Raw genomic sequence first — 53,041 nt, 5'->3', positions numbered from 1 at the left:
CCGGAAGGGATTGCGCGCCAGTTCCTCGCCGTCCACCGGCCGGAAGGCGGTGGAGACGACGGGGACGGCGCTGGCCGCGGCCTCCCGCAGGTCGTAGAAGCCCACCGGGTGCATGCCCAGGGCGCCGAAGATCCGCGCCACTTGACCCAGCTCCCGGGGCGTGCCGACACGGATGGCCCCGTGCCGCTCGGCGGTCACCCGGCTGATGGACCCGAGGCGTGTCGCATCGGCTCCCCGCGCGCGCAGGACGTCCTCGTTGACCTCGCGCGAGACGTCCACGAGCGTGGTGTAGGCGGGAACCTCCTGCCCGTACATCTCCGACAGCCGCGCCGCGAACGCGGCCCTCAGCTGCCACTGACTGAGCGTTGACATGGTTCGGCCTTTCGATCGGGGTTCACGGTTCACACCACGTGTGCTTCGGGGCGGGCCCCGGCGCCGCGGCGGAACCGGTCGGCGCTGAGCGGGGAGATGTCGGTGAACGGCTCCCGCTCCAGGTACAGATCGCGCACGACCTCGCCGACCGCGGGCGCCTGAAGGAAGCCGTGGCCGGAAAACCCGGCCGCGTACAGGAAGTTGGGCAGCTCGCCGGAGCGGCCGATCAGCGCGTTGTGGTCCGGTGTGACCTCGTACAGACCGGCCCATCCGCCGACGGTCTCCAGGCCGGCCAGTGCCGGGGCGCGGTGGCGGGCGACGGTGCGGAACAGCTCCAGCCACTCCGGTGTCCAGGTGGTGTCGAAGCCGTCCTCCTGGTCGGGGTCGGCCAGCCCGAGCAGCAGACCGTCGTCGCTGTTGTGGAAGTAGGCGGTCGAGGAGAAGTCGATGGTGAACGGAATGCGCGGGGCGGTCGGCGCGGTCGGCGCGGTGAACGCCAGTTGCCGCTTCACCGGCCGGACCGGGAGGTTGACACCGGCCATCTCCCCGATCCGTGCCGACCAGGCCCCCGCCGCGCAGATCACGGTGGAGCATGCGATGTGGCCGTGGCTGGTGCGCACACCGACGACCCGGTCCCCGGCCGTGTCGAGGCCGGACACCGCGGTGTGGGTGGCGATGGTGACGCCGGCCCGCGCCGCGGCCCGGGCGTACCCCTGGACGACCAGTCCGGGGCGGGCGTGTCCGTCGGCCGGGGAGTACGCGGCGGCCACGAGGCCGTCGGTGCTGAGGTAGGGACACAGGCGCTGGGCCTCGTCGGGGCTGATCATGCGGCTTGGCACGCCGAGGCTGTTCTGGAGCTGCACCCCGGCCTCGAAGTCACTCGCCTGCTGTGCGCTGTCGAGCAGGAAGAGGTAGCCGACGGTGTCGAGCCGGATGTCGGCGCCGGGCCGGTGGCGGAACTCCTGGTAGGCGCGCAGGCTGCGGCTGCCCAGCTCGATGTTGAGCGGATCGGAGAACTGGGCGCGTACGCCGCCGATCGGCTTGCCCGAACTGCCGCAGCCGAGGTCGCCGCGCTCGACGACGACGATGTTCGTCACCCCGGCCTCGGCGAGGTGAAACGCGGTGCTCGCACCCATCACTCCACCACCGATGATCACAACGTCGGTGGAGGCGGGAACGGTGCGGAAGGCGGAGGAGGACAACAGACCACTCCCTTCCAGAAGCCACTTCACCGGGCGAGGAGGGCCATGCCCAGGGGCGGCAGGGCTGTCAGGACAGAGCGATGCCGATCAGCTATCTCCGCGTCATCGTGCAGCACAGCAAACGTTGACGTCTACCAACGGTCCATGCTCTTGATCTTTTAGGACCCCTATAGGGACTGGACGAGTGCGCAGCCGCGCTCGCCGGCCCTGCACGCCGAGCGCATCCTCACCACGGAGGCCGAGGCCGTCGAAGCGCTGGAGCGCACCCGGCAGCAAGGGCCGCATCGGCCCGTGATCACTGTGTTACCTGTCAAGCGGGTAACGACGGCGGGGGCGGCAGGCTGGACTCGATCAAGGCGATTCCCGTTCTCCCTGGTGAGGCAAGGAGAGCCTTCCGCCAGGATCGGGCGTCGACAACCGGGACGTCACCCGGCAATATGGTCACGTGGATGAGTTCGTCTTTGTGAGCGGTCGCCTCTGCCTCGACCTGGCGGGCACGAAGCTGTGGCGACGCAGCCTCCGCACGGAGCTGCTGACCTCCCCGAGCGACGTGAGCCGCTGGATCCGCGAGGCGGAGCTGCTGGACGACCCCGGCCCCATGGACACTCGCGGGCTGGAGCGGGTCCGCCGTCTGCGGGAGGCGGTCTACGCACTGGTGCGTTCCTGGCCTCCTGGGGACCCCTCGGATGCCGAGTCCAGGGACGCCCTCGCCGAGGTGAACGACGCGGCCCGGCTGCCGCTCCCCAGGCATCAGCTCGACGTGTCGGGGCGGCTGACGCGGACGGGCGGCGTGGACGAGGTCCTCGGTGCGGTGGCCCGCGACGCCGTGGACCTGCTGAGCTCGGCCCAGCTCGCCAAGACCAAGGAGTGCGCGAACCCCGACTGCACGCGTCTCTTCGTGGATGTGTCGCGCTCCGGAGCCCGGCGGTGGTGCGGGATGGCGGAGTGCGGAAACAAGCACAAGGCCGCCAGCTACCGGAAGCGGAAGAAGCAGCAGGCCGTCATGGAAGCCTGAACCTGAAGCCTGCCGCCCTGAGACCGTCTGTTTCCGAACCACAAAAGGAGCAGCGATTCTGTTAGTGTGCTTCACAAGCAGAACCACTATTCTTTTTGTGGGGGTGTGCGGTGCCGCGGCTCACCGACGCGCGCAAGGAACTCCGGCGTGCCCAGATCGCCGAGGCCGCCGTGCGCTGCTTCGGCCGCAACGGCCTGGAGCGGACCTCGATCGCCGACATCACGGCCGAGTCCGGCCTCTCGGCCGGCTCGATCTATGCGCACTACCGCAACAAGGCCGACCTGGTCCAGGCGGCCGCCCGCGAGGTGCTCGCCAAGCGTGCCGAGGTCCTCGGCGAGTACGCCGCGAGCGACACTCCGCCCGGCCCCGACGAACTGCTCGCCCGCCTGGTCGCCGCGATCGACGCCGCCGAGGCCCGGGTCGGCGTGCAGACCTGGGGTGAGGCGACCACCGACCCGGCCATCCGCGACATCGTCCTCGACATGACGGACCGGATGCGGGCGATGCTGCACGACTGCGTCACGGCGTGGCTGGTCAAGGTCGAGCATCACGAGCCGGCCGGGGCCCGGGGCCGCGCCGCCCCGATCGCCCACCGGGTGATGGCGCTCTATCAGGCCGAACTGCTGTACAGCGCCTTGCGATCACCGACCGGGGAGACAGCGCCTTGACCTCCCCGAGGGCGACCAGGTCGTCGACCTCGACGACCAGCTCGTGATGATGACCGCGCTGCGCGACGAGGGCAAGGTCGGCGCGATCGGCCTGAGCAGCGTCACCCTCGACGCCGTCGAGTCCCGCTCCAACGAGGTCCCCATCGGCTGACCGGAACCAACGCGACCAGGGTCGCGACCACCGCCGGACGGCCTGACGGAACGCCAGGCCGGGCCGGGAAACCCCGCTCCACCAGGCTCTGAGGACGGATCATGAAAGCCATCATCTACCGCGACACCGGCGACGCCGACGTTCTTCAGTTCGTCGACCGTGACCTGCCCGCGCCCGGCCCCGGCGAGGTGCGCGTCCGGATCGTCGTGTCCGGGATCAACCCGACCGACTGGAAGGCCCGCTCCGGCGCGACCGGCCCCAAGCACTTCCCCGAGGTCACCCCGCACCACGATGGCGCCGGCACGATCGACGCCGTCGGTGAGGGGGTCGACCGGAGCCGGGTCGGTCAGCGGGTCTGGCTGTTCCTGGCCGCCGCCGGGCGGCCCACCGGTACCGCCGCCGAGTTCACCGTCGTGCCCGCCGAGCGGGCGGTGCCGCTGCCCGACGAGGCCGGTTTCGACGCCGGGGCCTCACTCGGCGTCCCCGCGCTCACCGCGCACCGCGCGCTCACCGTCGCCGAGGACGGACCGCGCCGGCTGCGGCCCGGGGCGCTCGACGGCAAGGTGGTGCTCGCCGCGGGCGGGGCCGGGGCGGTCGGGCATGCGGTGATCCAGCTCGCCCGATGGGCCGGCGCCACCGTGATCAGCACGATCAGCCGCCCGGAGAAGGCCCGGCTGGCCACCGCCGCCGGGGCCCACCACGTGATCAACTATCGCGAGGGCGACCCGGCCGCCGAAATCCGCGAGATCGCCCCGGACGGCGTCGACATCGTCGCCGAGGTGGCGCTGGGCGCGAACCTCGCACTGGACATGGCCGTGCTGAGGACGCGCGGCACGATCTCGACCTACGGCAACGACGGTGGCAAGCCGGTCGAACTGGACGTGAGGCGGAACATGATGCTGAACACACGCTTCCAGTTCGTGGTGCTCTACACGGTCGGTTCAGAGGCGCTCGCCGCGGCCGTCGAGGACGTCGCCGCCGCGGTGCGCGGCGGCGCGCTGCCGGTCGGCGAGGAGCACGGCCTGCCGCTGGTCCGCTTTCCGCTCGATCGCACCGCCGACGCGCACCGAGCGGTGGAGAGCGGCGCGGTCGGCAAGGTCCTGGTGGACGTCACGTCGTGATGTCCGGTCGGCCGCCGCGCGAAGGTCCGGGCAGAACGGCATGGCTCGAGTTCACCATCGCTCACCGGGCCTTCGGGGGGCAGAGGCTGGTGAACAGGGCGTCGAGTGGCGCGGGTACGCGGTCGTTGTCGAGGGCCTCGACGAGGACGCGGCCGTAGTGGATCTTGCGCCCCTTCTTCGTGCCGAGGAAGCGCCGCAACTGCTGCTGTGAGGTGCGGCCCTGCTGTACGGGCTGGCGCAGGAAGGTCTGCAGGGCGCGCAGGTCACCCTCCGCCCGGACGAGCTCCACCACCCGTGTCACGCCCAGCGCGCGGATGAGCTCGTCCTCCAGATCCGCCGCGCAGACGAAGAACTCCTGCCGCGCCGCGCCGGCCCGCTCCAGACCGCGGGTGTAGAAGCGACGCTCCGCCTCGTCGCACAGTCCGGTGAGGCGGAGGCCCAGGCCGGGTGGCCCGAGGAGGTGGGCGAAGCGTGCGACGCTCATGGCACCGCCCATCGGCAGGACGCAGACTCCTTCGGCCGCCAGGTCCCGGCCGCGGCGCGCGGCCAGCGCGCCGACCGCCGCGGCGTCGCTCGGCCCTTCGAGCAGGACGACCGCACGGACGGGCAGCCGCGCGGCCAGCTCGCGCGCGGGGCCGCCGGGGCCACCGGCCGCCCACGCGGTGACCGCCTCCCGGAACGCCCCCAGATCAGCCATGAGGCGAGTCTCCGTCCCTTCCGGCCGCCACGCCAGGGAATTTCACCCTCCCAGCGTCAGCTCAGTGGCTCCGCCCCCGTTCCCAGCGTCAGCTCATCGGCTCCGCTCAGGCCGCAGCGCCCGGACGAGTCCCGCCAGGATGTCCTCGAGGACGGCATGGGACGTGGCGAAGTTCAGCCGCAGAAAGCCGTCGGCGTCCGGGCCGAAGGGACTACCACCGTCGAGCAGGACATCGCCCTCCCTCAGCACCCTCTCCACGGGTGGCTCGCCGAGCCCCAGCGGCCGTGCGTCGAACCAGGCCAGATAGGTGGCCTCCGGCAGGTGATGACGCAGCCGCGGGAGTTCGGCGCCCACCACCTGATGGACCCGTCGGCGGTTGCGGTCCAGCACGGTGAGCAGGTCGCGCTGCCAGGCGTCGCCCTCTCGCCACGCGGCCTCGGTGGCGATGACGCCGAGCGGCGATACGGCGCCGTACAGGTCGGGCGGTTGCGCGTCGCGCAGTGCGAGCAGCCGGTCCGGGCCGTAGTGGGTGACCGCGCAGCGAATGGCCGCGAGGTTGAACGCCTTGGTGGCGGAGGTGAGCGTGACGGTGCGGCGGGCGGCGTCCGGGGACAGGCTCGCGAACGGTATGTGACGATGCGGCTCATGGGCCAGCTCGGCGTGGATCTCGTCGCTGATGATCAGCAGATCGTGCCGACGGGCGATGGCGGCGATCTCCTCCAGCTCCGCACGGGTCAGCACGCGGCCCGTCGGGTTGTGCGGGTTGACCAGCACCAGCGCCTTGCAGCCCGACTCTGCCACCGCGGTGTCGAGCGCGGCCGGATCCATGCACCAGCCGTCGGCGGAGTCTCGCATCGGGATGGGCACGGCTCGTCGGTTCATCGTCGCCAACGTGGCGAGGAACGGAGGGTAGTTGGGCGTCTGTACGGCCACCGCGTCACCCGCGCTCGTCGCGAGGTGCAGGACGAGTTGCAGGCACTGGATCAGATCGGTCTGCTCACGCACGCGGTCCGCGGGCGCCGCCCATGCGTAGCGGTCCATCATCCGCCGTGCGAAGGCGCGCCGGAGCGGACTGCCCTCCGGCCAGTCCGGATAGCCGAGATCGCGGCGGTCGACGGCCTCCCGCAGTGCGGCGACTACCACCGGAGGGGTGGGGAAGTCCATGTCCGCCACCCATGCGGGGAGAACCCGCGGTCCCGGACGGTGCCATTTGACGCTGCGGCGGGCGCGCAGCCAGTCGAGGCCGAGGTCATCGAAGCCGGGCACCGGCTCGGGCGGGGTGACGCTCATGAGCGAACTCCCCGCATGAGCAGATCACGGGTGATCTGTATGTGGCCGTGGTGCTGGGCGAGTTCTTCGAGTACGTGGAGTTGGACGCCCCCCACGCTCAGCGGGCGGTCCGGCCCCTCGAACTCGGCGGGTGGTGTGGTGCGCGGGAGCGCCGTCGGCGTCACCGATTCGAGGTCGGTCGCCAGCCGCTCGAACAGTGCGTCGACCTTCCGCCGCAGCTCGTGTGCGCTTCCCGTGGCGGTGAACTCCGCGGCGCGGTCACGGTCGACCTCCCGTCCGGCGATGATGTGCCCGATCCAGTAGTCGGCGACCCCGACGCAGTGGTGCGCGATCGCGTGGACGGAGTTGGCGCCCGGCAGCGGCGGGCGGACGTTTCCCAGGTCATCACCCAGGTCTTCCAGCGCTGCGAGCATCCCGTCGAAGGCGCGGCGCAAGAAGTACAGGTATTCGTTCTGGTCTCGCAAGGTGGGGTCCTCATCGATGGGGGAGGCGAGGTGAGATCGGCGATCGTCACCGGCTTATACGGTGACGGAATCAGAATGATGTCACTGAGCTGGCCTGTCAACCTCCCGATATCCCCTTGCAGAGGGCATGACATCACCGCATTGACAGGTGACCCCGTGGGTGTGGCAGTCCACGCGGGCCTAGCGGTATTGTCTAGAAGTAGAATTTCGGTCGATTGATATGGGCGCGGGACGCGGCCCGGCCCTACTCGAGAAGATGGACGTCACCCCATGACCACCACGCCCTCCACCACTGCCGGAACGCTGGCCGATCCCGACACCCCGTTCGCGGTGGTCGACGCACACAAGGCGCTGCGGAACATCGACCGACTCGCCGCCAAGGCCGACCATCTCGGCGTCGCTCTGCGGCCGCACGTCAAGACGGCCAAGAGCCTCGACGTCGCCGCCCTCATGCACGGCGCCGCCCCGAACCCCATCACCGTCTCGACGCTCGCCGAAGCCGAGGCGTTCGCCGACGGCGGCTACACCGACATCACCTACGCCGTCGGCATCGACCCCCACAAACTCCCGCGTGTGCTCGCCCTGTTGGGCCGTGGTGTCACCCTCCGCGTCCTGCTGGACAGCCCCGAGCAGGCCACCTTCGTGGCGGAAGCCTCCCGCCGGGCGGGTATCAGCGTTCCCGCGCAGATCGAGATCGACTGCGACGGCCACCGCGGCGGCCTCAAGACCGACGACCCCGCACTCCTCGACATCGGTCGCACCCTGCACGACGCCGGATGCCTGGACGGTGTGCTGACCCACGCGGGCGAGTCCTACTTCGCCTACTCGGCGGAGGAGCGGCGGCTGGCGGCGGAGAACGAACGCGACACCGCCGTCGCCGCCGCCGAGCGGCTGCGCGCCGCCGGCCTGCCCGTCGCGACCGTCAGCGTCGGCTCGACGCCCACCGCGCACGCCGTCGAGGACCTCACCGGCGTCACCGAACTGCGCGCCGGCAATTACGTGTTCTTCGACCTGGTGATGGCCGGTCTCGGGGTGTGCCGGATCGACGACCTCGCGCTGTCGGTCGTCGTCACCGTCATCGGACACCGCCCCGAGTACGGCTGGATCGTCACCGACGGCGGCTGGATGGCGATGTCCCGCGACCGCGGTACGGCGGCCCAGCCCCAGGACCAGGGGTACGGCCTGGTCACCGACCTGGCGGGGCACCTGATCCCCGGCCTGGTCATGAGCGCGGCGAGCCAGGAGCACGGCACCATCACCGCCCGCGACGGCGCCACCCTGCCCGACCTGCCCATCGGCACCCGTCTGCGCGTCCTGCCCAACCACGCCTGCGCCACCGCGGCACAGCACCGTGGCTACCACGTCATCGACAGCGGCCGGACAGCGGCGGACGCACCCGCCGTCCAAGCCGTCTGGGACCGCGTCAGCGGCTGGTGACCGGCCACCACGGCCCTCAACGGCTTCGACACAGCCTCAACGCGGCGTCAACGGTCGAGCCTCTCGTCACGCAGCCGGTGCCGGTAGCGCAGCGGTGACTCTCCCACTTCCCGTTTGAACGCGGAGCTGAAGGCGCTCACGGATGTGTAACCGAGGGTGGATGCCAGCGACCCGATGGGATCGTCGCCGTCGCGCAGGGCGCGCTGCGCCAGCAGCATCCGCCAGCAGCATCCGCCAGCGGTTGAGGTAGGTGAGCGGCGGCATGCCCGCCACGGTCCGGGCCCGACGCCGATCGACGCCTTCGCGGTCCGGTACCTCGATTCCGGCCGCCCGCTCCACATCCTGGTCAACAACGCCGGTATGCCGCTCCCCGAACACCTGGTGCGCGACGCACGCGGCTACGAGCCGCGGTTCGCCACCAACCACCTGGGCCACTTCCAGCTCCCCCTGGGCCTGCTGCCCGCGCTGCGCGCCGCTCGCGGTGCCCGGGTCGTCAACGTGTCATCCGGTGGCCAGGCTCGGTCGGCGAGGAGCGGCAGAGGGCCATGGGACTGCTCGACGAGTCCGGCCGGCCCGTCGTCGACCCCGACCGCGGGATCAAGAGCCCGGCCCCCATCGCCTTCGGCGCCGACCAGGACCCTCCCGCCGACGTCGTGCCGTACGCCATCGACCCGCAGTCCGCCCGGCGGCTCTGGGAGATGAGCGAGGAACTGATTAAGGCATGAGCCCCGGTGGTCAGCCGTGTGGCGCGTCAGGTCACCAGGCCCTGGCGGTAGGCGTAGACGACCGCTTGCACACGGTCGCGGAGTCCGAGTTTGGTGAGGATGCGTGACACGAAGGTCTTGACGGTCTCCTGGCTGATCACCAGCGTCGCGGCGATCTCGCTGTTGGACAGGCCGTTCGCGATGAGGCGGAGCACCTCCAGTTCACGGGGGGTCAGCGGGATGTCGTGCGGCGCGCCCTCGGGGGGCCGGATCCGGGCGGCGTACCTGCCCACGAGCTGGCGCGTCACCTCGGGGTCCAGCAGGGCCGCGCCCGTGGCCACGGTCCGGATCCCGTGCAGCAGCTGGGACGGCGGTGCGTCCTTGAGCAGGAACCCGCTCGCCCCCGCGCGCAGCGCCTCGTAGACATAGGTGTCCAGGTTGAACGTGGTCACCACGAGCACCTTGACGGGACGCCGCACCTCCGCACCGGCCAGCAGGCGGGTGGCCTCGATGCCGTCGAGCACCGGCATGCGGACGTCCATCACCACGACGTCCGGGTGCAGCCGGCCGGCGAGGTCGACCGCGGTCTGGCCGTCTTCGCACTCACCCACCACCTCGAGGTCGGGCTGGGCGTCGATGATCGTCACCAGCCCGGTGCGGACCAGCACCTGGTCGTCGCAGACCAGGACCCGGATCGACTCGCTCACGACGGGCTCCCCGTGGGTATCCGCGCCCGGACCACGAAGCCACCGCCGGTCCGGGCGCCCGCGCTGAAGTCACCGCCCAGGACGTCGACCCGTTCGCGCAGACCGGCCAGCCCCCGCCCGCTCCCACCGGGCGAGGCGGGGGCCCGGGAACCGGAACCGTCCGTGCTGACCTCCACGGTGATCTCCCTTTCGCCGTGGTGGACTTGGACCGAGGTGCGGCTGCCGTGGGCGTACTTGAGGGCGTTGGTCAGGGCCTCCTGCACGACCCGGTAGGCCACCAGGTCGGCGCTGCCGGTCGACTCCGCCGGTGTGCCCTCCTCGGTGAACTCCACCGGCTGCCCGGACCGGCGGGTCTGCTCCACGAGCGTGAGAAGTCTGCCGACAGTCGGTGTCGTGGCCTCGGTGCCGTGGTCGGGGTTGATCAGGTCGAGCAGATGGCGCAGATCGGCGGTGGCACGTCTGCCGGTCTCGGTGACCGCGGTGAGGGCCTGGTCGAGGCGCTCGGGCGCGGCGGTCAGATAGCGTGCCGCCTCGGCCTGTACGACCATCGCCGTCACATGGTGGGTCACCACGTCGTGGAGCTCACGGGCGATGCGGGCGCGTTCTGCGGCGCGGGTGTCCTCGGCGACGCGGTGGCGGCGCTCCGCCTCCGCGACCCGGGTGGAGCGCAGCCACGACCCCATGCCCCAGGGGAGGGCCAGCGCCAGGTAGTACATCACGAACTCGCTCGGCGCCTCGGCGCCCGAACCGAGCCGGTGGAGCGCGACCGCCAGTGGCACGTACGCCACGGAGAACACGAGCGCGGTGGCGCGCCGGTGCCGCTCCAGATGGGATGCCACGCTCAGCAGCGCGATGGGCACCGCGGTGCCCGCGAACGAGTGGTAGCCACGGAGCTGATCGACGGCGAAGCCGAGCGACACCAGGGCGAGACAGACCACCGGCCACCGTCGCCGCACGGCGAGCGGCAGGCACTGGAGGGCGACTGCCACGATGGCCAGTGTGTCGAAGGGGCGGGCGGGCAGTCCGCCAAGCTGTGTCCCGTGGTTGTGGAACGCCGGGATGAGCGACCCGGCGAGCATCAGCAGCCCGAGCGGGAGATCCCGGACCGTGACATCGAACCGCTGCCACATCTCCGAAACCCGCCGAACACTGATCACCGGGCGAGTGTAGCGGTGGTGTCGGGCCGGATGGCGCACCGGAGACAAGCCCCGAGGGCCGGTCCGGCGCCGGCCCTTGGGAGGGCTCCGATGGGTCTCCCCGGCGGTGCGCTTCGGGAGCATGGTGGGGCTCGTGGATCAGGCTTCGGGGAAGAGGCGGCGATGGAAGAACGTCTCGCGGAAACCGTCCCCATGGTGCGTCGAGCTCCAGCGCAACGGCACCGCCGGACCGCTGTCCCGGTGCAACTCGCCGACGAGCGCGTAGTCGGGGTGTACGCCGTCGTCGCTGATCGTCGTGGTGAACTCGAAGGCGAAACGGTCGCCCGGTCCCACCGGCAGGCCCTCCTCCGACAGCGCCGCATAGACGGGGGTCCAGCTGCTCCACTCAAACAGCGAGTCGATTGGCTCGCCCCCCTCGGCCACCCATAGACGCATGCCCAGTGCGAGCCCGGAGAAGCGGCCAGGCCGGGTGAACGTCAGCTCGGCGCGGTCGACGCCCTCCGGCCGCAATGCGCCGTTGAACTCCAGCGGCTCCACCTCGACGGGGCCGGACAGATAAGACCGCTCCCGCACCCCCGGCACGTCCTGCAGCCCCGCGAGACAGACCCGAAGGTCGAAGGGGCGGCCCACCGCGGCGAATATCTCTTCCACGAAGCCGAAGGCGGCGGACGGGAAACCGGGCAGTTCGCCCCCCGCCGCACCGCACAGGTCCAGGGCCACGGCCGTGGTGGCGCTGCGGTGCGGGATGAACATCCCGCCGGGCTTCACCAGCCGCTTCCGCGCGTCCCACAGCACCGAGCCCGCGCCCTCGGAGCCGCCGAGCGTGCCGATGATCTCGGAGACGCACATATCGACGGGCTCGGGGAGCTCGATCTCGGTGGACAACCCCTCGATCACCGTGATCCGGTCGGCGAAACCCGCCTCCTCGATGGTCTTCCGGGCGATCCGCACGGACTTGGGGATGACCTCCACGGCCCACACATGCCGCGCTCCGGCGCGAGCGGCGGCCAGCGCCCACACCGCGTCCTTTCCCGTGCCGATGTCGAGCACGGTCCGGCCGGGGGCGTAGCGCCGGACGGCTTCGGCGTACCGGCCCGTTCGACGCTCATCCTTGATCATCATGTCGTACACGAAGTCGTCGTAGACCGGGTACTCACCGACCGAAGGGAACAGCCATATCGGTGGATTCGACTCGTCGACGCAGGCTCGCACCGGCACCTTATGACCAGGAGTGGCTAACTCTGCCACGTAGGAACGTCGCATCCTCAGTCCTTCGTCAGATCCGCGGGCGGACGCCGCGGCTGCTCCGAACGCTAGGGATGTGGCGGCCCGAGATCGTCACCCCATGGAGGGCACCTCGCGTAGCTCGCACGGGGGACAGATTTTTTCGGCGACGGCGCGTTGTGGGTGATGTTGGGCTTTGTGGCCTTCGCCATCACGCGCCGCACAGGCCGGGAACGCGCTCTGCCGCTGAAGGGCGCTAGGTTGTGACGAGCGTTGTCGCCACAGGGGAGTACGGTCGTGGCCAAGCGCAACAACTCGAAACACTCATCGCCGGCGCACTCGACCACCCGGCCTGACGGCTCGACCGGCGGTGCCGTACCGCACCGCGCCACGAAACCGAGAGAGCAACTCCCATGGCTGAACTCGCTCTTGAGGGCCGCTATCGCGGGTACCTCACCTGCCTGAACGAGCGGCGCTTCCACGACCTTCCGGAGTTCGTGCACGACCCCGTGGTGCACAACGACCGGACGCTCACCATCGCCGAGTTCCAGGACCTGCTGCGCCGCGACGCAACGGAGATCCCCGACCTGCGCTACGCGATCGAGCGGCTCGTGGTCCAGGGCGAGGAGGTGGCGTGCCGCATCCGGTTCGACTGCACCCCCGCGACGAGCTTCCGTAGCATACCGCCCACCGGCCGGTCGATCTCGTTCGTCGAGCATGTCTTCTACCGTTACCAGGACGGCAGGATCGCGGAGATCTGGTCGCTGATCGACATGGACGCGATCCGCGAACAGCTCTCCGACAGCCGCCCCGACGCATAGGCCCGGCCCCGGCCGCGTTCACCCTTCGGGGTCGATCTTCGAGGAGAGGAAGACCAGACCGAAGGCGATCACCAGGAACAACGCCGCCAACTCACTGTCCCGCAGGTACAGGACGACGGTCACGACGAAGGAGGCGAGCCCGAGCAGGCCGGTGATGCGGCCGAGGATCCGCCGGGGGCGGGCAGACGGCCCGGAGAGGTGGTCGAGGTCCGGGTCCTTGGTGTTCTGCCAGTACGGAAAGGGCCCCGGCCGGTAGCGCCAGCCGTCCTCCCTCAGTTGCTGAACGGCAGGGTGGCGACGGGCGTGGCGCAGCGGGCGGGGCGCGAGGCGGTGCCAGGGCAGCCACGCCTGGCGGGTGGCGATCCACACCAGTGCGGGAAGGCAGGCCACCACGGCCCATATGACCGAGTGGACCTTGCCGGCCGATGTGCTCGGCAGGATCCCGAGGAGCGTGTCCAACTCACCGCTGGCGGCGTAGGCGATGGGCGCGGCGATGGAAACCGCCAGCATGGACTGCGCGATTGTATGGCCGACGTGGCACCGCTCGCACCGTGGCACACGGACGCTGATGCTCTGCCACTTGGTGCGCACGCCCAGGTACCAGGTGGGGCCGGACTGGACATCCCTGTGCAACCCGACGACGCGATCGTGCCGTGTGGCGTTGGTTTCGCCCGCGCAGAACCAGCACTGTCCCAGTCGCGTCATGAGCATCTCCTGGATCCGACATGCGTTCGGCAGCACATGAACCTACTCCAGGCGCCACAGGTGGATCGTCCTGTCCTGGAAGCCGAGGGTGGCCAGGGTGCGGCCGTCGGGGCTGAAGGCGAGTTGGGCGATGGAGCGGCCGGGGTTGGTGATGGCGGCGCGGCGTTCGTGGGTGGCGGCATCCCACAGGTGCAGGCCGCTGTAGTCGGTGGTGAGGATGGTCTCGCCGTCCGTGCTGTAGGCCAGGCCGGTGACGGAGCCACTGTGACCGGCGAGTGGCTTGCCGCGCTCCTTGCCCGTGATCGCGTCGAAGAAGAGGACTTCCGTGGAGTCGTTGGCGACGGCCAGGGTTCCGCTGTCCAGGCTGAACACCATGTGGCCGGCACCGCCGAAGAAGTCGTTCGACGGTCGAGGCCGTTGCTTCCGGGAGGCCACGTCCCACAGCCGTACGCCGTCCATACCGGACTCGTCCACGCTGGCCAGGGTCTTTCCGTCCGGGCTGAACACCAGTTGGTGGGCGCCTGCGGACTCCAGAGGCTCGCCCTTCCGCTGATGGGTGGCCACGTCATAGAACCGGATCTCCTGGTCGATGAAGCCGCTGGTGGCAAAGAGCCTGCCGTCCGGGCTGAAGGCGATCGTCTCGAAGGACAGAAGGGGATCGTCGTGCTGGGCGATCTCCTTGCCGCGCGGGCGCAGGGTGGCCGCGTCCCAGAACTGGGCTCTGCTCTCGTGGCCGGTCGCCACCGTCCGGCCGTCCGGGCTGAAGGCCACTCCCTCGAAGACGACGAGCGAGGAGAGCAGGGCTTTCGCCCGCTGTTTGCGGGTGGCCACGTCCCACAGCCGCAACACTCCGTCCTGGGCTTCGCTGGACGCCAGGGTCTTCCCGTCCGGACTGAAGCGCAGCGTGCCGATCTCGCCCCTGTGTCCCTCGAGGGTCGCCAGCGGGCGCAGCCTGGGATGGGCGGGAATGGCGACGGGCGGGGGCGTACGCAGGGGAGTGGCGGAGGGGGTGCCGGAGGCGTCCTTGCCGGGCTTGCCGCGGGAGGTGTCCGTCCCGCCATCCGTGTCGCCGCCGAAGAGGGCGATGCCGGTGGGCACGGCCACGGCGGCGACCGCGATGGCAGCGCCCGCGCCGATGAGCAGACGGCGCCGCGAGGGCGGCAGGGGCTTGGCGGGTATCGGCGGCAGGGGCTTCGGGGGTATCCGCGGTGGGTGCGAGGGCGGTCCGCTCAACTCGTAGCGGAGACGTTCGCGTTCGGCCAGCAACCGGTCGCGCTCGGCCCGGAGTCGGCCGAGCTCCTCGGCCCCGGCGTCCGCTTCCGTCGTCGTCTTCCCGTCGTCCGGCCCGGTGCGCCCCGCACCGGATGAGGCGCCGCGTACGCCCTCCGGCGAGGGTCCTCGCTCGTCCATGCCCCGCTTCCACCCTTCCCCTGTTCCACTCCGTGTGATGCACCGACCGCCAGACCGGCCACCCCGGCGGCTACTCGATCCGCCAGAGCCGTATGGCGTTGTCGTCGTAACTGCCGGTCGCCAGCGTCAGCCCGTCCGCCGTGAAGGCCGTGGGCTGGGACAGGGACGCGAGCTCCAGGGGCTTCGCACGTTCCTTGTGCGTGGCCGCGTCCCAGAAACGCAACACGAGCCCGCTGTAGAAGCCGAGCGTGACGATGGTCTTCCCGTCCCCGCTGTAGGCCAGCGCGCTGACGCCGACGGTGCGGGCGCGCAGCGGCTTGCCGCGCCGGGTGGCGGTGGCCGTGTCCCACAGCCGTACGAGGCCATCGCCCCCCACACTCGCGCTCACCGCCAGGGTCCTGCTGTCCGGGCTGAACGCCATGGCGCCCACACCGCCCTCGTGTCCGGTCAGTGGCTCGCCCCGCCGGCTGTGGGACGCCACGTCCCACAGCCGCACGACCCCGTCGCCGACATGGCTGCTCACGGCCAGCGTCTTGCCGTCCGGACTGAACAACAGGCCCTCGACACCGCCCTCGTGTCCGGTCAGCGGTTCGCCCCGCTGCCTGCGGGACGCCACGTCCCACAGCCGCACGACGTCGCCGCCCGGGTCGTTCGTCCCGCCCGAGGCCAGCGTCCGGCCGTCCGGGCTGAAGGCGACCACCTCGAACGGCCGCTGTGTGTGGTCCGGCAGACTCAGCGGCCTGCCACTGCGGCGAAGCGAAGGGATCTGCCAGAACTGCGCCCTGTCCGCGCCACCGGTGGCGAGCGTGGTGCCGTCCGAGCTGATCGCCACGGACTGGAAGACGACGACAGCCGAGGTCAGCGGCGCGCCGATCCGCCGGCGCTCCGGGACGTCCCACAGCCGCAGGTTTCCCACATCGGCCTCGGTGGAGACCAGCGTCCGCCCGTCCGGGCCGAACCACACCCCGCCGAGGGTGCCGGTGTGGCCCTTGAGGGTGGCGAGGCGGCGGATCGTGGGGTGTGCGGGAATGCTCGTCACGGGGCGCGGACGCGGCGGCCGGGGGCGAGGGGAGGAGGACCAGTCGTCGTCCCGGGCGAGGACAGCGGCGGCGGCCCCGCCCCCGGCGACCACGACGGCGCCACCGGCGACGAGCAGGCCCCGGCGGGAGACCCCCGGAACGCGCGGATGCGCGGGGGAGGCGTCCGCACCCGGAGGGGCGTGCGGAGCGGGCGCGGGCGGCGGCTTCTGGAGTGCGCGGGCTACGGGTACGCCATCCGCTCGCTCCCCCGCGCCCCCGACCGCCCCGTCACACGCCGGGCCGGGCACATCGGTCGAGACGCGGGTGGCCCGTCGCCCCTCCACCTGGGACCTGAGCCGCCCGACCTCCTCCCGGAGGCGTTCACACTCGGCTCGTAGCCGCCCGCCCTCGTCCTCGCCACCCCCGGACGGGACACTCTCGCCCGTCGGGTGGGCCGTCCGCTCGTCCATATCGCCACTCTCCCCGTCAAGGCCCCTCATCGTGTCGGCGGCCGGTGGTGTATGCCGCGGCCGCGGCATACACCACCCCTGGTCAGCCGAGCTGCTTCTCGATCTTCGTCAGCTGGAGCGCGGGCCACTTCGCCGCCATCGCGTCCTCGTCCGCCTTGCTCACCTGGTCGCTCCCGTCCCAGACGATGGCCTCCACGACCACCGTCTCGATCCGGATCGCCAGGACCGTGACGCCCGGCGCCTTGAGGGACAGAGCCGCGTCCCCCAGATCGGACGAGTGCTCCTTGGCGCCCCGGATCTTGTGGATCTCTTCGCGGTTGTCGGCCACCAGTCCGTCCCAGGCCGCCTCCGCGGCGTCCTCGTCGTCGTAGGCGAGGACATCGGACATGACCCGGAAGAACACGTTCTCCGACCGTTCGAGCACGACCATCCCCGCCCCGTGCAGGTGGCGGCACGCCCAGCCGTCGCCCTCCTTGCGCCATTTCCGGCACTGCTTGTCCAGGTCGGTGCCGGCCAGCACGGATCGCCCCTCCTTGTTGCCGGCCGGCACGGACAGCGCACCGGTGAGCCCGTCGTGCGGGACGAATCCGGGCAGGTCCCGCTTGGTCGGCAGCGCCGCGTCCAGGTCCGCGGCGTCCAGCGTGGGGGCGGGCCACAGCAGATACGCGCCGAGCCCGGCCACCGCGAGCACCGCGGCCACCACCCCGATCAGCGCCCCGCGGCGCGTCATTCGAACCATGCCCGTCACCGTAAGGACGCGCGTCGGGACCGGTCCCCATCCACACGCGTGACCCGGGTCGCGGACGCGGCTGGCGGGGGCACGGACGAGGTCTGGGCGAACGCTGCCAAGCACTTCGATGAGGACCAGCTCGTCGCGCTGATCTCCCTCATCGCCGTCATCAACAGCTACAACCGCATCAACATCATCAACCAGCAGCCGACCGGCGGCTACCAGGTCGGCCAGTTCGGCTGAGCCCACCGCGTCTTCCCTGATGGCCGCCGCCACCGGCGAGTGCGGACTACCCTTGATGCGCGGAGGCTCACCAACCTCCACCACGCTTGGTGCCGCGACAACGGTCATCCGGCTCTCTGCCGAGACGGCGAGGCGCACGGCGTGTCACAGATGCGGGCCGTGCCTTTTCTTCCCTGTGATTCGAGTTGTTCGAGCCCGGAATCGCCGACGCGGATCGTCCGTCCGTTCCGGGCAAGCCCACGGAGGTGTAGCACAGTGCACGAGATGGACTCAGTGGATGGGACCGGACCCAAGATGCTGGCGGACGTCAAGCCGCCCTTCATCCCCGAGGGTGCTTCGGGGATGACCGTCCTCGTCGAGTGGCCTCCCGGCGACCCCGGGACTCCTCCGCACCGCCACTCGGGGCCGTGCTACGGCTATGTGACCGAGGGCGCGATCCGGTTCGAGCTCGAAGGCGAGCCCGAGCGCGTGATCAAGGCAGGTGAGACGCTGTTCGAGCCGGGTGGTGACGTGATCCACTACCAGAACGGCAACGCGCTGCCGGACGCCCCGAGCAAGTTCGTGGTGTTCATGCTGTGCGCGCCGGGCCAGCCGATGCTCACGCTGGTCGACGAGGAGGAGCTGGAGAAGCGGGCCCCTCTGCGCCACCCACGGCCCACTGATTGACCTGCCGCGGCTGACGCGGCCGTCCGGCCGGGATCGACCTGGTCCTCGGGGGGGGGTAGGGGCCGGTGCCAGATGCCGTTCTCCGACTCCAGGATCACCTCCACGCCCTCGGGCGCGTCATCGCGCGCCGATTCCGTTGACGGAGATCATCCGAGTGTCGAAGCTTCCTTCCACCAACAGAGCGGCGGCGGGACCGAGGACATTCTGATGAAGACATTCGTGCATCGGGGGCCCGATGCGCTCGGATGCCGTCGGGTGCACACGGTCGTCCTGCCGCATGTCGTCGCCTGCAACGGGTCGGCGGCACCCGAGGCCATGGCACGCATCGCATGGGCGCTGGCCCGGGACGACGCCGCGAGCGGTCTCTTCGACTTCGCCGGGAGGCTCGGCGCCCCAAGGGCTCTGCGGGACCTCGGCATGCCGGAATCGGGCATCGAGCAGGCGGCCGAACTCATCGTGCGGGACGGCTACTGGAATCCGCGGCCGGTGGAACGGACCGCGGTGCGCGCCCTCTTGACCCGTGCCTGGGCCGGCGAGACACCGTGAACGTCATCGGGCGACGAACATCCCCGGACCGAGTCCGCCATCGACACCCAACCACCACGGGAGCGCGCCATGCGTGATCTGACCAGCGACACCATCACCGATGCCGTGATCTCCACCATGCGGGACACCAAGGACGCCCGCGTCGCGGAGATCCTGGAATCGCTGGTGCGGCACCTCCACGCCTTCGTCCGTGATGTCGAGCTGACGGAGGAGGAGTGGGCGCGGGGAGTGGACTTCCTGACGCGCACCGGGCAGATGTGCACATCGACGCGCCAGGAGTTCATCCTGCTGTCCGACGTGCTGGGCATCACCATGCTGGTCGACTCCCTGAGCAACCGACGACCCACGGAAACCACCCAGAACAGCGTCCTGGGCCCCTTCTTCAGGGAGGACAGGCCGCGGCACGCCGATGCCGCCGACATCTCCGGAGGTCTTCCCGGCACCCCGCTGTTCTTCGAGGGACGGGTCGTGAACCGTGCGGGGGCGCCGGTGGCCGGCGCGGCGGTGGACGTCTGGCACAGTGACGGGGACGGCCACTACGACGTGGATGTGCCCGGCCAGGTCGACCCGGCCATGCGCGCGCTGTTCCGCACCGACGAGACGGGACACTTCGGCTTCCGTTCCATCCGCCCGTCCAGCTACCCGATCCCCGGTGACGGCCCCGTCGGCGAACTCCTGGGCGCGACCGGCAGGTCGCTCACGCGTCCCGCCCATGTGCACCTGCTGATCGAGGCAGAGGGATTCCAGCGCGTGACCACCATGCTGTTCCCGTCGGACGATGCGTACCTGGACACGGACCCGGTGTTCGGGGTCAAGGAGTCGCTGATCACGTCCTATGACACCTACGAGGCCGGCGCCGGGCCGTGCCGCGAGCTGACCGACGAGCCGTACACCGTGCTGCGGCACACCTTCGTCCTCGAACCCCGCGCCGCGGACTGATCCCGACCGGCCGCACACCATCGAGAGGCGGTCATCCATGAGCGGCGGCGATCCGGGCGAGAGGGGTGGTGCCCTGCCTCGGTTGCCCGGCCATGTCATCCCCCGGCCGAGGCTGGTCCGCAGGATCCATCGGCTGCTGGACCAGTACCCGGTGCTCGTCGTGGCGGCCTCGGCGGGGTCGGGCAAGACGACCGCCGCGGTCCAGGCCGCCCAGGAGCTGCTTGGACCTGTCGCCTGGGTATCGTTCGCCGGGATGCCCGGCAACGTCGAGCCCGCTGCCGACGGGCCGGCGCTGACGCGCCTTCTCGCGGCGGCCGTCGCGGGTGAGCCGGCGTCGGCCTCGGGAGCCCTGCGCGACCACGAACGGATAAGCTCGGCATCAACACGCGCGTCGAACTGACCCGGCTGGCGCTCGAACGGGGTCGCCTCGTGGACGGGGCGCACTGAACGCTCACTCCGCCGCGGCACGGCGCAGCAGCGGGGTGAGGCGGTGCGGCACCAGCTCGCGCATGGCCAGGGCCGTCGCCGTGCGCTCGATGCCGGGAACGGCGAGGATCTGCCCCGCGATCCGGTACAGATCCTCCGCGTCCGCGGCGACCACCCGTACGAGCAGATCCGTCTCGCCGCTGAGGCCGAAGACCTCCACGACTTCGGCGATGCCCGCCAGCGCCTCGGACACCTCGGCCAGCCGGCGCTGGTCCACCCGCGCGGTGACGAACGCGGTGAGCGGGTGGCCCAGCGCGTTCGGGGCGATCCGGCGTTCGAAGGAGCCCAGCGCCCCGCCCTGCTCCATTCTGGCCACCCGCGCCTGGACGGTGTTGCGGGACAACCCGAGCTGCTCGGCCAGGGCGACGACGGTGGCCCGTGGCTGGGCGGCGAGGGCGAGCAGGATCCGCGCGTCGGTGGCGTCCACGCCTCGCTCACTGTTCATAGTGCTCAATCGACGTCCCTCATTCGACCCGGAGCATGAGCAGAATGCTCAACGAAAGAGAAGCATCTTGTGCAGTTGAAGAGCCATCTGTCTACTGACGGAGCACAAAATCAGTTTTCCACGGTGTGGTGCGGATAGCGGAGGCGGTCGGTGATGGTCCTGGACCCGGAGCTGAGAGCGGTCGGCGGCAACGGCTCGGGCCGTGCCCGGGAGGAGGAACTCGCCGTGCTGGAGGCGGTCGGGCAGCGGGTGCTGTGGCTGTCCACCGCGATCATCGACCATGCCAACCGGGTGCGGCCGAACCCCTCGGGTCTGAAGGTCGGCGGTCACCAGGCGTCCAGCGCCTCGATGACGTCGATCATGACGGCGCTGTGGTTCCACGCGCTTAACCCTGAGGACCGGGTGTCGGTCAAACCCCACGCCTCACCCGTGTTGCACGCCATCAACTACCTGCTGGGCGAGCTGGACGAGTCCTACCTGACCACCCTGCGCGCCTTCGGCGGTCTGCAGAGCTACCCCAGCCGGGCCAAGGACCCCGACCCGGTCGACTACTCCACGGGCTCGGTCGGCATCGGCGCCACCGCCCCCCTGTGGGGCGCCCTCGCACGGCGCTACGTGGAGGGCCACTTCGGCGGGGCCGGGAAGGGACGGCAGTACTCCCTGCTGGGCGACGCGGAGCTGGACGAGGGCGCGATCTGGGAGGCGATCCATGACCCGATGGTGCCCGGCCTGGGCGAGGCGGTGTGGGTCGTCGACCTGAACCGTCAGTCCCTAGACCGGGTCGTCCCCGGTATCGCCGCGGACCGGCTGCGGGGCATGTTCGCCGCGGCCGGCTGGCAGGTCGTCACCCTCAAGTACGGGCACGCGCTGAGGGAGTTGTTCGCACGGCCGGGCGGCGAGGCCCTGCACGCCCGTATCGACGCCATGGACAACCCCGAATACCAGCGACTGCTGCGCTGCTCCGCCGACGAGTTGCGCGAGCGCCTGCCCGGCACCGGCTCCACCGCCGGGCCGATAGCGGACCTGATCGCCCCCCTGGACGACGCCTCGCTGCGGGCGGCGCTGCGCAACCTGGGAGGGCACGACATCGGCGCGCTGATGGACGCGTTCGACAGCGTCGACGACACCCGGCCGACCGTCATCTTCGCGTACACGGTGAAGGGCTACGGGCTGCCCACCGAGGGCCACCCGCAGAACCACTCCTCCCTGCTGACCGCCGACCAGATGAGGACCCTGGCCGACCGCCTGGGAACGGACCCCGACCGCCCGTGGGCCGCCTTCGCCGACGGATCGCCGGAAGCGGCCCGGTGCGCGGCGGCCGCCAGCCGGCTGCGCCGCCCCGGACACGTGTCCCGGCAGGCCCCCGCGGTCCCCGCCGACCTCGCCCGTCCGGCACCGACCGGCTCCGGCAACACCCAGCAGGCCCTCGGACGCGTCCTGCTGGACCTCACCCGGCGGGCGCCGGAGGCGGCCGCCCGGATCGTCACCGTCAGCCCGGACGTCAGCTCCACCACCAACCTGGGCGGCTGGCTCAACAAGGTCGGTGTGTGGTCCCCGACCGAGCGCCCCAACTGGTTCGCCGACGACGCGGAGACGATCCTGCACTGGCGGGAGCGGCCCACGGGCCAGCATGTGGAGCTGGGCATCGCGGAGACCAACCTGGTCGGCCTGCTCGGCGAGCTGGGCGCCACCTGGAGCCGCTGGGGCCAGCCGCTGCTGCCGATCGGTGTCGTCTACGACCCCTTCGTCAACCGGGCCTTGGAGCCGTGGTCGTTCGGCATCTACGCCGGCGGCCAGTCGATCCTGGTCGGCACGCCGTCCGGCGTCACGCTCGCCCCGGAGGGCGGCGCCCACCAGTCGATCACCACACCCTCGCTGGGCGTCGAACAGCCCGGCTGCGTCACCTACGAACCCGCGTTCGCGATCGACACCGAGTGGTGTCTGCTGGCCGCGCTCGGCAACCTCGGCCGGGAGGACGGGAGTTCGGCCTACCTGCGGCTGTCCACCCGGCCCGTCGACCAGTCCGCCGCCGATGTGCCCGGCGACCCGGCCGCCCGCGAGCGCCGCCGCCGACAGGTGACAGCCGGGGCCTACCGGCTGCGCCGGCACGAGAAGCCGGTGGTGACCCTCGCCGCGATGGGTGCCCTGGTCCCGGAGGCCCTGGCCGCGGCCGACCGGCTCGCCGCCCTGGGCCACGGCGCTGACGTGGTCTGCGTGACCAGCCCGGATCTGCTCTTCCGCGCGCTTCAGGCCCGCCGTGGCCTGTCGCAGGACCCGAGCTGGGTCCTCGACCAGGTCTTCCCCGCCGACCGGGCCACACCGCTCGTCACCGTGCTGGACGGCCACCCGCACACGCTGGCCTTCCTGAGCACGATCCGGAACACGCCCGTCACCACCCTCGGCGTGACGCGGTTCGGCCAGAGCGGTGCGATCGAGGACGTCTACCGCCACCACGGCATCGACACGGACAGCATCGTCACCGCCGCGCTGGACCTCGTCGACTGAAGCGGAGGTCAGTCCGCCCGGGCCTCGGCGGTGCCGAGGCCCGTGGACCGCCGGTCGGGTGCGGGTTCCGCGCGGACGACCGGGTGGCCGAGCGCGGGCATGTGGTGGGGGAACCCGATCCGGAGGAGGGCGGCCGCGACGGCGGACGCCAGCACGACGACGGCCGCGAGGATCAGGGCCTGGTGGTACCCGTGGCGCAGCAGCGGGGTGGCGACCAGTGGGCCGAGGATCTGGCCCACCGAGTATCCGGCCGTCAGCAGCGCTACCGCGCGGGGGAAGCGCAGATGCGCGCCGGTCGCGAGTGCGAGGGTGCTGACGCCGATGAACGTGGCGCCGAAGAGCACCGCGGAGCTGAGCGCCGCGGCGACGCCACCGATCAGCGCGGGCAGGGCGATGCCGACGGCCTGGACGCCCAGCGCGGCCAGCAGGAGGCCGGGGCGGGACCAGCGCCGCCCCAGCCCCGCCCACAGCGCGGAGGACGGAATGGCCGCGAGGCCCACCAGCACCCAGGCACCGCCCCCGATCCAGCCGGGAGAACTCTGCTCGATCGCGGCCACCAGGAAGGTGCCCGCGATGATGTAGCCGACGCCCTCCAGCGTGTACGAGGCGAGGAGCGCGGTGAACCAGCGATGGGTGCGCGGGCCGGTGGCCCGCCGCTCCGCTCCGGGTCGGGGAGTGGCGGACGCCGACGGGGGTGCGGGTTCCGGCCGCAGGAACCACGCGGGAAGGGCGAGCAGCGCGCTCAGCCCGGCGGAGGCCCACCACGCGGCCTGCCAGTCCGCGACCGTGCGCAGGGCGAGGACGAGCAGCCCGGACAGGGCGATACCGGCCCCCACTCCTCCGAAGCCCCACCCGGGCACGTGGGCGGGATGGTCGCGCAGATGGCTGAGCAGGGAGCTGACGGCGATGACGAAGATCACCGCACTGACCACGCCGGCGCACAGCCGGAGCAGCAGCCATACACCGGTGGCGTGGGTCAGTGGCATCGCGGCCAGCGACACCGCCAGCATCACCAGGCAACTCCGCAGTACGGCGGGGGAGCGCGTCAGACGCGGCAGGAAGGTCCCGGCGAGCGCGCCGATCAAATAGCCGACGTAGTTGGCGGTGGCGAGATTCGCGCCCGTCGCGGCGGACAGCCCGGCCTGAGCGTGCATCAGGGGAAGAATCGGGGTGTAGACGAACCGGCCGACACCCATGCCCGCCCCCAGCGCGGCGGCGGCCCGCGCGACATGGGTCCAGGGTGAGTGGCGGACGCCCTGGGAGCCGGTGGCGCGGGGGCCCGGAGGCGCCGCGGTCACGAGGTGGTCCTTGACGGTTTCGCGGTACGGAAGCCTGGGTGGCGTTGCGATCCCATGGCCTCAGACTGCGCCCGCCACCAGGGCGAATGCCACGATCGGCTTCCTCCCTCCTGGTAGGCCCGGCCTCTTACGGGCACCGCGCACGCTGGGGCGCGGACCTCCTCTCCGCTGCCTCGACGCCTCGGATGGAACCGGTCTGACCAGGGCATCCCTATGACCGGCTTCCTCCCATCCGGTAGGCGCCGCATCCCACCGCAGGTCACGGCCGTGCGGGGGAGGCGGGGTGCGCTCGCCCTTCCTGGATGTTTGTCGACCGGTCGTCTATGTTCATGAAGGGCCGGTGATCAGCGCCGGTCCGGACAACCCACCCCACTGGAGACAGTCACCATGAGCACTTCCGGCCAGAAGGTCGCCGTCATCACCGGCGCGTCCCAGGGCATCGGCGCGGGCCTGGTCGAGGCGTACCGCGAGCTCGGCTATGCCGTCGTCGCCACCTCGCGCGGGATCACCCCCTCTTCCGATCCCGAGATCCTCACCGTCCAGGGCGACATCGCCGACCCCGCCACCGCCGAGCGCGTGGCCGGTGCCGCCATCGAGCGCTTCGGCCGCATCGACACCCTGGTCAACAACGCCGGCATCTTCGTCGCCAAGCCCTTCACCGAGTACACGCGGGCGGACTACGACGCGGTCACCGGTGTCAACCTCAGCGGCTTCTTCCGCATCACCCAGCTCGCCACCGAGCAGATGCTCCGCCAGGGCGGCGGACACCTTGTCCAGATCACCACCAGCCTGGTCGACCACGCCCACTCTGCGGTCACCTCCGTACTGGCCTCCCTCACCAAGGGCGGACTGCAGTCGGCCACCAAGGCCCTGGCCATCGAATACGCCACCCGCGGCATACGCAGCAACGCCGTATCCCTCGGCATCATCAAGACGCCGATGCACCCGGCGGAGTACCACGACACGCTCGCCGCCCTCCACCCGGTCGGCCGGATGGGCGAGATCGGCGACATCGTCGACGCCGTCGTCTACCTGGAGAACGCCCCGTTCGTCACCGGCGAGATCCTCCACGTCGACGGCGGCCAGAGCGCCGGCCACTGACCCCGGATCGCGTGCCCGGGCGCCGGTACGGGGCGCCCGGGCACGCCCTTGCCCTCGGGTGGCCTTCCTCGGTCCCGGCGTGCGGGTGCGCCTCTGCCGGGCGCATGATGGAGACAACCGGAGCAACTGCCCCCGGGATCCGAATCCGCGGCCCGGATCGCAACTACCGCCTGAACCGGAGAGAGCGGCGGTCGAATGAACACCGTACAGAAGGTCGCCATCGTCACCGGGGCTTCCCGAGGAATCGGCGCCGCCCTGGTCTCCGCCTACCGGGAGCTCGGCTACGCGGTTACCGCGACCGCCCGCTCCCTGGACGAGTCGAGCGATCCCAACGTGCTGACCATCAGCGGTGACGTGGCCGAGCCGGGCGTCGGCGCCCATATCGTCGACGCGACCCTGGCCCGGTTCGGACGGATCGACACGCTCGTCAACAACGCCGGGGTCTTCGTCTCCAAGCCGTTCACCGACTTCACCGACGAGGATTATGACTTCGTGACCGGGGTCAACCTGCGTGGCTTCTTCGAAACCTCCCGCAGCGCCGTCGCCGCGATGCTCTCCCGGGACGGCGGCGGCCACGTGGTGAACCTCTCCACCAGCCTGGTCGACCACGCCAACTCGCAGACGCCCTCGGCGCTCGCCTCGCTGACCAAAGGCGGTCTGAACGCGGTCACCAGGGCGCTGGCGATCGAGTACGCGGCCCGTGGTATCCGGGTCAACACCGTCGCACTGGGCATCATCCGCACTCCCATGCATCCGCCCGAGACGCACGAGGCCCTCGCGGCGATGCACCCGCTCGGCCGGATGGGGGAGATCGACGATGTGGTCAACGCGATCGTCTACCTCGAGAACGCCCCGTTCGTCACCGGCGAGATCGTGCACGTGGACGGCGGCCAGAACGCCGGCCACTGAGTCGGCCGGTGACGCCGAGGGCACCGATCCGGTAGCCGTGGACGTCCCCGAGATGGCCCTGCTTCTAGACGACCGGTCCATTTAAGAGGTAGTCGATCGGTCGTATACTGACGGCATGGGACGGACGAGTGATGCCAGGGAAAAGATCCTCAGCGCTGCGCGGGCGCTCATCGAGCTGCGCGGCTACTCGGCTCTGGGGGTGGCCGAGATCTGTAAGGCGGCCGGGGTGCCCAAGGGCAGTTTCTACTACTTCTTCGAGTCCAAGGAGGCCCTCGCGCTGGCCGTCATCGACGAGCACTGGACCGCCCAGCGGCACGACTGGACCCGCGTCCTGAACAGCGACGCGCGGCCGCTGCAACGGCTACGGCAGCTGTTCGAGGAGACGGAGGCCGCCCAGCGCGCCGGCCAGCGGAGCTGCGGGACCGTTTCGGGCTGCATGTTCGGGAACCTCACCCTGGAGATGAGCAACCAGACCGAAGCCGTCCGCAAGCGGCTGCAGGAGATCTTCGAGACCCAGGTCGAGATGGTCGACTCGGTCATCGCCGATGCCGTCGAGCGTGACGAGGTCACCGTCGCCGACACCCGCGAAGCCGCCCGGTCCGTGGTCGCGCAGCTCGAGGGCCAGGTCCTGTTCGCCAAGCTCTACAACAACGCTTCCCGGCTCGGCGCGGTGTGGCCGAACTGCCTGGCGCTGCTGGGAGCTCGCGCACCGCAGGCACCGGTCGGCGCCTGAGGCGACAGCCGCCGATCGGCTCATGGGTGTCGCCCCCCCCATCGCAGGTAGCATGGCGATCGTGGAGCTGCGCCAGTTGCGGTATTTCGTCGCTGTAGCCGAGGAGCTGAACTTCGGCCGGGCAGCCGAGCGGCTCCTGATCGCCGGTCCCTCCCTGTCCCAGCAGATCAAGGCGCTGGAACGGGACCTCGGTGTCCGGCTCTTCGACCGCGACCGCCGTTCGGTGGCCCTCACTCCGGCCGGAGCGGCCCTGCTCCCGCACGCCCGGGACCTGCTCGACCGCGCCGACGATCTCCGCAACCGCGCCGCGAGGATCGCGGGCTCCGAACCGGTCCGGCTCGGATACGTGAATTGGCTGCCCGCGGATCTGACCGCCCGTGCCTCGTCCGTGGCGCGCCTGCACATCGACGCATGGGTGGCGCCCTCCCACGCCCAGGCCGCCCGCGTCGCGGACGGCGGCCTCGACCTCGCGGTGTGCTGGATTCGTACGGACGATCTGGAGAAGCGCGGACTCAGCGCCCGGCTGATCGGCGCGGACCGGCTCTACGCCGTCTCGGCCGGGCAGGACACCGGCGAGGTCCGTGCCCAGGACACCGTCGTGCTGCTGGACGACGACGCCACCACATGGGTGTCCTGGAACGACTACGCGGAGCGGTTGGCCGCCGACACCGGCGCCACCGCGGCGCGCATCACGGACGGTGGTGTCACCGGTCCGGTGTTCTTCGACCACGTACGCCGGCGCGGGCGGCCCGTCCTCAACTCGCCCAAGGGGCAGACCACTCCACTGCCGCCCGATCTGGTCGCGCGTCCCGTGGTCGAGCCGAAGGTCTATTGGACCTGGTCCCTCGTCTGGCGCCGGGAAGAACTCCGCCCGGCCGTACTGAGCACCGTAGACGCCCTGACGGAAGGTGTCGGCGACTTCGGCATCCACGCGCCGGACGCATGGCTTCCCGACGGGGATCCATACAAGCGGTAGATCGCTTCGTCGGCCCCCGTGGGGCATGGCGTGGTCAGGCGGTGGTTGCCGAGGCCGCGAGCATGTCGAGCGAGATCCGCCACAGGCGGGCCGCGTGCCCAGTGTCCAGTGCGTGGGCGGCCACTCCGCGCCGGACGCCGGGCTGATGGGGTCCGGCCTCGTTGCAGTCCTCGAAGTACCGGCCGGTCACGCCCTCGGTCAGCGGGGAGGCGGCGAGCAGTACGGAAGTCGCGGCCCCCTGCTCGATGTTCTTCCAGGACACGTCGGTGCTGGTGGGGTCGAACGAGGCGGGGCCGTGGGAGATGTCCCCGATGTGGCGGCCGAGCCGGGTGCTCGTGATGCGGCCGGGGTTGAGGGCGTTGACGGCGATCAGGTCCGATGCCCAGCGGCGGCTCGCCTCGACGGTGAACAGGACATTGGCGGTCTTGGACTGGCTGTAGGCCGCCCACGGGTCGTAGGGGTGCCGCTCGACGTTGATGTCGTCGAAGAGCACACCGCCATTGACGTGGCCGACCGAGCTGACCGCGACCACCCGTGCGCCACGGGCTGCCGCCAGGGCGCCGTGCAGACCGGTGGCGAGGGCGAAATGGCCGAGGTGATTGGTGGCGAACTGCATCTCCCAGCCCTCCTTCGTCCGCTCAAGTGGCGAGGCCATCACACCGGCGTTGAGGACCAGGATGTGCAGCGGCCCGCGCCAAGCATCCACGAAGGCGCGCACCGAGCTCTGGTCGGCGAGGTCGAGCATGGTGGCGTGCACCGTCCCCGGGCCGCTCGCCGGGGCGATCTCCTCGGCGGCCCGCGCACCCGCGGCCAGGTCGCGGACGCCGATGGTGACCTCCGCGCCGGCGGCGGCCAGGACACGTGCGGTTTCGCGTCCGATGCCGGAGGCCCCTCCGGTGACGAGGGCGCGCTTGCCGGTGAGGTCGACACCGTCCAGTACCTCGGCGGCGGTCGTCCGGGCCCCGAAGGGGGTGGTGATGAGGTGGTCGGTCATGACGCGCTCCAGGGAGATGGTGGCATGGGGGCGAGCGCGCGGCCGGTGGCGCGGTGGCGGTGGGCCGTCGTAGGCTCGTATCCGGAACGGGTTCCGGTTCGCTTCCCGACCGTAAGCGGAACCGGTTCCGGATGCAAGTGGTGGCGAGAAGGGACCCGGATTGACCGGCATCGAGGGGAACGCGGCGCGGCACCGCAGGCCGCTGCGCGCCGACGCGCAACGCAACGAGGACCGGCTGCTGGAGACGGCGGCGGCCGTCTTCGCCCGCGAGGGGGCGGGCGCCTCGGTCAAGGACATCGCCCGCGAGGCCGGTGTCGGCGTCGGCACGCTCTACCGCCGGTTCCCCTCCAAGGAACTCCTGGTCGAGGCGGTCTACCGGCAGGAGGTGCGGCGTCTGTGCGAGGCGGCGCCGCACCTCGCCGCCACGCTGCCACCGGTGGACGCGCTGCGGACCTGGATGGAGCGCTTCATCGACTTCATGGCCGCCAAGAGCGGGATGGCCGACGCGCTGAGAGTGGTGCTGACCGACGACAGCGAGCGACTGCAGACCCGGGCTCTGCTCGCCGAGGCGATCGACCACCTGCTGCCGTCCGGGCAGGGCCGGTCGGCGGCGCGGCCGGAGGTCGACGCCCAGGACGTGCTGATGGCCCTCGGCGGGATCAGCCTCATGGCCGTAGGCGAGGACCAGCGAGACCTGGCCACCCGGCTCATCGACCTGCTCCTGCGCGGCGTCGTGAGGAGCTGACACGGTCCGCGCCATCGGGACGACAGCGCGTCCTTTGAACACTCGGTGGACTCACTTCGGGTGCTCTATGGATTCACGGACGCGGTGGGCACCGGTCCGCGCTCCCAGTACGCCCATCTCGGCCCTCCGGCGGGCCCGGTCCCCGACGCCGCCTTCCGCGCCCTGGGCGTCCTGGGTGCCGCAACGGCCTTCTCTCCGGTCTTCAGGCCGTTCTCGACGGCATCCTGAGCCGCGTCGGCGCCCGGACCGGACCCACGACGCGCATCTTCCCCGAGAACCATTTCTGGCGCCTTCACGACCCTGTTCCGCACCCCTGACGTCGTACCGACGCCGGTTGGGCCAAGATGAGCGAATGATCTACCCAGCCGATATAGACCGGTCGACTGCGGATCAGACACGGCTGTTACTGGTCGAGGACGACCGGGAAACCGCAGACATGCTGGCCGAGTTGTTCAGCTCAGAGGGTTACGACGTCGATGTCGCATTCGACGGCCAACGGGGGCTTCATCTCGCTCTGGGACGACGACATCAGGTGATGGTCATCGACCGGATGCTTCCGGGCATCGAGGGCCTGGACCTGGTGAAACGATTACGGAGGGTCGGTGTCACCACCCGGGTGCTGGTGCTGACCGCGCTGGGCGCACTCGACGAGCGTGTCACCGGCCTCGACTCCGGCGCGGACGACTATCTGGTCAAGCCCTTCGAAGTGGACGAACTGCTGGCGAGGGTACGGGCGCTGCACCGGCGCGACCTCGTCTACGCCGAAGTCCTTCCGCTGGGGGACGGACAGCTGGACCTCCGGCGCCGCGAGGTGCGCCTGGCCGACGGCACGGGCGTCGAACTCTCCTTGCGGGAATTCGGACTGCTCCACGCCCTCGCCGAAGGCCCCAGGACCGTGCACGAGCGCGCACACCTCCGCGCGCGTGTCTTCCCCGACACCTCGGCGGAGTCCATCGTCGACACCTATGTCTACTACCTGCGGCGGAAACTGGGCCGCGACGTCGTCCGCACCGTGCGGGGGCGCGGCTACCAGTTGGGGGCGCTGTGAACGCGATGCCGATCCGCTTCCCGCGCCGCACGGCGCGGAGCCCCGAGCAGCGCGGGCTCGCCTCCGCCCAGTGGACGATCACCTGGCGGATCTCGCTGGTGATGTCGGTGATCATGCTGATCGTCGGGGCCATCGTCTACACCGTCGTGCTGTTCGCCCAGCGCGCCGACGCGGAGCGCGAAACCCAGTGGGGCATCGACCACAACACCGTCGACAGCCCGCCGGTCTGTGTGTGGATGACCGTGGAGCGGGACGGAGCGGTCAGCAGCACCCCCGGCACCCCCGCCGGACTGCCCGTGAGATCCAGCCTGGCCGCGGTCCGCGCGGGCGCTCCCGCGGTGCTGGAACGGGTGGAGCGAGGCGGTGAGCGGTACACGGTGCGCACCGCCCGGCGCGGTGCGGAGCTCGTCCAGGCGGCCTACGGGGAACGGTTCCAGCGCGCCGACCGCAACCATCTGCTGCTCGCCTTCGCGGCGGCCGAGGCGGTCGGTCTGCTGCTCGTCGCGGCCGCCAGCGGCATGCTCGCGCGACGGTCGATGGAGCCGCTCTCCGAGGCACTGGACCGGCAGCGGCGGTTCGTCGCGGACGCCAGCCATGAACTGCGCACCCCGCTCACCCAGCTGCACACCCGTGCCCAGCTGCTGGCCCGGCGCTCCGGCTCGGAGACCCCCCAGGAGCTGGCCACCGACCTCCAGCGCCTGGTGACCGGCACCCGGCAGCTCGGTGACGTCATCGACGATCTGCTGTTGTCCGCGCGGCTGCCCCAGTCGCCGGGATCCCGCGATCCGGTGGACCTGGTGGCACTCGCCGAGGAGGCGGTGTCCGCCGAGGACGCCCGGGCCGAGGAGATGGGGCTGACCGTGCGGCTGCGGCCCGGGCCGGGGCGGCACGTGGTGGTGGGCACCGCGCCCGCCCTGCGCCGGGTGATCGCCGCGCTGGTCGACAACGCGATGGGGCACACCCCGCCCGGCGGGGAGGTGGTGGTGTCCGTGGACGCCCCGCTTCCCGGCATCGTGTCGCTGTCCGTACGCGACACCGGCGTGGGGTTCGCACCGGAGGAGACCGCGCGCCTCTTCGAGCGGTTCGCGAGGGGTTCCGCCGGCCGCGGCAGACGGTTCGGGCTCGGACTGGCGCTGGCCCGCGAGGTGGTCGAAAGCCACGGGGGGCGGATCACCGCCGACGGGCGGCCGGGGCACGGTGCGCTGTTCACCGTGGAGCTGCCGGCGGCGCGGGCAGGCGAGGCGGTTCCGCGGGAGCGGACGATCGGGTCGTGTCTCTCCGTCGGGGGCAGACGGCCCGACGTTCCCGGGGGCTGAGCCGGTCGGGTCCGCGGCCGGGCTCACGAGGCGTACGGCCGGCGCCAGTCGAGTGCGCCGCTGTCGAGGTCCTCGGCGAGCCCGGCCAGCGGCGACTCGGTGTCCCACACCAGTCGTGTGCGGCGCCACAGCCGGCCGTTCGCCAGCCGTTTCAACGAGACCCCCGGGCAGTGGTCGCCCGGTGCGAAGAAGGCCCCGATCGCGTTCCCGGCGCTCACGATGGCCGCCGCGGTCGTCTGGTCGGCGCCGAAGTACCGGAACCGGGGGGTGAACCCCGCACGCTCGCAGGCGATCCTCAGGCTCAGGCCGAGACCGTCGGAGCGGTCGCCGGGCGCGACCCAGGTGTCCTCGGCCAGTTCCTCGAGGGTGATGAGCTGCCGGTGGGCCAGCCGGTGGCCGGGGGACAGACCGATCAGCACCGGTTCGGTGTCGAGGTCGCGGACGGCGAACTCGCGGACCGCGGGCGGCACGACGTCCGGGAACTCGCTGATGACCGCGAGCGCGATCTTCTCGGTGCGCAGCAGCTCCAGCACGGCCTGGGACGAGGGCTCCAGATAGGTCAGCTGTTCGTGGTGCGGCAGCCGCTCCCGGACGAGCGCGGCGATCAGCGGCACCCAGGGGTTGTCCACTCCGCCCAGTCCGACGGCCCGCGGTGGTTCGGCCGGCTGGGCCAGTGTCCGCGCCGTGGAGAGCAGATCGCCGAACTCGTCGAGCAACTGCCTGGCCCTCCCCAGCACATGGACGCCGAGCTCGGTCGGCACCACGCCGTTCGGGCGGCGGCGGAACAGCGGCCCGCCGAATTCCTGCTCGATGCGTCTGAGCTGTGTGGACAGGCCGGATTGGGCGATCTTCAAGGTGGCGGCCGCATGGCTGATGCTGCCCGATTCAGCCACGGTGAGCACGATTCGAAGATGGCGCAGCCCCATATCCACTTCCTGCCTCCGTCGTTGATGGTCGCGGCCGGAAATATCCGATGACGAGGACGGCACCGGCCAGGGACAGCAGCGCCGTCCACGAGGCGGTGACGTACATGGCGTGCAGATAGGCCCGGTTCGCGGCGGCGAGGAGCTCGGGCCGGTTCAGCGACCTCGCCACCGCCCGGGTGGCCTCCGCGGAGTCCAGGGCCTTCTCCCGTGGCCCGGGAGGCAGCCCGGGGAGCGCGGGCCGGACGGCCCCGCGATAGCCGGTGGCGAGGACCGAGCCGAGCACCGCGACCCCGAGCGTGCTGCCCACCGGCCGGGCCGCGGCGTTGATCGCCGCGCCGGCACCGGTGTACCGCGGTGGCAGGGCGGCCATCATCTCCGCCGTCATGGGCGCGACCACCAGCCCGATACCCGCGCCTTGCGCGAACAGCGTTCCGGCGATCCAGGCCACCGGGGTGTCCGCGTCGAAGAGCAGATAGCCGCCGAAGGTGGCGCTCGACAGGAGGATCCCGGCGACCGCGCACCAGCGGACGGTCAGCAGCCGGGACAGCGCGGGGGAGACCTGGTTGCCGAGGACGATGCCGCCCGCGGCGGCCGACATCACGGCCCCGGCGGCCAGCGTCGACAGTCCGTGCACCCCCTGGAGATAGAAGGCGCAGTAGAAGAGCTGCCCCGCCAGGCCGAAGAAGAGCAGCAGCAGGGTCACGCTGCCGCCCGCGAAGCGCGCCTCGGTGAACAGGCGCACATCGAAGCCCGGCGCGGCCCGGCGGCTCTGCGACACCACGAACGCCGCCAGCAGGACGAGGCCGAGCGCCATGGGCAGCAGCGCGGCCGGGCTCGTCCAGCCCGACGGGCGGCCGCCCCGGATGACGCCGTACACCACAAGGCCCAGCCCCAGGACGGAGAGCGCCAGGCCCAGTGGGTCGAGCACCCTGCGCTCGGCGTAGCGCAGCGCGGGCACCAGGAGACCCGCGCCGGCCAGGCACACCGCCACCACCGGGAGGTTGACCAGGAACACCGAGCCCCACCAGAACCGGGTCAGCAGCGCACCGCCCACCACCGGTCCGAGCGCGACGGCGGCGCCGCCCGCGGAGGCCCAGACCGCGATCGCCCGGGTCCGGTCGGCCGGCGCGGTACCGCGGGTGACGATCGCCAGCGTCGCCGGTGTGATCAGTGCCCCGCCCGCGCCCATGACACCACGGGTGACGATCAGCTCCGTGGCCCCGTCCGAGAACGCGGCCAGCGCGGAGGCACAGGCCAGCAGCACCAGCCCGGCGACCAGGGTGCGGCGCGGCCCGTAGCGGTCGGCGAGCGCGCCACCGGCGAAGCTGCCCGCGGCGAAGACCAGCGAGTACGAGGCGTTGGCCCACGCCAGGTCGGCCGCGCTCGCCCCGAGCCCGTGGACCGGATCGGCGAGGGTTTCCATCGCCACGTTGAGGACCGTGTTGTCCAGCAGGACCAGCGTCTGCGCCAGGACCGCCACGGCCACGGTCCACCACTGCCGGGCGGGGGCCGCCACGGCACGGCCCTCGTCCCCGGCCGCGGCCGACGCGGCGGGCCGGTGACTCACGGCTCCAGCGCTCGTCTGCCCGCGACGACGGTCCGGGTGAGCTCCGCGACCCGGTGCCCGAGATGTTCCGCGGTGGCGAGGTCGGACTTGTGCACCGTCCCCGACCTGTCGTCCACGGGGGACTGCGCGGCGGCGCCCTGGTGGAAACCGAGCCGGTTCAGGTCGAACTCGCTGCCGGAGGAGGAGTTCCAGCCGGGGGCCAGTCCGAGGCTGACCCAGAGCATGCCGTGCTGTGCGGCGAAGGTGGCGAAATAGCCCAGGGTGCCGGCCTTGTCCCCCGCCATCGAGCCGGAGTTGGTGAATCCCGCCGCCAGCTTGTCCTGCCAGCGGCGGGTGAGCCAGCGTCTGGCGCTCGCCTCCGCGAAGGTGTGGAAGGCCGACGAGGCCGTGCCCATATAGGTCGGGGCACCGAAGATGATCGCGTCGGCGTCGTCGAGCCGATGCCATTCCTGATCGGTGATCCGGTCGACCCGGACAGAGGTGACCTCGGTGTGCGGAACCCGGCTCGCCCCGGCTCGTACGGCCTCACCCAGCCTGGCGGTGTGACCACGTCCGCCGTGACAGGCGATGGAGATGCGTACCGGGTCGGTCAAGGCGGTCAAACCAGCCTCCTGGAAAACGCGTTTCGGCTCCGGCGGAATAGCCGTCGGACAGCCTGTCAGAGCAATCTCAGAAATTCCTCAGAGTCGCATAACCGCGAAGTTATGGAGATTCGATATCCGCTCGCTTTTGCATCGCCGTGCCATTCTGTCTCCGCAATCCTCTGCGCGGTTCGCCCCTTGGGAGAGGTGTGCCTGGCACATGACCGATATTGGTAAATCATTCCGGATGCGGAGGCTCTCGGTCGCGGGGGACGGAAGATATCTTTTCGTCCCGCTCGACCACAGTGTGTCCGATGGGCCGGTGGTGTCCCAGGCCCGCTGGAACGGACTGCTCAGGGCCCTTGTGGACGGCGGCGCGGACGCGGTCGTCGTCCACAAGGGCCGGGCGCGGGCGATCGCACCGGACATCCTGCGCCACTGCGCCCTGGTGGTTCACTTGAGCGCGGGAACCGTGCACGCGGCCGACACCGACGCCAAGGTGCTCGTCGGCGATGTCGAAGAGGCCGTACGGCTGGGCGCGGACGCGGTGAGCGTGCATGTGAATCTCGGCTCTGACACCGAGCACCGGCAACTCAAGGATCTCGGGACCGTCGCGGCCTCGTGCGACCTCTGGAACATGCCGCTGCTCGCGATGATCTACCCGAGGGGGCCGCGGATCGCCGATCCGCACGACCCGGCGCTGCTCGCCCACGCCGTCAACATCGCCGCGGATCTCGGCGCCGACCTCGTGAAGACCTCGGTCGCCCTGCCGATGGACCGGATGGCCGAGGTGGTGAACAGCTGTCCGCTGCCCATCCTCGCCGCGGGCGGCCCGCCCGACGGCTCGGACCTGGTCAGCCACGGGACCTCGTTGATGCTCGCGGGCTGCCGGGGCCTTGCCGTGGGCCGCCGGATCTTCTCCTCGCCCTCACCCTCCTCGCTGGTGGCACGGCTCGCCGCCGTTGTGCACGCCGCCGAAGCCGGAACGACCCCCCACCCCTCGACGATCGCGACAGGAGCCGCATGAAGTTCGCATGGATCGACCTCCGAACCGTTCCGCAGGCCCGGCTCGAGTCCATCGTGGACGCCGCCATCCACACCCGGATGCAGGGCGTGCTCTGCGATGACGAATCCGTCCTCAAGGCGCTGCCCCCCACGGTCACCGCCGTCACCACCGCGGCGGTGACCGAGGAGAAGGAGCTGTACGACCTCGAGGCCGACACCGCCGCCTGGGTCGACGTGCACGACGAACCGTCGCTGCGGCTGGCGTGCGCCGCCGCGGTCGCTCTGCCCCACACCGTGGTCCGCTTCGCCGATCCGACCAAGATCCCCCTGGAGATCGTGCTCGCCGCGGCGGACCGTTCCGCCGGAAAGCTGATCACCGTGTGCGCGGACCTGGACGAGGCCGCCACCGTGCTGGAGGTGCTCGAACGCGGTTCGGACGGAGTCCTGTTGGCTCCCTCCGACGCCGGCGAGGTGTTCGCGCTGGCCCGGCTGCTGGAGGCCGGAACCTCTCCGCTGGAGCTGACCACACTGACCGTGGACGGCATCGAGCACCACGGGCTCGGCGACCGGGTGTGCGTGGACACCTGCACGCACTTCGCCGAGGACGAGGGCATCCTGGTCGGCTCGTACTCGACCGGCTTCATCCTGTGCTGCAGCGAGACCCACCCGCTGCCGTACATGCCGACCCGTCCGTTCCGGGTCAACGCCGGCGCCCTGCACTCCTATGTGCTCGGCCCGGAGAACCGGACCAACTACCTGAGCGAGCTGGGCTCGGGCAGCACGACCCTGGCCGTCAACTCCGAGGGCCGGACCCGTCCGGTCACGGTCGGCCGGGCCAAGCTGGAGTCCCGTCCGCTGCTGACCATCACCGCGCGGTCGGCCGACGACACCGTGGTGAGCCTGACCGTCCAGGACGACTGGCATGTGCGGGTGCTCGGGCCCGGCGGCAAGGTCCACAACGTCACCGAGCTGCGGCGCGGCGACGAGCTGCTCGGCTACCTGGCCACGGACCAGCGCCATGTGGGCTTCCCCATCGGCGAGTTCTGCAAGGAACACTGATGAGCGCACCGATGCGGGAGCTCATCGACACGCTGTTCGACGCCCATCCCGACGAACTGCCCTACCTCATCCACGGCGACCACCCGGTGAGCCGTGGAGAGGTCCGGGCCGCCGTGGCCATGGAGGCGGCGGTCTTCGCCGGGCACGGCATCGGCGAGGGGCATACGGTGATGCTCCAGATCCCGCCGAGCTGCACCCAGATAGAGGTGCTGCTCGCGCTGTGGCGGCTGGGCGCCCAGGTGATGCTGGTCGACCACCGGCTCAAACCGTCCGAAGTGGATGCCCTGCGCTCGCTGTGCCACCCGCACTTCCTGGTCGGCGCGGGCACGGCGGGCCGCTCACCGCTCACGTTCCAGCCCAGGTACGAGGTGGTCACCTCCCGCTACCCGGACGGTCGCCCGGCGACGACCGAGCACCGGCTGGTGCAGTTCAGCTCGGGTTCCACCGGGCTGCCCAAGGTGATCGGGCGGACCGCGGCCTCCCTGTCGGCCGAGATCGAGCGGTTCACCCGGATCGAGGGGATGCCGGTCCTGGGCGAGCGGGTACTGCTGCTGAGCTCGACCGCGCACAGTTTCGGCCTGATCGCCGGGGTGCTGCACTCCCTCGCCGCGGGCGTCACCGCGGTCTTCGCGCCACGGGTGTCGGCCAAGGACATCCTCGGCGCCGCCGGGCGCCACGACGTCCACGTCATCTTCGGCACCCCGTTCCACTACGAACTGCTGAGCACCGCCCGGGACCTGCCCGCCCTGCCCGCCCTGCGCGCCGCGGTCTCCGGCGGGGAGATCATGCCGCCGCAGACCGCCGCGCGATTCGCCGAACGGTTCGGCACCGGGGTCGGCGAGTCGTACGGGACCACCGAAACGGGCGTCATCGCGATGGAGGTGAGCGGCGCCTCGCGGCCCTCGGTCGGCCGGGCGGCGCCCGGTGTGCTCGTGAGGATCCGCGAGGGCGAGCTGGACGTCCGGCTGCCGGACGGCTCACCGTATCTGCACGCCTCCGGCGGCGACCGGTACGCCGACGGCTGGCTGCGCACCCACGACCGGGCCGAGCTGGATCCCTCCGGCGCCGTGCGGCTGCTGGGCCGTGGCGACTCCCTGGTGGTCATCGGCGGCCTCAAGGTCGATCTGACCGAGGTGGAGGCCGTGCTGCGCCGGCACCCCGGGGTCAGCGGGGCCGTGGTCGTGCACGCCGGCGCCACCGAAGCCTATGTCTCGGTCGCGTCGGACGGCCCCTCGGCGGGCGAGTTGCTGCGCTGGTGCCGGGACCGGCTGGCCGACTACAAGGTGCCCCGCGTCGTCCACGTCCTGGCGGACCTGCCCCGCACCTCCAACGGCAAGCTGATCAGGCGCCGCGATGCGCTGCTCGCCCGCGCTCCCGACCGCTGACCCGGCTGACCGCCCCTTGGCGACCACCCCCATCGACCCCTGTGGCACAGAAAGGTTGCGCACCATGGAGACGCAGACGGCCTTGCAGAAGGAGATCCGCGAGTTCGTGCTCAGCACGATCAGCGAGGAGATGAACCATCCGCTCGCCGCGGACGAGATCAGCGATGACAGCCCCATGGGCACCGGTGGAATCGACATCGACTCACTGGGCCTGATCGAGCTGCTCCTCCGCCTGGAGCGCCGGTTCGACGTGAAGTTCCCCGACAGCGACATCGAACAGGCCGGCGCGATGAACCTGGGCGACCTGATCAACGATGTCGTGAAGCGGGGCGCCACGGCATGACCGCGGAATCCGAAGCCCGGCCGAGGATCACCACCGACGCCGTCCGGGAACTGCTGTCCGATCCCAAGATCTTCGCCGATCTGCCGCCCGGCCTGGACGACGACGCCGAACTCGCCCTGGACTCGCTGGGGCTGGTGTGGTTCCTGCACCAACTGGAGCTGCGGTACGGCCTGGAGATCGAGCCGGCCGATGCGTTCCTCGCCGAATTCACCTCGATACGCCGGATCACCGACTACCTGGTGGGCGTCCATGGGCCGTGAGGTGCTGCTGACCGGATTCGGGGTGCGCACGGCCTTCGGCGCCGGTGCGGACGCCGTGCGGGAGGGCGTGTTCGACGGGCGACCCGCGTTCGCGCCGATCACCCGCTTCGACACCGGCGCCTACCGAACGGGCCTGGCCGCCACCGGCGGCCCGGCCGCCCCGCTGCGGGAGGTGCTGGCCGAAGTCGCCGGTGCGGCGGTCGCCATGGCCGGGCTGCCGACGGGTGCCGAGGCCGCCGTCCTGGTGGGGACCGCGGGCGACTTCACCGGCCTGACCCGCTTCTGGCGTGCCGCGGACGCACCCGGCGCACCTGGCTCTCCCGGCGAACCCGGCTCTTCCGGCGCACCCGGCTTTCCCGGCTCTCCCGGCGTGGAGGACTCCGGCGGCGCCGCGGAGACCGTGCCCGCGTGGCAGGCCGAGACCCTCGCGGACACCCTCGGCCTGCGCGGCCCCCGGCTGGCGTTCACCAGTGCGTGCGTCGCCTCGGCCACCGCGATCACGCACGCCTGCCGGCTCATCGCCTCCGGCCGGGCCGACACCGCGATCTGCGCCGGGGCGTATCTGGTGGAGGAGGAGAACCTGGCCAAGTTCGACTCGGGATTCGCCCTTTCCCGGGACGGGATGGTGCGTCCGTTCTGCGCCGACCGCAGCGGGCTGCTGCTCGGGGACGGGGCCGCCGCCGTGGTGCTCGAATCCGCCGAGAGCGCCCGGCGCCGGGGAGCGCGTGCGCTCGGCGCGCTGACCGGCTGGGGCGCCGCCGGCGACGCCCACCACGTCGCCCGGCCCCATCCGGAGGGTGCCGGGCTGGTCATGGCCGCCGGCCGGGCCCTGCGGCGTGCGGGCGGCCCGCGGATCGACTACGTGAACGCGCATGGCACCGCCACCCGGTACAACGACCCCGCCGAGACACGCGGGCTGCACACGCTCTTGGGCGAGGCGGCCGCCCGGACGCCGGTGAGCTCGACGAAGAGCACCACGGGACATCTGCTGGAGGCGTCCGGAGTCGTGGAACTCGTGATCACCCTGCTCGCGCTGCGGGACGGGGTGCTGCCGCCCACCGCCGGGTTCACCGAACCGGATCCGCACTGCGACCTCGACTACGTGCCCAACCGCCCCCACAAGGCCGAGCTCCGGTGCGCCCTCACCGTCAACGCCGCGTTCGGCGGCGCCAACACCGCGCTGGTACTGGAGCGAGCATGATCGCCGCGATGTCCGGTCCCTCCGCGCCGCCGGTCGCCGGTTTCGTGGAGTCCGCCTTCAACCCGATGGTGTACGAGGCCGTCGAGCGATGCCTGACCGCCCGGCCGGGCGACGGCGCCCGGACCGCCCTGGTCCTGGCCAGCACGATGGGGGACGCCGCCACCCTCGACCTCGGCAGCCGTCTGCTCGTGGCCGGGCAGGTGCACAATCCGCTGCTGTTCATGCAGTCCACCGCGAACGCGGTCCTGGGGCAGCTCAGCCGGGAGTTCGCCATCACCGGGCCGCTGCTCTGTCTGTCCACCGTGGCGGACCCGGCCGGTGAGCTGCTGGCCGCCGCGGAACTGCTGCTGGAGGACGAGGAGCTGGACCGCGTCGTGCTCATCGGGGTCGAGCTGACCGGCACCGAGCGCACCACGGCGGCGTACCGCCGGCTTCGTACCTGCCCGCCCTCCGCGGACCTGGCCGTGGCCATCGTGCTGGACCGGGAGGATCCGGTCCCGCGCCCGCCGTCCGACATCCCGCCCGCCCCCTCGGGGGAGTACGGCACCCTTCGCGGCCTGGTCGAGCTGGCCGCCCGAATCCAAGGGACCACACCATGATCACCAAGCAGGAACGCGCGCGGATCAGCGAGGACGCCGCCCTGGGGGCCGGGAATGTGATCCACCGGCTGAAGGCGTACGGCAGATCGCTCGACGAGCAGGTCCTGTGGACCGACGCCACCTGGCAGGCCCCGGACGGCGGCCACCCCAGGGTACTGACCCTGGGAGAGCTGCATGGGGCCGTGGAGATCTACGCGAGCTGGTACCACGCACAGGGTGTCGGGCCCCGCGACCCGGTGGCGATCCAGACCTGGTCCAGCACCGAGTTCGCCGTCAACTTCCTCGCCCTCACCTCCCTGGGCGCGATCCCCTCGTTCGTCAACGGCAACCTCCGCCCGGAGATCGCCCGCGAGTACGTGCGGCGCCAGGGCGCGGTCGGCGCCATCACCGACCGTGCCCACCACGCGGTCCTCGGCCGCGACCGGGCCGAACTGGGCCTCGGCTTCTGCGCCACGGCGGCCGACATCCGCGCGGAGCACCGCGCACCCCTCCCCGCGGCCTACCCGTACGCCCACCACGCCACCGACCCGATCATCATCTCCCACTCCTCGGGCACCACCGGCATGCCCAAGGCCGTACCGCACACCCACGAAACCCTGCTGTACGCGCAGTTGCACCGGCTGAAGCTGTCGGTCGGCTCCGCGATGGGCAGGCTGCTGGTCGCGCTGCCCGGCTCGCACAACGCCGCCGTCTCGGTCATGCTGTTCGGCTTCCTGCTGCGCTCGCCCGTCCTCATGCTGTCCAGCCAGCGGGGGGTCGACGTGCTGGACGCCATGGAGTCGTTCCGCCCCACCACGGTGTTCGCGTTCGCCGGAACCTACGGGGAGATGGCGGCCCAGGACCTCTCCGTCCGCGATCTGGCCAGCGTGGAGGCGTGGTACAACACCGGGGACGCGGCGCACGAGACCCATATCAAGGCGCTGATCGCGCAGGGCAGCCACGAGACGGTCGGCCAGGACCTGAAGCGGCGCCGGGTCGCCGGATCCGTCTTCACCGACGGACTCGGCTCCTCCGAGACCGGCTACTCCCTCTTCCACAACGGACACCGGCCCGGCAAGTCGTCGTTCTCCCGCTGCGTCGGCAAACCGATGAGCTTCGCCGAGGCGGCGGTGCTCTCCGAGGACGGCACACCGCTGCCGCCCGGCGAGATCGGCCGCCTCGGTGTGCGCTCACCCACGCTCACCCCCGGGTACTGGAACGACTCGCTGACCTTCCACCGGCTGCGGCTCGGTGGCTACTGGCTCACCGGCGATCTGTCCTATCGGGACGAGGAAGGAAACTTCTACCACCTGGACCGGGTGCCGGACGCGATCCGCACCCCCACGGGCATCGTGTTCAGCACCCGCACCGAGGAGTTGCTGCTGCGCGAGCTCCCCGAGCTCGAGGACTGCACGGTGGTGGCGGTCGCGCCCGAGGGCGTACGCGCGGACTGGGACGGCGACGGGACCGCCGACGCCTACGCCCTGCTGCAATTGCGCGCGGACGCGACGGATGCGGCGGACACGGCGGAGACGGACAGGGACGACGCCCGATGGACGGCCGACGTCAACCGGGTGCTGGCCGCCGAAGGCTTCCCGCAACTGACCGGAGCGCTCCGGATGGACGCGAGCGAGGTGGTGAAGGGAGCCACCGGCAAGGTGCTCAAGCGGGAGATGCGCGAGCGGTTCCGGGCCCGGGTGGCCGACGGCGAGCTGGACGGGAAGGTGCGATGACCGCGCTCGACCGCACGAGCCCCGATATGGGCCCGAGCCCCGGCACGGGTCCCCGTCCGAGGACCTTGGACGTGTACCGGCAGTGGTGGCTGCACGACGCGCGCTGGTACCAGGGCGTGGCGAAGAGGTTCGGACACGACGTGGCGAATGAGATCAACGCCGAGGCGCTGCGATATGTGGCCGTCCAGGTGGGCAAGCGGATCCGCCGCCAGTTCGGCGGAAACCCGGCCGCCGACCTCGAGGAACTCCGCCGCCGGTACGACGCCTGCTCCGAGTGGATGTTCCCGGGCGAACTGCGCGACGGCGGGACCGCGGTGCTCCCGGACGGCGATATCGAGCTGACCATGCGGCAGAACTTCGCCGTGACCATGGTCCGGATGGCCGGTTCGCTCGACGGCTACGAGTGCCCGTGCACCGACATCCACGCCGGCTGGTCGGAGGGGCTCGGGGTCGAACTCACCCGCAACTGCGCCACCGCCTGTCTGCGGGACGGCGATCCCGCCTGCCGCCTGCTGATGCGGGCCCGGGGAGGCGCTGCATGACGGCGCGGGTCCTCGTCGCCGGGGCCACCGGAGTGATCGGCCGGGCGCTGGTCCCGCTGCTCAGCGCCCGCGGCCACCAGGTGACCGCGCTGGTACGGGAGCCGTCCGGGGCGGCCGGGCTGAGCCTGGACGGCGTTGTGGTGGCCGACGCGCTGGACGCCGCGGCGGTGCGCGCGGCGGTGCTCTCGGCCCGGCCCGAGGTGGTGGTGCATCAGCTGACCGCGCTGCGCGGGCCCACCGCGGAGGGCCTCGAGCGCACCGCCCGGCTGCGCACCGAAGGCACCGCGCATCTGATCGCGGCGGCCGAGGCGGCCGGAGCGCGACGGATGGTGGCCCAGAGCATCGCGTTCGCCACGGCTCCCCGCGGCGGGCCGGTGCTCACCGAGGACGCACCGCTCCATGTCGACGCACCGGATCCGGGCTGGGCGCTCACCGCCCGCGCGATCACCGAACTGGAGCGCCGGGTGCTGGGCGCCGCCAACCTCTCCGGGACCGTCCTGCGCTACGGCACCCTGTACGGGCCGGGCACCCTCTACCACCGCGGTGGTGCGATCCGCGGCGCGGTGGCCCGGGGCAGGCTGCCACTGCCCGAGCCCGCCACCGGCGTCACCTCGTTCCTCCATGTCGAGGACGCCGCACGGGCCGCGGTCCGTGCCGTCGAGGCGGATACCGACGGCGTGTTCAACGTGGCCGATGACGACCCCGCGGAGGCCGCGGTCTGGCTGCCCGAATTCGCCCGGCTGCTCGGAGCGCCCCCGCCCCGTACGGTGCCGGCGCCACTGGCCGAGCGGCTGCTGGGCTGGCTCACCGGCCACCAGCTGACCGCCATGCGCGGCGCGTCCAACGACCGCATCCGGCAGGCGCTCGACTGGAAGCCCTCGATACCGAGCTGGCGGACCCGACTGGCCGCCGACTGACCGGGCGCGGCCGGGCCCCACACGTGGGCTCGGCCGCGCGTCGGTGGAGGAACCCCGGCCCGCGGTCACGCGGCGACCGCGCCCGCGGAGTACCGGCCGCCCAGCGCCGCTGAGAACTGGTCGACGAGCCGTTCGAGCGCTTCCCGCGTGGTGGGGTCCACCACCACGCCCCCGTCCTTCCCCACCTCGATGTGCTTGTCCAGCACGAACCAGCCCGGTGTGATGTGCGCGGGGCCCATGGAGGCGAGCACCGGGCGCAGCCCGTAGTCGATGGCCAGCACATGCGCGGTGCTGCCGCCGGTCGCCAGCGGCAGCACGGTCTTGCCCTCCAGCGCGAACTGGGGCAGGAGGTCGAGCAACGACTTCAGCAGCCCCGAGTAGGCGGCCTTGTAGACCGGGGTGCCGATGACCACACCATCGGCCCGGGCGACGAGATCCCTGGCGCGAACGATCTCCGGATGCCCGAAGTCCGCGTGCAGCAGGGCCTCGGCCGGAAGCGTGCGGACGTCCAGTGGGATCACCTGGTGTCCCTGGGCGGTGAGCCGGGAGTCCAGGCCGCGCAGGAGCCGGGCGGTGCGGGAGGTGGGGGAGGGGCTGCCGGAGATGGAGAGGACGGTGGGCATGGCGGGGGTCACCTCGAAAACGTCAGTGCGGAAGGAGCGGAAACGAAGGGGAGGAGAGGGGAGGGGGATACAAGGACCGGTGCCGGTCGTCGACACCACGGCCCCGGCCACGGTTGATCTCATAGCGCCTTGCCCGGGTTGAGGATGCCGTGCGGATCGAAGGCCGCCTTGAGGCGCCTCTGGAGCGCGTACTGGTCCGGGCCGAGCTCGTCGCCGAGCCAGCGCCGCTTGAGCGTGCCCACGCCGTGTTCGCCGGTGAGCGTGCCACCGAGGCGGAGCGCGGCCGTGAAGATGTCGCCCGCCGCCCGCCAGGCGGCGTCCGGGACGGCGGGGAGGGCCGGGTCGAGGACGAGAATGGGGTGGAGGTTGCCGTCGGCGGCATGGGCGAAGGTGAAGATCCGCACCCCGTGCCGGTCCGCCGCGGCGTCGATCTCCCGTACGGCGGCTGCCAGTTGGTTCCTGGGGACGGCGATGTCCTCGATCAGCGGACGGCCCAGCCGCTCCAGCGAGGGCAGGGCGAGCCGACGCGCCGCGAGCAGCCGTTCCGCCTCGGCCGGATCCTTGGTGACCTCGACCGAGTCGGCCCGTCCGCGCAGTTGCCGTACCGCCGCGTCGGCCTCGGCGGCCGCGCCGCGCCCGTCGCATTGCAAGAGCAGCAGGGCGCCGCCGCGCGACCGCAGATCCGTGCCCTGAGCGTCGTCCACCGCGCCCAGCACGGGGCCGTCGAGCAATTCGGCCATGGCGGGCTCGATCCGGGCGGCGGTGAGCGCGGAGACGGCCTCGGCTCCTTCGGCGAAGCCGGCGAAGTACGCGGCGACCGTGACGGTCTCCTCCGGTACCGGGCGCAGCCGCACGGTCGCGGCGGTGATCACGCCCAGGGTGCCCTCGGAGCCGGTGAGCAGGCCCGTCAGGTCGTAGCCGGTGACGCCCTTGACGGTGCGCCGGCCGGTCCGTATCGGCGTCCCGTCCGCCAGCAGCACGTCCAGGCCCAGGACGGCGTCCCTGGTCACCCCGTACTTGGCGCAGCGCAGACCGCCGGCGTTGGTCGCGATGTTCCCGCCGATGGTCGAGATCGCCGCGCTCGCCGGGTCGGGCGCGTAGCGCAGCCCGAACTCTCCCGCCGCACGGTCCAGGTCGGCGGTGATCACCCCGGGCTCGACGACGGCGATCTGCTCCTCGGGGCTCAGCTCCAGGATCCGGTTCATGCCGGAGAGGTCGAGGACGACACTGCCCGCCCCCGCGCTCGCGCCGCCGGACAGCCCCGTCCCCGCCCCGCGCGGCACGACCGGCACCCGCAGGGCGTGCGCGTGCCGCAGCGCGGTCCTGAGGTGCTCGGTGCGCGTGGCGTGCACCACCGCGAGCGGGAGGCCCGCCGGGCGGCTTCCGGAGCGGTCGGTGGCATAGGGGCCGGTGGCCTCGGGGCCGGTGCCCAGTGTGCCGTCGGGCAGTTCGCGGCGCAGCGCCGCCAGTAGCGCGGTGGCACCCGCGTCACCGGCGTCCGTGCCACCGCCGCCCGTGACATCGGTACCCCTGTGCCCGGTCGTACCGGAGCGGGACAACGGGATGGTCATGCCTTCCCCTCGCTGTGTGTGCCGAGCGCCGCCGCGCCGATGGCGAGCAGTGCCGTGTCCTCCTGCGGGGCGTGCACCGGGGCGCACTGGACGTCCCTGAAGTGGCGCTCCAGCGGGTTGTCGCGGGACAGCCCCGGATTGCCCAGCAGCCGCAGCCCCAGGGCGACCGCCTCGGTGGCATGCCGGTCCGCCAGGACGCGGGCTCCCAGGGCATGTTCGGGGGTGTACGAGCCGTCGGCCGCGTCCACTCGCTCCGCGCCCCCGAACACCAGCTGCTCGGCCGAGTCCAGCCGCAGCGCGATCTCACCGGCCACGCGCCGGAAGCGCTCCGTACGGGCCACCGGGTGGCCGAGGTTGCCGGGGACCCGTTCGTGGGCGAAGCGGTGGACGTAACCCTGGGCGGCCCGCGCCACACCCAAGTACAGGGCGGCCAGCGGGAGATGGAGGGCCGCGCCCGCGCGGTTGTCCTGCTCTGCCGCGGCGCCGTGCTCGGTCAGGTCGATGACGTTCCCCGCGGGGATCTCGACGTCGCGCAGCGCGATGTCATGGCTGCCGCTGGCACGCAGCCCCAGGTGGTTCCAGCGGTGGGTGATCTCGATCCCGGGCGCGGTGCCGGGCACCACGAACGTCCCGACCCGTGGCGTGGGCTCGTCCGTGGTGGCCCACACCAGCAGCCAGTCCAGTCCCTCCATACCGGTCGCGAAGCGCTTGTGGCCGCTGAGTGCCCAGCCGTGCGCCGTGCGCCGGGCCACCGTCGCGGGCAGCCCGCCCCGCGCGGGCGAGCCGAGTCCGGGCTCGACCCGGACGTGGTTGAGCAGCACCGGCCGCGAAGCGGCCTCGGCCACCACCTGTCCGTACAGCTCCTCCGGCCAGTGCGGACGCACGGCCTGGCGCCGGTGGATCGAAAGGCTCATCGCGGTGATCAGCGCCACCGACGGATCACCCTCCCCGAGCGCGTGCAGGATGCGCGCCGTGGCCGCCACCTGGAGTGCGGGGCCCCCGTACCGCTCGCCGACGGTGGCGGTGAGCAGCCCGGCCTGGTGCGCGGTGCGGATCCCCTCGGCCGGAAACGTACCCTCGCGGTCGTAACGGGCGGCGGTCGTGGCGAGCCGCCGCGTCACGGAGGCCAGTGAGCAGAGATCCGGGACGGGCAGCGCGAGCTCAGCGGTCATGAGGCGAGCGCCTTCCGAAGCCGCGGGCTCAGCCGGTCGCTCCAGAAATCGGTCACCGTCAGCTTCCGCTTCACCGCCCCGAGCACGCCGAAGGCGTCGGCGACCTTCTGCTCGGAGGCGGCGGCCCGGGCGCTCACCGGCCGGATCCCGGTCCTGCGCTGGGCCTCTCCTGCCGTGAACTCCTCCAGTGCCTGATCCACCGGCTGGTGGGTGGCGGCGGCGATGACCTTCGCGTACTCCTTCTGGCGTCCGTCGCGCACATAGGCGTACGCCTTGTCGATACGGGCCAGCAGATCCGCCAGTGCCCTGCGCTCGGCCGCGCTGCCGAGGGTGTTCTCGGAGGCGGTCCACAGGAAGTTGCCGGAGAGGATGTCCTTGCCGGAACCGATGGTGCGGGCGCCCCGCTGGTGGGCGGTGATGACCGCGTTGCCGTATCCGGCGAAAGCATCGATGGAACCGCCGTTCAGCGCGGCGATCCCCTTGTCGGGATCCAGCGGGGCGGCCTCGATGTCGTCCCAGTCGAGCCCGGCTCGCTTCAGCAGCTCGTAGAGGAAGTAGTGGGCGGTGGTGTTCTTGACGTAGCCGACCTTCTTGCCCCGCAGTTGCGACATCGAGCTGACGGCGGACCCCTTGGGGGCCACCACCTCCTGGTTGAGGGTGTTGCCGCGCTCCACGGCGACGACCTTGAAGTTCGGCTTGCCGTCGGCCGCCGCGAAGACCGGCGGGATCTCGCTGGAGCTCGCCACGTCCAGCGCACCGGCGCGCACCGCCTCCAGTTGCCTGTCGCCGCCCTGGAACAGGCTCCACTTCACCTGATACGGAGTGTCGTCCAGGTGCGCGAACTTCAGCAGCGCCTCCTCCTTCTTCCAGCCGGTCGCACCGACCCGCAGAGTGACCGAGGAGCCTTTCCCGCCCCCGTCCGCTCCCGCGGAGCCCCCACAGGCGCTCAGTGCACCGGCGGCCAGCGCCACGACGGCGGCGAGAGCGGTACGGGCGCGGGCGCGCCGGAAACGGGAGCGGGCCGGTGGCCTGGACATGGGAGGAATGCCTTTCACGAGGGGAACGAGGAGGAGACGGCGGCGGGGCGTCAGGCGGCCGAGGTGGCGGCGCGGTGCGCCAGCTCCTGACGGACCAGCGGCAGGACATGACGCCCGTAGTCGATGGCGTCGTTGAGCGGGTCGTAGCCGCGGATGGACAGCAGCTCGCAGCCGATGTCGACGTAGTCGAGCAGCGCCTTGGCGACCGTCTCCGGAGAGCCGACCAGCGCCGTGGAGGCACCGGCGGCATTGGTGGCCGCGGCGGGCGCGGTCCACAGGCAGCGGTCGTGCACCTCGCCGCGCTCGGCGACGGCCAGCAGCCGCTGTGATCCGACGTTGGCCGGGGTGCCCCGGCCGACCGCCGGGTAGTGCCGGCGCTCGGCCCGCTCGGCGTGGTTGGCCTTGACGGCGCCCAGGGTGCGGTGGGCCTTCTCCCAGGCCAGCTCGTCGGTGGGGGCGATGATCGGCCGGAAGGACACCCAGATGCGGGGCCGGGGCCGGCCCGCGGCGTCGGCGTACGCGTTCACCGAGGCGATCTGCTCGGCGGTCTCCTTCAGCGGTTCGCCCCACAGCCCGAAGATGTCGCCCTGCTGCCCACCCACCCGGTAGGCGTCCTCGGAGGAACCGCCCACCGAGATGGGGATGGTGCCGTGGTACGGGGTGACGTCGGAGCGGAAGCCCTCGAAGCGGTAGTACGAGCCCTCGTGGGAGATCGGGCCGTCGGCCTCCCACACTCCGCGCAGGATGCGGATGTACTCGTCCGAGCGGGCGTACCGCTCGCTCTTGCTCAGGTAGTCGCCCTCGCGGCGCTGCTCCTCGTCGTTGCCGCCGGAGATGATGTGCACCACCAGCCGTCCGGCGCTGATCCGGTCCAACGTGGCCAGTGCGCGGGCCGCGTGGGTGGGGAAGACCACCCCGGGGCGGTGGGCGAGGACCGGCTTGATGCGCTCGGTGTGATGCGCGACGAACTGGGCCAGTTGCAGTGCGTCCGGGGAGGCCGAGTGGTAGGTGACGAGGGTGTAGTCGAAGCCGCCGTCGTCCAGGGCTCGGGCGTAGCGGCGGGCGTAGTCCACATCGATTCCGGAACCCGCGGTGGGGTCGCCCTCGGTGGCGGGGTTGGGGTGGACGGCGCTGATGAACTCGACGGGCATGGCTGCGGTCACTCCTTGACGAGGCTGGTGTCGGCGTGGTCGGCGAGGATCGGCCTGGGGGTGAGGACACCGATGTCGTGCATGGTGTCGCCGACCTTCTGCACGGACCGGATCACCGGCTCGTTCACCGGCAGCAGCTCGCTGTTGGCCTGGTCGACCAGGGCCTTGGCGACCGTGGCCGAGGCTCCGCCTGTGCGCTGGATGGCCTCGGCGTACTCCGCGGGGTGCCGACGGGACCAGGCCAGCGCCTTGTCCAGGCGGCGCAGATAGTCGGTGATGGCCTTCTTCTTCGCCGGGACCTCAAGGGCCTTCTCGGAGGCTCCGATGAAGCCGTAGCCGCTCACCCGCCCGTTCGCCCCGTTGACCAGGAGACGGCCCCCGTGCTGCTCGGCCACGGTCTTGTACACGCCGAACGTGGCCCAGACCTCGACCTTGCCGGAGGTGAAGGCGGCCTGGGCGTCGGTGGGCAGCAGATACTGGACATGGACGTCGGAGTAGCTCAGCCCCGCCTGCTCCAGCGCGTGCGCCAGCAGATACTCGGCGATGGACCCCTTGGCCGAGGAGACCACGACCTTCTTCCCCTTGAGGTCCTTGACATCGCGCACCGGTGAGCCTTTCCGGACCACGATCCCGGTGTGGGTGCCGTCGTTGTGCAGCGCCCCGACGGCCTTCACCCGCACTCCGCCGGAGAGTGCCTGGAGCGTGGGCAGATCGGCGGCGTACGAGGTGTCGGCGGCCCCGGCCTGCACGGCTTGGAACAGCGGTGCGGCGCCCTCGAACTCGGCCCACTTCACCTTGTACGGCGTTCCCTCGAGGGCACCCGAGGCGTCGAACAGCGTCTTCAGGTTCTTGGCCTGGTCACCGAGGGTCAGTGTCACCTTCGACGGATCGGTCTCGGACGCTGCCTGGCTGTCCCCCGCGCACGCACTGGTGGCGAGGAGGGCGGTCAGCGACAGCGCGGCGCCGAGCGCGCGCGCCGTGGCCGTGGCCCTGCGGTTTCCGGTGTGCGGGCGGTTCATGCGGTGCGTGTGGTTCATGCGGTCACCTCTTCTCGATGGCGCGAATGCGCCGAGGCGTCGTCGACGCCCAGCCGTCGCAGGAGTTCGCCGCGCAGCGCCACGAAGTCGGGGGATCCGAGGTCACGCGGGCGTGCGAGGCCCACCTCCGCCTCGTAGGCGATCCGCCCGCCGTCCATCACCAGCACTCGGTCGGCCAGCAGCAGCGCTTCCTCGACGTCGTGGGTGACCAGGAGGATCGAGCAGCCGTGCCGCCGCCACAGATCGGCCACCAGCCGCTGCGCCCTGCCTCGGGTGAGCGCGTCGAGCGCGCCGAACGGCTCGTCCAGCAGCAGCAGTTCGGGTTCGCGCACCAGCGCACGGGCCAGGGAGACGCGTTGGGCCTGACCGCCGGAGAGCGTCCGGGGCCAGGCACCCGCGTACTCCTCGATGCCGACCTCGGCCAGGTAGCGCCCGGCGAGCGCGCGGTCTCCGGCCGGCAGACCGAGCACCACGTTGTGCCACACCCGCAGCCACGGCATCAGCCGCGGCGACTGGAAGGCCACCGAGCGCCGCTCGGGGACGTCCACCTCGCCCTCGGTCTCGCTGTCCAGCCCGGCGAGGATCCTCAGCAACGTCGACTTTCCGCAGCCGCTCTGGCCGAGCAGGGCCACGAACTCACCCTCACGGATGGTGATGTCGAGCCCGTCGAGCACCGTCTTGTCGCCGAAGGCGCGGGTCAGTCCGCGGACCTCCACACTGTTCGTGCCGTTCACCGGTGTCACGCTCCCTCCCCGTCGAACGAGGCCCGCCAGTCCAGCAGCCGCCGGGACAGCAGCCGCACCGCGAAGTCGCACAGCAGCCCCAGCACCGCGTACACGGCCAGGCACAGGACGATGACGTCCGTCTGGAAGTACTGCTGGGCGTTGCTCATCAGATAGCCGATACCGGCGTCCGCGTTGACCTGCTCGGCGAAGACCAGGGCCAGCCACGCGGTGGACAGCGCGTACCGCAGCCCCACCAGCGCCCCGGGCAGCGCGGACGGCAGGATCACGTACCGGATCAGCCCGATGCGGCCCAGGCCCACCATCCGCCCGGCCTCGATCAGCTGTGCGTCGGCGGACCGGATGCCGCCGTAGATGTTGAAGTACAGCGGGTAGGTGACACCGAGCGCCACCAGCGCGATCTTCGGTGTCTCGTCGATGCCGAACCAGACGATGAACAGCGGGATCAGGCCCACCCAGGGAATCGCCCGGAACATGCCCATGGACGCGTCGATGACGTCCTCGCCCAGCCGGAACAGACCGGCGGTGAGCGACAGGGTGAGCGCCACGGCCGCGCCGATGAGGAAGCCGAGGGCCGCGCGTCGGCCGGAGGCGGCGATGGCCTGCGGCAGCTCGCCGGTGCCGATGAGGTCCGCACCGCGCCGCACGACGTCGACGGGGGAGGCCAGCACGGACTCGGGGAGCACCCCCGTGGCGGCGGCCAGGAACCAGAGCAGCAGCAGACCGGCCGGCCCGGAGGCCCGTCGCACCCCGCGCGGGACCCGGAGGCGGGGCCGGGTGCGCGGGGCGGTGGGGCGGGACGCCCGCACCGCGGTGGACTCGGCGGGCGGCGTGGGGTCCTTCGGCGCACCGGGGGAGGGTGGCGCGGAGGCGTGCGGGGGCGGTGAGGCCCCGGACACGGGGGAGTGCGAGGAGGGCATGGTGCGGCCTCTCGGTCGGGAAGTGTTCGGGAGGGTGGAAGGGTGGCGGATCAGCCCGGCTGCGCTCCCACCGCCGCCGGGCGGTCGGTGTCGGCGGACCAGGCGGACCAGGAGCCGGGGTAGAGCGCGGCCGTGATGCCGACGCGGGCCAGGGCCGCGACCGTGTGGGCGGCCGTGACGCCGGAGCCGCAGTAGACACCGACCTCCGTCGTGCCGTCGGCGCCCAGCGCGGCGAAGCGCCGCGCGAGTTCCCCCACCTCGTGAAACGTGCCGTCCGGCGCCAGGTGGTCGCCCGTCGGGGCGGACCGGGCGCCGGGAATGTGCCCCGCACGAGGATCGACCGGTTCGGTCTCGCCCCGGTATCGCTCGGCCGCCC

57 protein-coding genes and 4 pseudogenes (2 of these 61 only partly in view) are annotated in these 53,041 nt (G+C 71.6%); 33 read left to right on the top strand and 28 right to left on the bottom strand.

Annotation, left to right across the window (positions count from 1 at the left end; genetic code table 11):
• Window positions 1-372, bottom strand: the start of a protein-coding gene (hglS, locus tag ACZ6TD_RS04120) for a 2-oxoadipate dioxygenase/decarboxylase (RefSeq protein WP_471350621.1). 1,026 nt of this gene lie to the left of the window's left edge; 372 of the gene's 1,398 nt are visible here — the first part of the coding sequence; the start codon lies at window positions 370-372; the stop codon falls past the left edge of the window.
• Window positions 373-401: 29 nt separating this feature from the next.
• Window positions 402-1,574, bottom strand: coding sequence for an NAD(P)/FAD-dependent oxidoreductase (locus ACZ6TD_RS04115; RefSeq protein WP_471350619.1), 1,173 nt, complete (start codon window positions 1,572-1,574; stop codon window positions 402-404).
• A 445-nt stretch (window positions 1,575-2,019) separates the two neighbouring features.
• Between ACZ6TD_RS04115 and ACZ6TD_RS04110 the strand changes: the two genes are divergently transcribed.
• The 4 genes and pseudogenes from ACZ6TD_RS04110 to ACZ6TD_RS04095 all read left to right on the top strand — a co-directional run bounded on the left by ACZ6TD_RS04110 (window position 2,020) and on the right by ACZ6TD_RS04095 (window position 4,529).
• Complete coding sequence (locus ACZ6TD_RS04110; protein WP_471350616.1) at window positions 2,020-2,589, top strand: CGNR zinc finger domain-containing protein; 570 nt, start codon at window positions 2,020-2,022, stop codon at window positions 2,587-2,589.
• Between the two features lie 110 nt (window positions 2,590-2,699).
• Entirely contained in the window at window positions 2,700-3,257 is a 558-nt protein-coding gene (locus ACZ6TD_RS04105) for a TetR/AcrR family transcriptional regulator (RefSeq protein WP_471350613.1), read from the top strand.
• A 7-nt stretch (window positions 3,258-3,264) separates the two neighbouring features.
• Window positions 3,265-3,375 (top strand): annotated as a pseudogene (locus ACZ6TD_RS04100) (aldo/keto reductase); the annotation flags it as partial.
• 134 nt (window positions 3,376-3,509) lie between these two features.
• Window positions 3,510-4,529 (top strand): NADPH:quinone reductase, encoded by a 1,020-nt coding sequence (locus ACZ6TD_RS04095; RefSeq protein WP_471350610.1) that lies wholly within the window; start codon window positions 3,510-3,512, stop codon window positions 4,527-4,529.
• Between the two features lie 61 nt (window positions 4,530-4,590).
• On the opposite strand, the gene ACZ6TD_RS04090 is transcribed toward ACZ6TD_RS04095, so the two are convergent.
• The 3 genes from ACZ6TD_RS04090 to ACZ6TD_RS04080 all read right to left on the bottom strand — a co-directional run bounded on the left by ACZ6TD_RS04090 (window position 4,591) and on the right by ACZ6TD_RS04080 (window position 6,980).
• Window positions 4,591-5,226 carry a TOPRIM nucleotidyl transferase/hydrolase domain-containing protein gene (locus tag ACZ6TD_RS04090; RefSeq protein ID WP_471350608.1) on the bottom strand — a complete coding sequence of 212 codons (636 nt, stop codon included), beginning with the start codon at window positions 5,224-5,226 and terminating at the stop codon, window positions 4,591-4,593.
• A 93-nt stretch (window positions 5,227-5,319) separates the two neighbouring features.
• Complete coding sequence (locus ACZ6TD_RS04085; protein ID WP_471350606.1) at window positions 5,320-6,516, bottom strand: MalY/PatB family protein; 1,197 nt, start codon at window positions 6,514-6,516, stop codon at window positions 5,320-5,322.
• Entirely contained in the window at window positions 6,513-6,980 is a 468-nt protein-coding gene (locus tag ACZ6TD_RS04080) for a DinB family protein (RefSeq protein ID WP_471350603.1), read from the bottom strand. The genes ACZ6TD_RS04085 and ACZ6TD_RS04080 overlap by 4 nt, the downstream gene beginning before the upstream one ends.
• Window positions 6,981-7,250: 270 nt before the next feature.
• On the opposite strand from ACZ6TD_RS04080, the gene ACZ6TD_RS04075 reads away from it, so the two are divergent.
• On the top strand, window positions 7,251-8,417 hold the full coding sequence (locus ACZ6TD_RS04075) for a DSD1 family PLP-dependent enzyme (protein ID WP_471350600.1): 1,167 nt from the start codon (window positions 7,251-7,253) through the stop codon (window positions 8,415-8,417).
• Between the two features lie 47 nt (window positions 8,418-8,464).
• Here the strand turns inward: ACZ6TD_RS04075 and ACZ6TD_RS04070 are convergent, their stop codons facing one another.
• Window positions 8,465-8,635, bottom strand: a complete 171-nt coding sequence (locus ACZ6TD_RS04070) for a helix-turn-helix domain-containing protein (RefSeq protein WP_471350596.1) — start codon at window positions 8,633-8,635, stop codon at window positions 8,465-8,467.
• On the opposite strand from ACZ6TD_RS04070, the pseudogene ACZ6TD_RS04065 reads away from it, so the two are divergent.
• Window positions 8,592-8,867: pseudogene (locus ACZ6TD_RS04065) on the top strand (hypothetical protein); the annotation flags it as partial. The gene ACZ6TD_RS04070 and the pseudogene ACZ6TD_RS04065 sit on opposite strands and share 44 nt — an antisense overlap.
• A 95-nt stretch (window positions 8,868-8,962) precedes the next feature.
• Window positions 8,963-9,142, top strand: coding sequence for a hypothetical protein (locus ACZ6TD_RS04060; RefSeq protein ID WP_471358901.1), 180 nt, complete (start codon window positions 8,963-8,965; stop codon window positions 9,140-9,142).
• Between the two features lie 26 nt (window positions 9,143-9,168).
• Here the strand turns inward: ACZ6TD_RS04060 and ACZ6TD_RS04055 are convergent, their stop codons facing one another.
• The 3 genes from ACZ6TD_RS04055 to ACZ6TD_RS04045 form a co-directional block, all read right to left on the bottom strand.
• A complete protein-coding gene (locus tag ACZ6TD_RS04055) occupies window positions 9,169-9,828 on the bottom strand; it encodes a response regulator (RefSeq protein WP_471350593.1) in 660 nt (219 codons plus the stop codon).
• Window positions 9,825-10,958 (bottom strand): sensor histidine kinase, encoded by a 1,134-nt coding sequence (locus tag ACZ6TD_RS04050; protein ID WP_471358829.1) that lies wholly within the window; start codon window positions 10,956-10,958, stop codon window positions 9,825-9,827. Before ACZ6TD_RS04050 ends, ACZ6TD_RS04055 begins: the two co-directional genes overlap by 4 nt.
• A 165-nt stretch (window positions 10,959-11,123) precedes the next feature.
• The gene (locus ACZ6TD_RS04045; RefSeq protein WP_471350591.1) at window positions 11,124-12,248 is read right to left on the bottom strand and encodes a 50S ribosomal protein L11 methyltransferase; all 1,125 of its coding nucleotides are present in this window, start codon (window positions 12,246-12,248) and stop codon (window positions 11,124-11,126) included.
• Between the two features lie 123 nt (window positions 12,249-12,371).
• Between ACZ6TD_RS04045 and ACZ6TD_RS04040 the strand changes: the two are divergent.
• A pseudogene (locus ACZ6TD_RS04040) lies at window positions 12,372-12,473 on the top strand (DUF5933 domain-containing protein); the annotation flags it as partial.
• A 149-nt stretch (window positions 12,474-12,622) separates the two neighbouring features.
• Window positions 12,623-13,030, top strand: a complete 408-nt coding sequence (locus tag ACZ6TD_RS04035; protein WP_471350589.1) for an ester cyclase — start codon at window positions 12,623-12,625, stop codon at window positions 13,028-13,030.
• 18 nt (window positions 13,031-13,048) lie between these two features.
• Here the strand turns inward: ACZ6TD_RS04035 and ACZ6TD_RS04030 are convergent, their stop codons facing one another.
• From ACZ6TD_RS04030 to ACZ6TD_RS04015, 4 genes are all read right to left on the bottom strand, one after another.
• The gene (locus ACZ6TD_RS04030; RefSeq protein ID WP_471350587.1) at window positions 13,049-13,540 is read right to left on the bottom strand and encodes a hypothetical protein; all 492 of its coding nucleotides are present in this window, start codon (window positions 13,538-13,540) and stop codon (window positions 13,049-13,051) included.
• A gap of 237 nt (window positions 13,541-13,777) precedes the next feature.
• Entirely contained in the window at window positions 13,778-15,145 is a 1,368-nt protein-coding gene (locus ACZ6TD_RS04025; RefSeq protein ID WP_471350585.1) for a WD40 repeat domain-containing protein, read from the bottom strand.
• Window positions 15,146-15,215: 70 nt separating this feature from the next.
• The gene (locus ACZ6TD_RS04020) at window positions 15,216-16,634 is read right to left on the bottom strand and encodes a WD40 repeat domain-containing protein (protein WP_471350583.1); all 1,419 of its coding nucleotides are present in this window, start codon (window positions 16,632-16,634) and stop codon (window positions 15,216-15,218) included.
• Window positions 16,635-16,716: 82 nt separating this feature from the next.
• On the bottom strand, window positions 16,717-17,373 hold the full coding sequence (locus ACZ6TD_RS04015) for a hypothetical protein (protein ID WP_471350580.1): 657 nt from the start codon (window positions 17,371-17,373) through the stop codon (window positions 16,717-16,719).
• Window positions 17,374-17,424: 51 nt separating this feature from the next.
• On the opposite strand from ACZ6TD_RS04015, the pseudogene ACZ6TD_RS04010 reads away from it, so the two are divergent.
• The 5 genes and pseudogenes from ACZ6TD_RS04010 to ACZ6TD_RS03990 form a co-directional block, all read left to right on the top strand.
• Window positions 17,425-17,607: pseudogene (locus ACZ6TD_RS04010) on the top strand (carboxymuconolactone decarboxylase family protein); the annotation flags it as partial.
• A gap of 264 nt (window positions 17,608-17,871) precedes the next feature.
• On the top strand, window positions 17,872-18,273 hold the full coding sequence (locus ACZ6TD_RS04005) for a cupin domain-containing protein (protein WP_471350578.1): 402 nt from the start codon (window positions 17,872-17,874) through the stop codon (window positions 18,271-18,273).
• Between the two features lie 72 nt (window positions 18,274-18,345).
• Complete coding sequence (locus tag ACZ6TD_RS04000) at window positions 18,346-18,819, top strand: hypothetical protein (protein WP_471350572.1); 474 nt, start codon at window positions 18,346-18,348, stop codon at window positions 18,817-18,819.
• Window positions 18,820-18,888: 69 nt separating this feature from the next.
• On the top strand, window positions 18,889-19,758 hold the full coding sequence (locus ACZ6TD_RS03995; protein ID WP_471350569.1) for a dioxygenase family protein: 870 nt from the start codon (window positions 18,889-18,891) through the stop codon (window positions 19,756-19,758).
• Between the two features lie 37 nt (window positions 19,759-19,795).
• Window positions 19,796-20,158 carry a hypothetical protein gene (locus ACZ6TD_RS03990; RefSeq protein ID WP_471350566.1) on the top strand — a complete coding sequence of 121 codons (363 nt, stop codon included), beginning with the start codon at window positions 19,796-19,798 and terminating at the stop codon, window positions 20,156-20,158.
• 51 nt (window positions 20,159-20,209) lie between these two features.
• Here the strand turns inward: ACZ6TD_RS03990 and ACZ6TD_RS03985 are convergent, their stop codons facing one another.
• On the bottom strand, window positions 20,210-20,689 hold the full coding sequence (locus ACZ6TD_RS03985) for an Lrp/AsnC family transcriptional regulator (protein WP_471350562.1): 480 nt from the start codon (window positions 20,687-20,689) through the stop codon (window positions 20,210-20,212).
• A 153-nt stretch (window positions 20,690-20,842) separates the two neighbouring features.
• Here ACZ6TD_RS03985 and ACZ6TD_RS03980 point away from each other — a divergent pair, with 153 nt between their 5' ends.
• A complete protein-coding gene (locus ACZ6TD_RS03980) occupies window positions 20,843-23,194 on the top strand; it encodes a transketolase-like TK C-terminal-containing protein (protein WP_471350559.1) in 2,352 nt (783 codons plus the stop codon).
• 8 nt (window positions 23,195-23,202) lie between these two features.
• Here ACZ6TD_RS03980 and ACZ6TD_RS03975 read toward each other — a convergent pair whose 3' ends face one another.
• Complete coding sequence (locus tag ACZ6TD_RS03975) at window positions 23,203-24,390, bottom strand: YbfB/YjiJ family MFS transporter (RefSeq protein ID WP_471358827.1); 1,188 nt, start codon at window positions 24,388-24,390, stop codon at window positions 23,203-23,205.
• Window positions 24,391-24,879: 489 nt separating this feature from the next.
• On the opposite strand from ACZ6TD_RS03975, the gene ACZ6TD_RS03970 reads away from it, so the two are divergent.
• The 4 genes from ACZ6TD_RS03970 to ACZ6TD_RS03955 all read left to right on the top strand — a co-directional run bounded on the left by ACZ6TD_RS03970 (window position 24,880) and on the right by ACZ6TD_RS03955 (window position 28,211).
• On the top strand, window positions 24,880-25,593 hold the full coding sequence (locus ACZ6TD_RS03970; RefSeq protein ID WP_471350556.1) for an SDR family NAD(P)-dependent oxidoreductase: 714 nt from the start codon (window positions 24,880-24,882) through the stop codon (window positions 25,591-25,593).
• A 195-nt stretch (window positions 25,594-25,788) separates the two neighbouring features.
• A complete protein-coding gene (locus tag ACZ6TD_RS03965; protein WP_471350553.1) occupies window positions 25,789-26,502 on the top strand; it encodes an SDR family NAD(P)-dependent oxidoreductase in 714 nt (237 codons plus the stop codon).
• A 115-nt stretch (window positions 26,503-26,617) separates the two neighbouring features.
• Complete coding sequence (locus tag ACZ6TD_RS03960) at window positions 26,618-27,235, top strand: TetR/AcrR family transcriptional regulator (RefSeq protein WP_471350548.1); 618 nt, start codon at window positions 26,618-26,620, stop codon at window positions 27,233-27,235.
• 52 nt (window positions 27,236-27,287) lie between these two features.
• Window positions 27,288-28,211 (top strand): LysR family transcriptional regulator, encoded by a 924-nt coding sequence (locus ACZ6TD_RS03955; RefSeq protein WP_471350542.1) that lies wholly within the window; start codon window positions 27,288-27,290, stop codon window positions 28,209-28,211.
• A 34-nt stretch (window positions 28,212-28,245) separates the two neighbouring features.
• Here the strand turns inward: ACZ6TD_RS03955 and ACZ6TD_RS03950 are convergent, their stop codons facing one another.
• The gene (locus ACZ6TD_RS03950; protein ID WP_471350538.1) at window positions 28,246-29,205 is read right to left on the bottom strand and encodes an SDR family NAD(P)-dependent oxidoreductase; all 960 of its coding nucleotides are present in this window, start codon (window positions 29,203-29,205) and stop codon (window positions 28,246-28,248) included.
• Between the two features lie 160 nt (window positions 29,206-29,365).
• Between ACZ6TD_RS03950 and ACZ6TD_RS03945 the strand changes: the two genes are divergently transcribed.
• The 4 genes from ACZ6TD_RS03945 (at window position 29,366) to ACZ6TD_RS03930 (ending at window position 32,314) form a co-directional block, all read left to right on the top strand.
• Window positions 29,366-29,950 carry a TetR/AcrR family transcriptional regulator gene (locus ACZ6TD_RS03945; protein WP_471350535.1) on the top strand — a complete coding sequence of 195 codons (585 nt, stop codon included), beginning with the start codon at window positions 29,366-29,368 and terminating at the stop codon, window positions 29,948-29,950.
• A 45-nt stretch (window positions 29,951-29,995) separates the two neighbouring features.
• Window positions 29,996-30,178 carry a hypothetical protein gene (locus ACZ6TD_RS03940; RefSeq protein ID WP_471350530.1) on the top strand — a complete coding sequence of 61 codons (183 nt, stop codon included), beginning with the start codon at window positions 29,996-29,998 and terminating at the stop codon, window positions 30,176-30,178.
• Window positions 30,179-30,386: 208 nt separating this feature from the next.
• The gene (locus ACZ6TD_RS03935) at window positions 30,387-30,998 is read left to right on the top strand and encodes a response regulator transcription factor (RefSeq protein WP_471358824.1); all 612 of its coding nucleotides are present in this window, start codon (window positions 30,387-30,389) and stop codon (window positions 30,996-30,998) included.
• A 5-nt stretch (window positions 30,999-31,003) separates the two neighbouring features.
• Entirely contained in the window at window positions 31,004-32,314 is a 1,311-nt protein-coding gene (locus tag ACZ6TD_RS03930; protein WP_471358821.1) for a sensor histidine kinase, read from the top strand.
• Window positions 32,315-32,337: 23 nt separating this feature from the next.
• Here the strand turns inward: ACZ6TD_RS03930 and ACZ6TD_RS03925 are convergent, their stop codons facing one another.
• From ACZ6TD_RS03925 to ACZ6TD_RS03915, 3 genes are read right to left on the bottom strand one after another with little or no spacing between them, the layout of a single operon-like run.
• Window positions 32,338-33,207: a LysR family transcriptional regulator gene (locus tag ACZ6TD_RS03925; RefSeq protein ID WP_471350527.1), complete on the bottom strand. Its 870-nt coding sequence runs from the start codon at window positions 33,205-33,207 to the stop codon at window positions 32,338-32,340.
• Window positions 33,200-34,807: an MFS transporter gene (locus ACZ6TD_RS03920; RefSeq protein WP_471350523.1), complete on the bottom strand. Its 1,608-nt coding sequence runs from the start codon at window positions 34,805-34,807 to the stop codon at window positions 33,200-33,202. The genes ACZ6TD_RS03925 and ACZ6TD_RS03920 overlap by 8 nt, the downstream gene beginning before the upstream one ends.
• A complete protein-coding gene (locus ACZ6TD_RS03915; RefSeq protein ID WP_471358817.1) occupies window positions 34,804-35,400 on the bottom strand; it encodes a flavodoxin family protein in 597 nt (198 codons plus the stop codon). Before ACZ6TD_RS03915 ends, ACZ6TD_RS03920 begins: the two co-directional genes overlap by 4 nt.
• A 208-nt stretch (window positions 35,401-35,608) precedes the next feature.
• On the opposite strand from ACZ6TD_RS03915, the gene ACZ6TD_RS03910 reads away from it, so the two are divergent.
• The 10 genes from ACZ6TD_RS03910 (at window position 35,609) to ACZ6TD_RS03865 (ending at window position 44,411) form a co-directional block, all read left to right on the top strand.
• Entirely contained in the window at window positions 35,609-36,415 is an 807-nt protein-coding gene (locus ACZ6TD_RS03910; protein ID WP_471350519.1) for a 2-amino-3,7-dideoxy-D-threo-hept-6-ulosonate synthase, read from the top strand.
• A complete protein-coding gene (locus ACZ6TD_RS03905; protein WP_471350512.1) occupies window positions 36,412-37,452 on the top strand; it encodes a 3-dehydroquinate synthase II family protein in 1,041 nt (346 codons plus the stop codon). Before ACZ6TD_RS03910 ends, ACZ6TD_RS03905 begins: the two co-directional genes overlap by 4 nt.
• Window positions 37,452-38,837 carry a class I adenylate-forming enzyme family protein gene (locus ACZ6TD_RS03900; protein WP_471350509.1) on the top strand — a complete coding sequence of 462 codons (1,386 nt, stop codon included), beginning with the start codon at window positions 37,452-37,454 and terminating at the stop codon, window positions 38,835-38,837. Before ACZ6TD_RS03905 ends, ACZ6TD_RS03900 begins: the two co-directional genes overlap by 1 nt.
• A gap of 64 nt (window positions 38,838-38,901) precedes the next feature.
• Window positions 38,902-39,180, top strand: a complete 279-nt coding sequence (locus ACZ6TD_RS03895) for a phosphopantetheine-binding protein (protein ID WP_037965528.1) — start codon at window positions 38,902-38,904, stop codon at window positions 39,178-39,180.
• A complete protein-coding gene (locus tag ACZ6TD_RS03890; protein WP_191063597.1) occupies window positions 39,177-39,440 on the top strand; it encodes a phosphopantetheine-binding protein in 264 nt (87 codons plus the stop codon). Before ACZ6TD_RS03895 ends, ACZ6TD_RS03890 begins: the two co-directional genes overlap by 4 nt.
• On the top strand, window positions 39,430-40,641 hold the full coding sequence (locus ACZ6TD_RS03885) for a beta-ketoacyl-[acyl-carrier-protein] synthase family protein (RefSeq protein ID WP_471350494.1): 1,212 nt from the start codon (window positions 39,430-39,432) through the stop codon (window positions 40,639-40,641). Before ACZ6TD_RS03890 ends, ACZ6TD_RS03885 begins: the two co-directional genes overlap by 11 nt.
• A gap of 8 nt (window positions 40,642-40,649) precedes the next feature.
• The gene (locus ACZ6TD_RS03880; protein WP_471350489.1) at window positions 40,650-41,240 is read left to right on the top strand and encodes a hypothetical protein; all 591 of its coding nucleotides are present in this window, start codon (window positions 40,650-40,652) and stop codon (window positions 41,238-41,240) included.
• Window positions 41,237-42,952 (top strand): class I adenylate-forming enzyme family protein, encoded by a 1,716-nt coding sequence (locus ACZ6TD_RS03875; RefSeq protein ID WP_471350484.1) that lies wholly within the window; start codon window positions 41,237-41,239, stop codon window positions 42,950-42,952. The genes ACZ6TD_RS03880 and ACZ6TD_RS03875 overlap by 4 nt, the downstream gene beginning before the upstream one ends.
• Window positions 42,949-43,494: a hypothetical protein gene (locus ACZ6TD_RS03870; RefSeq protein WP_471350478.1), complete on the top strand. Its 546-nt coding sequence runs from the start codon at window positions 42,949-42,951 to the stop codon at window positions 43,492-43,494. The genes ACZ6TD_RS03875 and ACZ6TD_RS03870 overlap by 4 nt, the downstream gene beginning before the upstream one ends.
• Entirely contained in the window at window positions 43,491-44,411 is a 921-nt protein-coding gene (locus ACZ6TD_RS03865) for an NAD-dependent epimerase/dehydratase family protein (protein WP_471350473.1), read from the top strand. The genes ACZ6TD_RS03870 and ACZ6TD_RS03865 overlap by 4 nt, the downstream gene beginning before the upstream one ends.
• A gap of 65 nt (window positions 44,412-44,476) precedes the next feature.
• Here the strand turns inward: ACZ6TD_RS03865 and ssuE are convergent, their stop codons facing one another.
• From ssuE to ACZ6TD_RS03820, 9 genes are all read right to left on the bottom strand, one after another.
• Window positions 44,477-45,034: an NADPH-dependent FMN reductase gene (ssuE, locus tag ACZ6TD_RS03860; RefSeq protein WP_471350467.1), complete on the bottom strand. Its 558-nt coding sequence runs from the start codon at window positions 45,032-45,034 to the stop codon at window positions 44,477-44,479.
• Between the two features lie 119 nt (window positions 45,035-45,153).
• Entirely contained in the window at window positions 45,154-46,605 is a 1,452-nt protein-coding gene (locus ACZ6TD_RS03855; RefSeq protein WP_471350464.1) for an FAD-binding oxidoreductase, read from the bottom strand.
• Window positions 46,602-47,777: an acyl-CoA dehydrogenase family protein gene (locus ACZ6TD_RS03850; RefSeq protein WP_471350462.1), complete on the bottom strand. Its 1,176-nt coding sequence runs from the start codon at window positions 47,775-47,777 to the stop codon at window positions 46,602-46,604. Before ACZ6TD_RS03850 ends, ACZ6TD_RS03855 begins: the two co-directional genes overlap by 4 nt.
• Entirely contained in the window at window positions 47,774-48,814 is a 1,041-nt protein-coding gene (locus ACZ6TD_RS03845; protein ID WP_471350459.1) for an ABC transporter substrate-binding protein, read from the bottom strand. Before ACZ6TD_RS03845 ends, ACZ6TD_RS03850 begins: the two co-directional genes overlap by 4 nt.
• Before the next feature lie 50 nt (window positions 48,815-48,864).
• On the bottom strand, window positions 48,865-49,965 hold the full coding sequence (locus ACZ6TD_RS03840; RefSeq protein WP_471350456.1) for an LLM class flavin-dependent oxidoreductase: 1,101 nt from the start codon (window positions 49,963-49,965) through the stop codon (window positions 48,865-48,867).
• An 8-nt stretch (window positions 49,966-49,973) separates the two neighbouring features.
• Complete coding sequence (locus ACZ6TD_RS03835; RefSeq protein WP_471350453.1) at window positions 49,974-51,002, bottom strand: ABC transporter substrate-binding protein; 1,029 nt, start codon at window positions 51,000-51,002, stop codon at window positions 49,974-49,976.
• On the bottom strand, window positions 50,999-51,736 hold the full coding sequence (locus ACZ6TD_RS03830) for an ABC transporter ATP-binding protein (protein ID WP_471350450.1): 738 nt from the start codon (window positions 51,734-51,736) through the stop codon (window positions 50,999-51,001). Before ACZ6TD_RS03830 ends, ACZ6TD_RS03835 begins: the two co-directional genes overlap by 4 nt.
• 5 nt (window positions 51,737-51,741) lie before the next feature.
• Entirely contained in the window at window positions 51,742-52,665 is a 924-nt protein-coding gene (locus tag ACZ6TD_RS03825) for an ABC transporter permease (RefSeq protein WP_471350447.1), read from the bottom strand.
• A gap of 50 nt (window positions 52,666-52,715) precedes the next feature.
• A protein-coding gene (locus ACZ6TD_RS03820) for a sulfurtransferase (RefSeq protein ID WP_471350442.1) crosses the window boundary here: on the bottom strand, window positions 52,716-53,041 show its final stretch. The gene runs 526 nt beyond the window's last position; the window shows 326 of its 852 coding nt (coding positions 527-852); its start codon lies off the right edge, out of view — the gene reads right to left on this strand; it ends in the stop codon at window positions 52,716-52,718.

The sequence above is a fragment of the Streptomyces yongxingensis genome, from assembly GCF_055597465.1.
The sequence above is the reverse complement of the archived record's forward strand: the minus strand, read 5'-3'. Positions and strand labels throughout refer to the sequence as shown.

What these genes read in the sequence shown, in the direction of transcription:
- ACZ6TD_RS03855 (WP_471350464.1), bottom strand. Translation starts at nt 46,605, where the DNA reads ATGACCATCCCGTTGTCCCGCTCCGGTACGACCGGGCACAGGGGTACC.
- ACZ6TD_RS03970 (WP_471350556.1), top strand. Translation starts at nt 24,880, where the DNA reads ATGAGCACTTCCGGCCAGAAGGTCGCCGTCATCACCGGCGCGTCCCAG.
- ACZ6TD_RS04000 (WP_471350572.1), top strand. Translation starts at nt 18,346, where the DNA reads ATGCCGTTCTCCGACTCCAGGATCACCTCCACGCCCTCGGGCGCGTCA.
- ACZ6TD_RS04095 (WP_471350610.1), top strand. Translation starts at nt 3,510, where the DNA reads ATGAAAGCCATCATCTACCGCGACACCGGCGACGCCGACGTTCTTCAG.
- ACZ6TD_RS03900 (WP_471350509.1), top strand. Translation starts at nt 37,452, where the DNA reads ATGAGCGCACCGATGCGGGAGCTCATCGACACGCTGTTCGACGCCCAT.
- ssuE (WP_471350467.1), bottom strand. Translation starts at nt 45,034, where the DNA reads ATGCCCACCGTCCTCTCCATCTCCGGCAGCCCCTCCCCCACCTCCCGC.
- ACZ6TD_RS03930 (WP_471358821.1), top strand. Translation starts at nt 31,004, where the DNA reads ATGCCGATCCGCTTCCCGCGCCGCACGGCGCGGAGCCCCGAGCAGCGC.
- ACZ6TD_RS04045 (WP_471350591.1), bottom strand. Translation starts at nt 12,248, where the DNA reads ATGCGACGTTCCTACGTGGCAGAGTTAGCCACTCCTGGTCATAAGGTG.
- ACZ6TD_RS03885 (WP_471350494.1), top strand. Translation starts at nt 39,430, where the DNA reads ATGGGCCGTGAGGTGCTGCTGACCGGATTCGGGGTGCGCACGGCCTTC.
- ACZ6TD_RS04075 (WP_471350600.1), top strand. Translation starts at nt 7,251, where the DNA reads ATGACCACCACGCCCTCCACCACTGCCGGAACGCTGGCCGATCCCGAC.
- ACZ6TD_RS03980 (WP_471350559.1), top strand. Translation starts at nt 20,843, where the DNA reads ATGGTCCTGGACCCGGAGCTGAGAGCGGTCGGCGGCAACGGCTCGGGC.
- ACZ6TD_RS03895 (WP_037965528.1), top strand. Translation starts at nt 38,902, where the DNA reads ATGGAGACGCAGACGGCCTTGCAGAAGGAGATCCGCGAGTTCGTGCTC.
- ACZ6TD_RS04020 (WP_471350583.1), bottom strand. Translation starts at nt 16,634, where the DNA reads ATGGACGAGCGGACGGCCCACCCGACGGGCGAGAGTGTCCCGTCCGGG.
- ACZ6TD_RS03875 (WP_471350484.1), top strand. Translation starts at nt 41,237, where the DNA reads ATGATCACCAAGCAGGAACGCGCGCGGATCAGCGAGGACGCCGCCCTG.
- ACZ6TD_RS03845 (WP_471350459.1), bottom strand. Translation starts at nt 48,814, where the DNA reads ATGTCCAGGCCACCGGCCCGCTCCCGTTTCCGGCGCGCCCGCGCCCGT.
- ACZ6TD_RS04015 (WP_471350580.1), bottom strand. Translation starts at nt 17,373, where the DNA reads ATGGTTCGAATGACGCGCCGCGGGGCGCTGATCGGGGTGGTGGCCGCG.
- ACZ6TD_RS03825 (WP_471350447.1), bottom strand. Translation starts at nt 52,665, where the DNA reads ATGCCCTCCTCGCACTCCCCCGTGTCCGGGGCCTCACCGCCCCCGCAC.
- ACZ6TD_RS03935 (WP_471358824.1), top strand. Translation starts at nt 30,387, where the DNA reads ATGCTGGCCGAGTTGTTCAGCTCAGAGGGTTACGACGTCGATGTCGCA.
- ACZ6TD_RS03880 (WP_471350489.1), top strand. Translation starts at nt 40,650, where the DNA reads ATGTCCGGTCCCTCCGCGCCGCCGGTCGCCGGTTTCGTGGAGTCCGCC.
- ACZ6TD_RS03890 (WP_191063597.1), top strand. Translation starts at nt 39,177, where the DNA reads ATGACCGCGGAATCCGAAGCCCGGCCGAGGATCACCACCGACGCCGTC.
- ACZ6TD_RS03865 (WP_471350473.1), top strand. Translation starts at nt 43,491, where the DNA reads ATGACGGCGCGGGTCCTCGTCGCCGGGGCCACCGGAGTGATCGGCCGG.
- ACZ6TD_RS03840 (WP_471350456.1), bottom strand. Translation starts at nt 49,965, where the DNA reads ATGCCCGTCGAGTTCATCAGCGCCGTCCACCCCAACCCCGCCACCGAG.
- ACZ6TD_RS04005 (WP_471350578.1), top strand. Translation starts at nt 17,872, where the DNA reads ATGGACTCAGTGGATGGGACCGGACCCAAGATGCTGGCGGACGTCAAG.
- ACZ6TD_RS03850 (WP_471350462.1), bottom strand. Translation starts at nt 47,777, where the DNA reads ATGACCGCTGAGCTCGCGCTGCCCGTCCCGGATCTCTGCTCACTGGCC.
- ACZ6TD_RS03960 (WP_471350548.1), top strand. Translation starts at nt 26,618, where the DNA reads ATGGGACGGACGAGTGATGCCAGGGAAAAGATCCTCAGCGCTGCGCGG.
- ACZ6TD_RS04060 (WP_471358901.1), top strand. Translation starts at nt 8,963, where the DNA reads ATGGGACTGCTCGACGAGTCCGGCCGGCCCGTCGTCGACCCCGACCGC.
- ACZ6TD_RS04090 (WP_471350608.1), bottom strand. Translation starts at nt 5,226, where the DNA reads ATGGCTGATCTGGGGGCGTTCCGGGAGGCGGTCACCGCGTGGGCGGCC.
- ACZ6TD_RS04050 (WP_471358829.1), bottom strand. Translation starts at nt 10,958, where the DNA reads ATGTGGCAGCGGTTCGATGTCACGGTCCGGGATCTCCCGCTCGGGCTG.
- ACZ6TD_RS04025 (WP_471350585.1), bottom strand. Translation starts at nt 15,145, where the DNA reads ATGGACGAGCGAGGACCCTCGCCGGAGGGCGTACGCGGCGCCTCATCC.
- ACZ6TD_RS03990 (WP_471350566.1), top strand. Translation starts at nt 19,796, where the DNA reads ATGAGCGGCGGCGATCCGGGCGAGAGGGGTGGTGCCCTGCCTCGGTTG.
- ACZ6TD_RS03870 (WP_471350478.1), top strand. Translation starts at nt 42,949, where the DNA reads ATGACCGCGCTCGACCGCACGAGCCCCGATATGGGCCCGAGCCCCGGC.
- ACZ6TD_RS04070 (WP_471350596.1), bottom strand. Translation starts at nt 8,635, where the DNA reads ATGCTGCTGGCGCAGCGCGCCCTGCGCGACGGCGACGATCCCATCGGG.
- ACZ6TD_RS03835 (WP_471350453.1), bottom strand. Translation starts at nt 51,002, where the DNA reads ATGAACCACACGCACCGCATGAACCGCCCGCACACCGGAAACCGCAGG.
- ACZ6TD_RS03965 (WP_471350553.1), top strand. Translation starts at nt 25,789, where the DNA reads ATGAACACCGTACAGAAGGTCGCCATCGTCACCGGGGCTTCCCGAGGA.
- ACZ6TD_RS03985 (WP_471350562.1), bottom strand. Translation starts at nt 20,689, where the DNA reads ATGAACAGTGAGCGAGGCGTGGACGCCACCGACGCGCGGATCCTGCTC.
- ACZ6TD_RS03950 (WP_471350538.1), bottom strand. Translation starts at nt 29,205, where the DNA reads ATGACCGACCACCTCATCACCACCCCCTTCGGGGCCCGGACGACCGCC.
- ACZ6TD_RS03975 (WP_471358827.1), bottom strand. Translation starts at nt 24,390, where the DNA reads ATGGGTGTCGGCCGGTTCGTCTACACCCCGATTCTTCCCCTGATGCAC.
- ACZ6TD_RS03955 (WP_471350542.1), top strand. Translation starts at nt 27,288, where the DNA reads ATGGCGATCGTGGAGCTGCGCCAGTTGCGGTATTTCGTCGCTGTAGCC.
- ACZ6TD_RS04085 (WP_471350606.1), bottom strand. Translation starts at nt 6,516, where the DNA reads ATGAGCGTCACCCCGCCCGAGCCGGTGCCCGGCTTCGATGACCTCGGC.
- ACZ6TD_RS03905 (WP_471350512.1), top strand. Translation starts at nt 36,412, where the DNA reads ATGAAGTTCGCATGGATCGACCTCCGAACCGTTCCGCAGGCCCGGCTC.
- ACZ6TD_RS04035 (WP_471350589.1), top strand. Translation starts at nt 12,623, where the DNA reads ATGGCTGAACTCGCTCTTGAGGGCCGCTATCGCGGGTACCTCACCTGC.
- ACZ6TD_RS03995 (WP_471350569.1), top strand. Translation starts at nt 18,889, where the DNA reads ATGCGTGATCTGACCAGCGACACCATCACCGATGCCGTGATCTCCACC.
- ACZ6TD_RS03910 (WP_471350519.1), top strand. Translation starts at nt 35,609, where the DNA reads ATGACCGATATTGGTAAATCATTCCGGATGCGGAGGCTCTCGGTCGCG.
- ACZ6TD_RS04030 (WP_471350587.1), bottom strand. Translation starts at nt 13,540, where the DNA reads ATGCTGGCGGTTTCCATCGCCGCGCCCATCGCCTACGCCGCCAGCGGT.